Consider the following 57,671-nt stretch of genomic DNA (forward strand, 5'->3'; position numbering starts at 1 on the left):
CGTCGGGCGGCAGGCCGGTGGTGCGGTTCGGCTCCGAGTTGGCCTGGGCCTCGACCCGGGCCACCGCCTCGGCGAGGCCGCTCCACCCGGTGAACTCGCCGCCGTAGGCGAGCAGGCGGTTCAGGAAGCGGTTGGCCGACTCGTCCTTGCCCTTGGTCTGCGGCGAGCGCGGCGCGCAGAGCCTGAGCTCGAAGCCGGCCTCCCGCGCGAACCGCCACGCCCTCTCCTGCCTGGTCCTCCTGCGGCCCGAGACGGTCACCAGGCACGACATGTTGTCCGTGATGCACTCCTCCGGGACGCCGCCGAGGCGGGTGAAGGTGGCGAGCAGGCAGGACAGCAGGTCGTCGAGCGTGCGGCTCCTGACCGGTATGAAGCGGTGCTTCCGGGAGTAGCCGAGCGTCGCGGTGAACACGCTGAACTCGAAGACCTCGCCCTCCGAGTCGACGAGCCTCATGCCCTCCTTCCAGTCGAACTGCAGCTGCCTGCCCGGGGGCGTCTCGAACCGCGGGTGCGGCTCGCGGCCGCCCGCGCCCCCGAAGGGCACGTCGCGGGCCCGGCACCAGGCGGTGAAGGCGCCGTACCCGGGCAGCCCCTCCCCGCGGCTCTCGCGCAGGAACGCGTAGACGGCCATCTTGGTCATCCCGGGCAGCTGGGCCTTCGAGCGGATCACCTCCTCGAGCGGGTCGAAGGCGCTGCCCCTCGCGGACCTGCCGTCGGCGGCGGACTCGCCCTCCCGCCAGTACTTGGCGACCGTGTGCCGGTCCATGCCGTGCCTCCTCGCGATCTCGCTGAAGTTCGGCTTCGCGCCGGACCCCCTGTAGACGTTCAGCTCTCCCATTACGTTTCGCTCCATATCCCGCTCCTCCCGGGTCGGATACCCGATCGGAGCATAGTTCCGTTAGCGCAGTTGGTGAAAGTACGTTAGCGGGGTCGGCGAAAGCGCGTTAGCGCATTCGGCGAGATGCGTTTGCGAAAGTGGTCAATTTTAGATTAGCGCTAACAGCCTCGCGCATGCAGTCGCGCATGAGGTGGACCGCGCAGCGCTGCCACGCGGCGCCCTGGAAGACCTCGCCGAGCGCCCGGACGAGCCCCGGGTGGGCGTCCGAGACGACGAGCCGCACGCCCGCCGCCCCGCGCGAGCGGATAGCCCGCAGGAAGGCGAGCCACGAGTCGTAGGACTCGGTGTCGACCACGTCGACGCCAAGGACGCGCCCCCGGCCGCCCGCATCGCAGCCGATGGCGGTGACCACGGCGGTGGAGGCGACGCGCCCCCCGCGGCGGCACTTGACGCAGGTCGCGTCGAGCCAGACGCAGGGCACCGGCGAGCCGTCGAGCGGCCTTCCGCACAGATCCTCGATGTCTGCGTCCAGGCTCGAGGCGATTGCGCTCACCTGGTCCTTCGAGAGCCTGGAGACGCCCATCTTCTCGGCCACCCTCTGCACCTCGCGGGTGCTCGTGCCCGTGGCGTACATCTCGGCGACGGCGGCAACGAGGGCGCGGTCGACGCGCCGGTGGCGCTCGAGCACGTCCTCCGGGAAGAAGCTGCCGGAGCGCAGCTTGGGGATGCGCAGCGTCAGCGTGCCGACGCAGGTGGCGAGCGACCTCTCGCGGTAGCCGTTTCGGCTGTTCGCCCCGCCACCGCAGAGCTGGTCGGCCTCGGCGTCCATCACGGCGTTCACGACCTGCTCGGCGAGTCTGCGAAGCAGCTCCTGCATATCGATGGCGCCGTCGTCGAAACGGGGCATAGCGAGCATGTCCGGCGTCGGGTCTGATAAGATTTCCATAGCGGTCTTCGTCCTTTCCTAGAACCTGTTGTTGTGGTGATTTCAGATTCTAGGACGAAGGCCGTTCTTCGTTAAACGAGCGCTAGGGTGTCACCCTTACACCAACATTTTCGACGCGATCGGCGGCACCATCATGGGCGAGAGCGATACGAGCGGCGAAGAGCAGCTGCTAACGCGGGATAACGCTTCAGACAAGAAAGGCGGGGCATACGGTGATGAACCGTATGCCCCGCCTTGGCGTAATTAATTACCGCCTAGCTGCGTCGACGCGTGCGACGCAAGCCAATGGCAAGCGCCATGAGACCAAGCGTTGCAAGCGCGTCAGAGACAGCAAACAGACTGTCGCCCGTGCCGGGCATGCCGTCCTTGGAACGCGAGACCGTATGGGCCTTATCGGTCACAGCAAGCTCAAGCGAGCCCGTGCCACTCATGGACCAGACGGCGGGGTTGCTCTCACCCACAGCGGACCAAGATCCGTCTGCGGCAACCGAGAAGGAGAACGACGCGCTCGAGGCGGTGCCGTCGCCGATCATGTAACCGGCAGGCGCCGCAGTCTCCGTCACGGTATAGGTCTCCCCGGCCACGAGCTGGGCCGAGCCAAGCGAGGCGATGCCATCGTCGCCGCTGGTAAGTTCAACGACAGATGAGCCGTCGGCAAACCGGCCTTCAACAGTAAAGACCGCACCGGGCAGCGCATCGCCGGACCCATTACGCTTGAGGAGCTTTAGGGCAAAAGCCGTATTGGTCACTGTGCCGCAATCAAGCGGAAGCTGAGCAGATGCGGCCACGTTATCGGCTGTGACGGTCACCTCGTCCGAAGCGGAGGTCGCTTGGTCGAGGTAATAGCCAGCCGCGGGGGCGACTTCGACAAAGCGATAGGTGCCCCACGCGAGACCCGTCGCCACGATGGAGCCATCCGTATCGGTTGCGCGGCCATCGCCCACATCGACCCAGTCCGAACCGCTCTTGAGCTGCAGCTTAAACGTTGCGCCGGCAATGGGCTGTCCGCCCTCGTCGACTTTGCGCATCGACACGCTACCCAGCAGCGGCTCGTTGGTAACGACGGGAGCCGAGCTGTCTGCCGTGGCGAGCACGTTGCCGACCCCATTGGCAGCATCGAGCACATCGAACGAGCTCACGAGCGAGCCGCCCGGCGCAACCGGTGCATAGCCGGTTGCGGAAACCGTCTCGATCAGCCGATAGCCGCCCTTCTTGAGGCCCGTCACCTTAAGGCAGCCGTCCGCATTTGAGGAATGCGCCGCCACTTGCGTGCCCATCGCGTCGAGCACATATGAACAGCCGGTCTTAAGCCCGGAGATCGTCACGGAGTCAGCCTTGCCAAGCGGCGTGTAGACGAGCTCGAAGCCCGCACCGTTGACCGGAGATCCGGTCGCGGCATCGCGTTTCTCAATGGCGAGCCCCGCGTTGAACTCGCCGTTCTCGACCTTGACGGCCTTCGTCTCTCCCCTATCGCTGCCACCCAGCGTGAACGCGGTCACCGCGCCGGCCGCGCCGGGCTTCTTGGTGAGCGCGGACTCGCCCGTCTCCACCAGGTAGTAGTCGCCCGCGGGCAGGCCGTCGGACTGCCTGACAAAGTAGCCGGCGAGCGAGCCGAAGGCGCCATCGCGGTTGAGCCACTCGACGGAGCCGTCCGCACTCCACTTGCCATCGGCATCAGTCACGATCGCGGCGATCTTCACGCCGCCGCCGTCAACGGAGGAGGCATCGTAGGTGCCGCGGTAGAGGTCGAACGTCATGCCCGCGACCGGCAGCTCGGAAGAACCGTGCCTGTAGAGCTTCTGCAGCGAGAACGCAGAGCGGTAGAGCGGATCGGTCACCGTGATCTTGGCGGCGGAGGCGTCGAGCTCGACGCCCTCGTGCGCGCCCCCGAGCGTCACGACGCCCTCGGCATCGATCTTGACCGTGAAGTCCGCCACGGCGACATGGCCCGCGGGCACCACGGACTCGTGGACCCGGTACGTGCCGGCGGGAAGGCCCACGAGCCAGCCCGCGTCAGCGCCGGAGCCGGACTCGCCATAGCCAGACGCAACGGTCGTGGAGACCACGCCCTCATCGGAGCGCGCCCACGTGGCCACCACATCGGAGCCGCTCGAGAGCTCGAAGGCAACGCCGTTGAGGGCGGAGCCCGCAACGGCGCCCGTGCCCGAGCCGCCCTCCACCTTATCGAACGTCAGGCGGTTGCGCACGTTGTTGGCAGTGATCGCACGACCGTCAGCCACGTCCCAGCCCTCGGGGGCCCGCGAGAGCGCCGCGCCGCGCTTATCGACCACAACAAGGCGCTCGCCACGGTCGTCGAAGCGAACGTAGAGCGGCGCGTCCAGGCGCCCGTAGCCAGCCGGTGCGGCAGTCTCCTCGACACGGTAGACCTCGCCGTTGATGAGGCCGCGCAGCTCGACGGCGCCGCCCACGGGGCTGACGGTCTTTGAGCCGTCGGCGCTATCGGAGAAGCGCCCGGTGACGGTAAAGGTCGCACCGGCCACGAAATCGCCCGTCGCGGCGTCCGCCTTGGAGAGAGAGACGCTGTTGGCCCGATCCTTCATGGCGAGCGATAGCCTGCCCGTGCCGGAGAGCGACCAGATGCCGTGCTTGTAATCGCCAACGGCGGTAAAGGAACCGTCGGAGCCCACCCTGAAGGAGACGGAGGCGCTCGCAGCGGATCCGTCGCCGATCTTGTAGCCCTCGGGCGCCGCAGTCTCCGTCACGGTATAGGTCTCCCCCGCCACGAGCAGGCCATCGGGCAGCGAAGCCGTGCCGTCGGCGGCGGTCAAGAGATCGTGCGCGGCCGAGCCGTCGGAGAACTCGCCCGTCACCGTAAAGCGCGCGCCCGAGAGGTGCTCGCCGTCGTCGTTTAACTTGACGAGCCCGAAGCCGAGCCTCTTGTTGGTCACCGTGCCGCAATCGAGGGGCGAAACGATGGAGCCCGCCACGTTATCGGCCCCAACGGTAACGCTCTTGGTGGTGACGCTGCCGCTCATGTAGAAGCCTGCGGCAGGCGCGACCTCGGCAAAGCGATAGGTGCCCCACGCGAGACCCGTCACGGTGATGCGCCCGTCAGCGTCGGTCGTATAGAGGCCGTCTGCCACATCGTTCCAGTCGCCGTCAGCCAAACGCTGCAGTTTAAATTGAGCGCCCGCGATCGCGTTGCCGTCAGTGTCCACCTTATGCATCGTCACGCTGCCCAGCAGCGGCATGTTGGTGACATCGGGGTCGGGGACAACATTTGCAAGCCCGGCCGAGCCCTCGCCCACGACAAACTCTCGCACCACCGTGCCATCGGCCCCAAGGGAGCCATAGCCAATCGCAGGCGCGGTCTCGACAAGCTGATAATGGCCCTTCTTGAGGCCCGTCACCCTGAGCGCGCCCGGCGTGGCGGGAACGGGGGCCAGGCAGCCCGTGCCCGCGGCGTTAAGCGCGTACGAATAGCCGGACTTGAGCCCGCCGATAGCCACAGCATCAGTGGAGCCTAGGGGCGTGTAGCGCAGCTCGAACACGGCGCCGTTAACGGGAGCCCGCGTGAGAGCGTCCTGCTTATGGATCTCGAGCTGAGCGTTGAACTCGCCGTTCGTAACCTTGACGGCCTTCACCGCGCCCCTGTCGTTGTCGCCGAGCGTGAACTCGGTCACCGCGCCGGCCCCATCGGGCTTCTTGGTGAGCGCGGACTCGCCCGTCTCGACCAGGTAGTACTCGCCCGCGGGCAGGCCGTCGGACTGCCTGACAAAGTAGCCGGCGAGTACGCCAAAAGCGTTCTCGCGGTTCATCCACGGAACGGAGCCATCGGCAGACCACTTGCCGTTGGCGTCCGTCCTAATGTCGGCGATCTTGATGCCGCCGCCGTTGGCAGCGGAGGAATAGTACGCACCGCGATAAAGCTCAAAGCTCATACCCGCAACCGGAAGCTCGGAGGAACCGTGCCTGTAGACCTTCTCCAGCGAGAAGGCGGAGCGGTAGAGCGGGTCGGCCACCGCGACGGTCACACCGTGATCGTCAAGCGAGACGCCCTCGGGAGCGTCCACCAAAGAGACCTTGCCCTCGTCATCGATCTTGACCTTAAAGTCGCTAACGGCAAGGTGCCCAGCAGGCACACGGGACTCGCGCACCGTATAGACACCGGCGGGCAAGCCAAAGATTACACCAGCATCGGCATCGCTGCCGCCCTCGCCATAACCGCTCTTAACGGAAACGCTCACGTTTCCGTTCTCATCACGAGACCAGCTTGCAACAACGCTAGAACCCTTCAACAGCTCAAGCGTAACGCCGTTAAGCGAATTCGAGGCACCGGTACCGTTACCCGCGGCGTCAACCTTGTTAAAGCTCAAACGCGTCTTGCTGTCGAGCGCGGCAATCGCCTCGTTTTCGGCGATTTCCCAGCCGCTCGGAACACTCTCGAGCGCGTTGCCTTGGGCGTCCACCACGGAAAGCTTGCTACCGGCAGCATCAAACTTGACGTACAGGCTGGAGCTCAGGCGCCCGTAGCCAGCCGGTGCGACAGACTCTTCGATACGGTAGATCTCGCCGCCAATGAGGCCACTCAGCGTAACCGCACCGCTGGTGGGCTGCACCGCCTTGGCATCCTCACCCGTATCGGAGAACTTACCATACACGGTAAACGTCGCACCCGAAACAAACACGCGCGAGCTCGCGTCAGCCTTGGAGAGCGAGACGACATTGGCCGTGTCCTTCATGGTGAGCTCAAGCGTGCCCGTGCCCGCCGCAGACCACACGGTGTCGGTATAGGTGCCGTCAGCCGCAAAGGTGCCGTCAGCCTTGACGGTAAAGCGGTAGGACGCGCTTGCGGCGGAGCCGTCGCCGATCTTGTAGCCCGCAGGGGCCTCGGTCTCGGTCACGGTATAGGTATTACCCACGATCAGTTGCGCAGACCCCAGCGAGGCCAGGCCGTTCGCATCGGTCACGAGCTCCTTGGAAGTCGTGCGATCGGCAAACTCGCCCCTAACGACAAAGCGCGCGCCCGGCAAATCGTCATGGGAATAGTTAACCTTGCGAATCTTAAGCCCGAGCGCATGATTGGTAACGGTTCCGCAGCTCAAAGGCGTAGTAACGGAGCCCTCAACATTGCTTGCAGAGATGGTGATCTCATTGGTTGCAACAGTGCCAGAACCCACGTAGTAACCGTCCGCGGGGACAACCTCCACAAAGCGGTAGGTACCCCAAGCGAGATCGGATACCGTAATGGCACCATTGCTATCGGTCACAAGAGCATCACCGTCAACATCGATCCAATTATCACCGTCACGGCGCTGCAGCTTGAACTTTGCACCCGGAACGGCGGTGCCGTTGTCGTCGACCTTGTTCATCGACACGCTACCCAGATACGGTTCGTTGGTAACAACCGGGGCCGCTCCGCCGTTGGGTGCCAGGACGTTGGACGAGCCGTTTTGGTCGTCCGCCACGTCAAACGTAGCCACGACGGCCTCACCGTCGCCACGCGCCTTATAGCCTGTAGCCGGCGCGACCTCGACAAGCTGGTAGCTGCCCTTCTTGAGTCCGGAGACTTTAAGGTCGCCATCGGAGGCATAGGACGTCTTGCTCGAATCGAGCGCCGTACCCGTGCCATCAAGAGCATAAGATTGGCCGCTCTTGAGTCCCGTGATCTCAACGGGAGAGGTCGTATTCATCGGCGTATAGACCAGCTTAAACGTTGCCCCGCTAATGGCCGCATTGGTCTTGGAATCGCGCTTGGCAATGGCGAACCCCGCGTTGAACTCAACGTTCTTGATATCGACCGGAATAGTCTTACCGCTGTCGTCCGCGTTAAGCGTGAACGCTTTCACCGCGCCGGCCGCGCCGGGCTTCTTGGTGAGCGCGGACTCGCCCGTCTCCACCAGGTAGTACTCGCCCGCGGGCAGGCCGTCGGACTGCTTGACAAAGTATCCGGCGAGCACGCCAAAGGCGTCATCGTGGTTCATCCACGGAACGGAGCCATCGGCAGACCACTTGCCGTCGGCGTCCGTCACGATCGCGGCGATCTTCACACCGCCGCCGTCAACGGAGGAGGCATCGTAGGTGCCGCGGTAGAGGTCGAACGTCATGCCCGCGACCGGCAGCTCGGAATCTCCGTGCCTGTAGACCTTCTCCAGCGAGAAGGCGGAGCGGTAGAGCGGATCGGCCACCGTGATCTTGGCGGCGGAAGCGTCGAGCTCGACGCCCTTGTGCGTCACGACGCCATCGACGCCGATCTTGACCGTGAAGTCCGCCACGGCGACATGGCCCGCGGGCACCACAGCCTCGTGAACCTTGTACTCCCCTGCCGGCAAACCCACGATCCAGCCAGCGTTTTCGCCGGCGCCAGCCTTGCCGTAATCGTCCTCCACAGTAACGGAGACAGCGCCATTCTCATCGCGCGACCACGTAGCGACCTTCTTGCCAGTGCTATCCGAGACCTCCAACTTCACGCCGTTGAGCGCATCGCCGGTCGCGGCGCCGGTTCCCGAGCCGCCCTCGACCTTGTCAAACGTCAAGCGCGTCGCAGCATTGGTAAGGTTGCCCTTATCATTCTGAGCGTTATACCAACCGGCAACGGACCCGTCGACCTCTTTCACGCTGTAGGAATACACCTTGCCGTTCTGGTCGGTCTGGGGCAATCCCGTAAACTCGTAGGTCCAGCTGCCACCTTCATTCTTGCTCCACTTAGGCGCCGCATCACGCAGGGCGCCAGTGGCATCGGCAACCTTGACTAGCTCCTCACTGCCATCCTCAACCTTTCGATACAAATTGAGCTTAATACCGCAGGTAGAAGGATCAAGCGTCGAAGCAAGCCCCGAGCCCCAGTCATTCCAAGTCTTAGTACCGGTAACTGTGGTCGTCAGCAGCGTGTTCACATAGCGCTGAACCCCTTCTTCTGAGGCCGGCACCAGCTCAAGACGCATCGAGCGGTCTTTGCTGCTAGCGAGAACATTCTCCGAAACAGTCGTGGCCTTATAGCTGCCCTTAACCAGCTCCACTGCGCGGTATTGGCACTCAACGGCCTGACCGTTCACACCAACGCCCTTCGCAGGCAACTCATTAAACGAAACATCTTTATCTGCGACACTGACATTTCGGGTAAGCAGGTTATCGTTAAGAATAAAACCGTTAGTTTGATTCTTAACGAATGGATTGTCGACAACGGACCCGTACTTGGTAAACCACTTCCACGTATGCCCGCCATCAGAAGAGCGCTGCAGGACAAACGTCGTAGCCCAGGAGTCATTTGGAGAAGACGTGCCCGGACGAGTTACCCAAGCGTTGCCACTGTCATTCCAGGTCTTTTGCACCGTAACAGAAGTGGTTCCCACTGTACACACATTCGTGATATTTGACTTCCAGTTTGAGCTACCTGGCTCATGGGTTTCAGACTGAGAGGGAAGGTAGACACTCGCCGCGGAATTCTTAATTGAATAATTCCCGTCCCTATCGCACTCGAGGTAGACCTTGACGGTATTGGAGCTGCCTGCCTTCTTGTCATAGATAAGCAGGCTCTCAACCACGCGGTACTCAACCTTAACCCCACCGCTCGATGTCTTGACTTCCAAGGGAAGATTCGTCCAAGTAGTGTTTGAGTCATACGTGGTGGAATCTGTAGCGTCCGCGGTGAGCTTATCGACCGTATATCGATTGCTGCCCGGAAGCTTATAGGCGATCAGGCCCGTATTGTCATAATTGGTATCTTTCTCGAGATCGACCTCGACAATCCCACACGAGACAAAGAACGAGCCGGCCTCTTGCCATTCATCGCTGGAGCCAAGCTTGCGAGCCTGAAGCGTGTAGTACTGAGCAGGACGCTGTGCCCAAGCGTCATCAACCTGATTCCAGCTCTTTTTAAACCCAACTTGGCCCATCAACTCATTCTGGATCAACGGGAACTGAACGCCCTCGGAATTAGGACGATCGGTCGAAAGGCACGATCCGCCTTTATTCTTGGCATTGATTTTGTATTGGTATGGCATGTCAGCAGGCGATTCCGAGACCTCATACTTCCAAGCGGTACCGTCGGGCGCCCACTTCTCAAGGTTTTTGATGGTATAGGTCCAGATGTCTCCAGAGGATTTATCCCATTCGATGTAGTTAGCTCTAGAAGGATCGCTGCTTTGCAGCGTGACGCCGCCAGGGTTCTCTTCATCGGGGCCACCGCTCTGGTACCAGCGCTTAAGCGTCAGCTTGATAGATTCTGGACGCGTGCCAAAGATATTATTGCTGTCGACCCACTTCTTCTGGCCTTTTAGGTCAACCGAATCAACCACGTAGGCATTCTTAAACGTCTCGCTCACTGCGGAGGGGTTCTCAGCAAGCTCAACGGTGGGGCCCATGGAGAGGGAACCGGTCACGTCCGTTGGAAGCGACACGCCGTTGGCGGTCGTCCACTCATCCGAAGACTTAAAACTAGAAGCATCGGCGGCAAGCTCGCCCATGCCGCTCGTGGCGGTGTAGCCGTTGGGCACAACCTCAACGGCAACATATTGCCACTTGGCACCTGAGGGCGCGTAGATGTCGAGGTTGTCAAACGTGACAGCACCGGACTCAGTGGCATGATTGACGTCCTTGCCCTTGAGCGTCTGCTCAGCCACAAAGGTCAGAGCGCTCTTGGAGCCATCATCTTTGACGTAGTAGCGGTACAGCCTAAACGTCGAGTCGGGGTACTTGGTGTCAACGTCGGCACGCCCCGTAAAGACCTTGTACAGCGTGAGCTTGCTCTGCTTAGACTTATAGGTATTCCTGATCGAGAAGTCCGTATATCTAATATCGTAGACCTTGTCAAAGGCCTTCTCGAGTTCGCTTTCGGGCTTGAGGTCCCAGCCAGGCTTACCAACAATGCCATCGATGACCTCGCGCACACGGTACTCAATGCGACGTCCCTCGGCATCGTAGGCAGCGAGCTTATTATCGCTCGGCAGAGCGTTGCTATTGGAATTGTCCCCGTACTGGCCGATGCTGAACGTCCAGTTGTTGCCGTCTTTCTCAAGGCTGTCCGTCCAGGCCACAGCAGTCTTGCCGTCAAGGATCTCCTGACCAGAGTCGGTCTTACCCGTATTAGAGCTGGCCACGGTATAGCCCTTTGCCTGCGTATCATCCACATTCAGTGCAAGGCCAGACCAAGGCAAAACAGCGTCATCGGTCCAGTTGCCGTTAGCCCCGTACGAACCCGCAAGCAAGCGGCGCTGCACGTAGATAGAAATCGCCGGCAGGTCGTCTTTGGAGTAACCGACAGGGACGTTCTCCCACAGCTTCTCACCCGAGACCGTTACCGAGCCGTGGATATGGAAATTGAACGTCGAGTCCTCACGGTAAACGAGCTGCTGGTCGTTGTCTGCAAGGAGGCAATCGGCAAACGATCCAACCTCGTCATCTGCCTTATCCCACGAGCCGGGGTCCTTTGTATATGGATCCTGCGAAACCGTATCGTCATCATAGTAGTCGAGCGCGCCCTTGGTGTCATCCAGGACATTCATATCCACACGCGCGTAATAGACGTACTGTCCGCCGTTGCCGTCGTACTTGGGAAGGTTCTTGAACGTGGCGTATTGGGTAAAGTCACCCTTGGTGTCGTTGCGCAGGCGATCGGCTGGGTCGGACGACACCCACTCAAAGTGGCCGTCGTACTCGGAAGGAGAAACCGACGAGAGCGTGATTACGGGATTTCCTTTGCCATCTATAATGATATTGCCGTTATCGTCATATGTATAAGCCGCACGATACAGCACCAGCTTAACGTCAGGGCGCTGGTTGAGGACGTCCTTGACGTAGTGGTCAAACCACTTGGTATGGAACGTCACGTCCTTGGTGCCCGTACGCTTGTTAGTAAACGAATAGTTGAGCTGGTCTTCCTGGTGCCAGGGCGAACCGAAGTCTGTGCTCGAAAGTCCGCCGACGGATCGATAGTCACCGGCATTGACGATATTCTCCTCGACCTTCCAATCAACGATGGCGCCGGAAAGATCGTACTTAGGAAGTCCCACGACGGAGAAGAAGGATGAGGCCTTGTTCACATCGACCGTAAAGGTAATGGACTTTGAATCCTCTGAAACAATCACATCGATGTTTTCGGAGGCGTCAGCAGACCCAGTTAGCGAGCTAAAGTTGCCCTCCGAATCTTTTTTCTTTAGAGGCTGGTCGATTTTACCGGCAACCCTAACGAACAGCTTCCGACTGTTGTCACAGACAAACGTAAACTCGGAGCTCGATGCGGGCGCAGAGATTGTTATCTGAGCTTTGGGGCGCTTGTTCTCAGCAGATCCAGCGTCAGCCCAGGTCTTATCGATAGAGATATCCACCGAACCAACGCGGCGATTCGTGACCTCGAGAGAATTTTTATCGAGATTTTCCCCATACGAAACCTCATACGAAAAGCCCTGCGAAAGGTTCTTGGAGATCATGCGAGTAGAGGTATCCGTCTCAGGCCAATTTCTAAGCAGCGAATCATAGGCCGCAATCTCCTCGGCAGAGCCGTCTGTAGCCCTGTGAACAGCAGTATCGCGATCGATGACCTCATATTTTAGGTCGTCTGGTGTATCGCTGCTATTAAGCGTAGACAGCTCTCTGATAGAGACGTCATCCTTGGAAAGCCCGCCAACTGGGACATTTAATTCGTCGTACCAAGAATTCTCTTCGTTAAGAGTGACCTTATTAATCAGTTGACCCTCTTCATAGGCCAACTGTCCATCCCTTTGAGAATTGATATCGTGCTTCGCATACAGGCCAATCTCAACAGGCACACGGGAGGCAGCGTTGCCGCTATCAAGCCATTTCTTGGAGACCGCAAATTTCGAACTGGAGGCATTGCCTTCAATCACGGGCCGGTTATAAAACTTAGTATAGATATTACGAGACTCTGGGTCGATACCGCGAACCGTATGGTCTAGGTTAAAGCCATCCACCGATTCCTCAAGAAAGAGGTAGTCGTACTTAGACCCGTTGTCGTCATATTTGGGTAGACAGATAAACTCAACATGCCAAGGACTCGTCTCCCGCCAGCCAAGCTTCCAGGAAGAGCCAGGAATCGTCTGAAGATTGGACGTGGGATCAACGCGACCGTCCAGCTCAATCGTTGCAAGCAGCGAATCGTTACGGATAACCTTGACCGTTACCTTTGGAGCAACGCCATTAACACATTGATTGGCATCCTGTGTCCAAATAGGATTGCCATCGGCATCAAGGGCCTGCCAATACTTATCAACGATCGCATCAACTGTATGCACGTAGCTGTTGACAAAGCATTTCTCTTTAGCATCATATTCGCCATTAAAGGAAAGGAAATTCTGGTTGCCGTTAGCATCAGTAAACGTGCCAAAAAACTCAAACGGGCCGTCCGGTGTGGTAGGCAAGGCAGAGAACCGGTCAGGATCCTGCGTGTCCAGCACCTCAACCTCTTGCCAGCGGTAAACGTACTCGTTGCCCAGCTCGTCATATCGGGGCAGACCGCTCTTCGAGAAGAACTGCTCAGAATTCTCGGCGCTCCAGCCGTTAAGCGTGACGCGACCGTCAGCGACGTCGTTCCATGTATAGGTGCCGATAAGCGAGCCATCAGCTCCATACATGGGATCTTCCTTAGAGAACCACTGTCCGTTGTTGTATGTAGCATGCTCTTTAAGGATGCGCTGGAGCTGAAAGCTCACCTCGACGGTACCGAGTTGATCTTGATAGGCGCCGATATCCCAGCGCTTCTTGGCGCTAACGGTTTCGGTCTCAGCACGACGATTGGTGAGCGTACCGCCGTTGTAGACGCCAAAGTTGTCGGAATCGGAGCGCATCCATCCATCAAGCAAATACTCGGTGTATGCATCGCTTGCACTGAAATAGTTGGGACCGAGATCGCCCGTCGTGTTGCCCTCGTTGTCGACCTTGCCGAACACATGCTCATAACCCGCGAGCGTCGACTCGCGGAGCTGGTAGATATAGGGGTAGCCCTCGGGATCGTACTTGGCAAACTGCGTGAAGCCATCGGTGCCGTACTTATCGAGCAGCATCTTCCCAAGGTCCATCTTAGCGTTGTTGATGGAACCGTCTTCACTGTTGTAGCTCGCGCCCAGCTTATTATTCTGCTCGGCCGTGACCTCGAGCTTTACGAACTCGCCTTTGCGATCACCCGTCATCACGACCACCTGCGCCGCGCTCCGCGCATCGTTGCCGGGCCTTGCGGAATAGCGCCACAGGGTATAGGTGGCCGCAGGGCGCGAAATCTCGTTGCCATTGGAATCGGTCGAACCGGGCACGTAGTCGTCGAGCCAGACCTTGGTAGCCTCAAACCGCGTGGTGCCCGTATGGCGCACCGTCATAGTACCGCCGCTGTAGCACGCGGAGATATCGCTCGCATAGTCGGGAACAACCTTGTTGTCGTAGGAGACCTCGTAGGCATCGCGATAGCCGGAGGTGCCGGAGTTATCTATTGTCTGCTGGATCAGGCGGTACTTCATCGACACGCCGGATGGATGGTAGGCCGGCATGCGACCGCTTATAACATAGTTGTTGGAAGCATTGTCATTCCAGGTAACACTAAAGAGCTGGTGTTCGATGAGCTGCAGAAGACCGTCCCCGTTGATATTGCTTACATCCTTGTCGTCAGACGCACCCATATGCCGCGCAGCCGTAAGGGTCAGGTACTTACCCCATCTCGAATACCAGCCATTATCGCCGGAAAGGTTGTGATCCACCATATCGTTGCCGATGTGGACATCGACGTTGAAGCTAACGCTTTTGAGCATCATCAGACATTCTTTGGCATAGGGCTCCACATAGTCCGTACGGTCACTCAGCATGGAGGATTCGGGCACGATGTAGTCGCCAGACTCAGAGCTCTGCGAAGGGTCAGCGTTGCAGTTAGGATAGAGTGTCGAGCCAGTTTTGACTTCCACGGCCCCATCGCCCGCCGTCACGTGGGAAATTGCATACGTGATGGGCTGTTCTTGCGCCGTGCCGTCGTCCGTTCGCGTCACGACCTTGGCGGGAAGCTTGCCAGCGAGTACCACGGACGCCTCGTATTCGGAGACCGTGGACGCTGCAACGCTTACCAAGTGGCCATCGGTCTTGGCGGCATCGAGGATCTCCTGGGTAAATCCGAGCTGCGTGGCCGCCTCATCGGACAGGTTATCTCCGTCCTTGGTGAGCGCCACATAGGTCTTACCGCCATCAAGAGAATAGAATACACGGTATTCGTTTCGATTCTGGAGAGCCTGCGCGGACGGGCGGTTGACGTTGTTGTTATCGGCCCAAAACGTGGTGAACGTGATCTTGCTGCCGTAAGAACCCACAGGGGTCACCGCAGAAACCGGATCCTGGGAGGTGCCCGCCACATTGACGGCAACCGTTGAGGAAGCATCGGCCCTATCAATCCCAAGAAGCCCCTCAACATGGGAGCGCGCGGGAATAGTGAGCTCGCAAGTGCGCACGCCCTCGGTCTGCGTCTGCTGTATCGCCCAGTCAAGCGTTGACTCCTCGTCTTTGAGGAGCGCGGAATCGAGCAGTACATCGGCATCGACGGCAAAGGACTCTTTAGCCTCAAAGGAAAGGTCGGCATCGGTCTGCTCGTCATGCGGAGTAGCGAAGGCCACAGTAAGCTTAGAGGCAGTGAGCTGTGCATACCCAAGGCGGATGCGCGTGGTATTGCCCTCAGCATCCAAGCGGTAGAGGGCAATGCGCTTGATGCCATCATTGTCCTGGAGCTTGGCCGAATCGAGGTCGAATGTGAGCCCGGCGGGAAGATCGACGGTAAAGGTGTCGCCTTCAAGCAGCGCCGTGTTGAGAACACACTTGATGTTGAGCGAGGCAGGCAGCTGCACAGGAATTTCCTCGATGGGGCCTGCTTCAGCAAGCTCTCTCAAGCGCTTGTCAAAGGCAAGGCCCTCGGAGGATACCGTGAGCGCGCTGGCATCGTGCGACCAGTCGCGCGGGACCACGTCAACGGCGTCCTGGTTGCCAGAAGTGTCCTCGTTGGAGGCGGTGGTGTTGTTGGAAGTGCTTGAGTCAGACTTGTCATCGTTCGAAGCACTCGCGCTAGCCTCACCCGAACTATCGCTCGACGAGACGCCCGATGCGGCATCCGAGCCGGTCTTGTCATCCGACTCCCCCGCCGCATCGGTCTCGGCAAACGGCTGGACAATGTCCTGCCACGACTGGGCGTCCTCAAGCGTAAGGGCAACCGCGCTGGCAACGCCGTTACCCAAAAGGGCCTCGACGCACATGATAAAGGTGAGGGCAAAAGCCACAGCACGCTTAAACTGCCTCATCCCAACCTACTTTCGGTAATAGTGTCCTAGAACTCATATTTTACCGAAACAACAACCGGAGAAAAATAGGATTAAAGAAAGGCGGAGCACTACTTGCCCAGGCGAAATGCTCGTCTGGGCATTTTCAGATTGATTAAATGCAACATCCATCTGCTTGAAAGCGACATCACGAACCGTGCTGCCCTGTGCGGTCAAAGTCGTGAACTACCGTGCAGTTTTACGTTTATATGCGCAGCTTTTCCCTCTCACAAGCTGTGCCTTCTCCGATCATTCCCTGCCGAGATGTAGTATTGCTTCTTGTTTTCATACATTTGCGCATCTGCGGCTTTCAGAAGCGACTCAAAATCCGTGTCCTTTGTGCCGCTTATCGTCGTACCGAGGGACGCGGTAGCCCCCAGTTGGCTTTTTGCCGTTTCCAGTAGTTTCTGAAACGCCGGATGTGTGATGTTTGGCAGAACCGCAATGAACTCATCTCCGCCAAGCCGATACACATGACGCTTTCCGAACACAGATTTCAGCGTCTGTGCGGTCTGCACAATGGCTTTATCACCGGCGTCATGTCCCTTTTGGTCATTTATTTCCTTTAGGCCATTTAGGTCGCACATGACAACCGCCAGGGGAAAGTACTTCTCCAGCTTTTCTGTGTACGCCCAATCCAGTGCTTTTCTGTTTTTACAATCTGTGAGCTGGTCATATAACGCACTGTGCTCCAGTGCATTCGCATTATCGCGCAGTCTTATCATAAAAGAGACCATAAACTCGATCATATCCATCTCATTCGAGATCTCATGCAGTTTCTCTTTGGGAGGATTGTCCACACCGTAGAATCCGACCATCTTGCCGTTGATTTTGATTGGCCCTGTCACAAGGGTATTGACACCCTGAGGTTTCAGCCGTTCATAGATGGCTTCGTTTGTTTTTTTGCATTCTTCAATGTCAAGGATGATGGCATTGTTAGATTCTTGATATTGTGCAAACCATGTTTCAATGATGCCTTCATACGGCACATCCTGCAGGTTATCTTTTTCTTTGGGTACGCCCGCTTTGCACCACTCGTAGGTGTTGTCAAACGTTCCGCGGTCATTCTGTTCAAAGATGTACGCTCGATCGGCGGTCACACGCTGTCCGATATACTCCACCAGTTGATTCAGTACTTTGTCCGGAGTTGCTTCTGAAGCGGCATACCGAACCATGTCCGTGAGGAATCTCTCGTAATTCAGGAGTCGTTCCTGCGATTCGCGCTTGCTGACTTCCAACGCTTCCATTTCCTTATGGTACAGAATTATCTGGAGCTTGCTTCGCATCATCGTGGCAGTCAGAAACATGCTCAGCACCCCGTACAAAATAACATTCACGAGGTTTTTGGATAGAATTGGGTTGTGCTGCGCAAAGAAAGCAAGTCCGATATAGAGCAGCATGCTGCTCAGGATTAGCCCGTTCATGACCGCCGCTCTAGCGGTAAACAGCAGCGGCGCTACCATCATGAACACAATGTAGTTGACCGTGAGCTCCTCCGGCGTAATCAGCGTTCCCGTAATAATGCCAAACAGCAGCAGCGCGGCAAAAAAGCTGTATACAACCAGCTCTTTCCCCAAGAAGCTTCTAAGTTGACAACGAGAAATGCAAAAATAGAGCAAAGAAAGGAACGTATAGGCCAGGTACACCCATTTATATTTTCCGATACTCAGGGAAACCGCACTCAGCAGCGTTATGACTCCAAAGGCAACAAGCGCCACAACAGAATACAGCCGCATGGCTTTCCAGTTTTCTTCCCATGCATTCTGTTTTACTTTCTCATAATCACAACGACTAAACATAAACAAGGAAACGATATTATTCATACGTATTTTTTCATTCTCTGTTTTATTGCTACTTTGCCCGTCCATAACAAACATCTGAATATCCATCAGAATCAGGCCATAGTCACCAGGTTCAAAACAACCTAAATTAGGTTTTATCACTCTCCCGCAATAATTCAAGAAAACCGATACCGATCTTTCGGGTATCGCCGGGCGTATTTACTCAGATTCATCCCAATCAATCGAGCATCACACTACGGATAGACGACCTAAACGGCAAGGGAGCCCCAGGGGATGCCGCACTAAGACAAACGGGTCTCTAGGCTCGACAGGCCGTTCAGGGTCAGGTCGTTGGCGACCGCCGAGACGCGCTCGATGGGAACCGATCCGTCGGACAATGCCCACGTGCGATAGATACCGATAATACCGGACAGCAGAAACGCCAGGTAGTAATCGAACATCTCGTCCTTGAGACCTTGGGGCAGCAGACCGCGCTCGGCAATCTCATGTTCGAGCGGCGCACGAAGACGAGCCATAAAGTCGTCGAGCGGAATGTTTTCAATCAGCTGGCGATTGAGCACCAAATTGTTGCACAGCGCCTCGTTAACGGTTTTGAAGAAGGTCGCCGCCGCTCCGAGTGCTCGCTCGTTGGTGTTACCGCCCATAGAGGAAAGCGTCTTCTCGACTGAGTCGACAATCATCTCGACCACATCCACGGCAATGGCATCGAGCAAGCCGTCCACCGTGCCAAAGTGCACGTAGAAGGTCTTACGGTCGACATTTGCCTCGCGCGCGATGGCGCTCACTGTAATATCGTCGAGGGGCTTTTCCATCAGCAGTCGCTCGAATGCCGAAAGAATCGCATTGCGACTGCGAACGATGCGGCGGTCAAGGCGCGGTTTAGTGGTGGCCATAGACGTGTCCCCTTCATGTCAACTGCCCACCTATAGCTCCTGTACAAGTGGGAGATAATCAACGTAAGAGGATTATCCTACATCTAGCATCGCAATGACGAGCATCATTAAGAACGCACGACTCACCAACTGGGCTCTAGGGCCGCTTCTTTTTATTGAGCGCCGAAGGGGAAACGCGGATACCGTCGCCTGTCTGACGAACATAGGTCTTCCGTGCCGGTTTAGAGGCCACAGCAGTCTTTTGAGCATGCTGATTGGGGTCCACGGTAACCTGAGAGGTTGGATGTGCCTTAACGGACGCAGAAGGCTTCTGAGGAGTGCGCCCGAGTTTGCACATCATACGGTCCCAGCGCGCATGGATACTCTCGTTATGAGCGCTCTTAAGGCCCAAAAGAGGGGCGGCCAAAATGGTCGGCGCGATAAAGGTAATCAGACGCCAAAGCAGATAGCCGGCAGTCGCTGCCGTGCCAAAAAAGTGACCCAGGAACAGCGCGAAGCCGCCCTCGGCACCACCGGTGCCGCCAGGCAGCGGGACGGCGGAACTCAACAGCTGTACAAAAGCACTCGCCGCCATGACCGAGAAAAAGTCAACGTCGTACTGACCAAAGGCAAGCATCAAAAAATACGGAACCAGGTAGAAAAACGCCAGCTGCAACATGGTGATGACGACCGTGAGCAGCATGGACGAAAAATGGCCGGCAGAGAGTTTGAATTTCTCGGAGAACGAGTAGATCTCGCCATCGACAAAGGTGCGCCAGCCCTCGATCTTAGTAGCGGAAACGCCCATGCGCTCGAGCCAATTGATAATACAATGTGCGACGCGCGTGACGGTCTTGGGCATCAACGCCACGGCAAAGATGCCGAGAAGAATGCAGCAGTGGCCGCCAAAACTAAAGACGCAAAGCAGCGTCATGTCGCCATAGCGCTCGGCGAAAAACGGCATGCGGGCGAGCAGCAGAATGGCACCCCATGCCACCAAACCAAACTGGTACACGATAAAGCGGGTGAACTGCGTGGCACCCGCTTCGCCCACATTTTGGCCGGCTTTGGTCAGGCGATAAATCTGGGCAGGCGTGGAGCCCATCATCATGGGCGTCAGATTGCCAAAGAAGATGCCGCTCGCCTCGACCGAAATGAGGTCGCGGATGCCGACAGGCGAATTGGGATCGAGCCATACGGCAATCGCGTACGCCACGATGCCAAAAAACAAGTATAAGAACATGCAGAAGCACGCGGCAGCGAGCCACGGCGCCTGAACGCTAGCCATGGCGGCCCAGAACTGACCCATCTGACCGGTCACGACCAAATAGACAATATAGCCCACCAGCACAATGCCAATAAAGATGGCACCACGACGTGCGCTCTTGTTGTCATCGCCGCCCGAAACATCGACTTGAGGCTTTGGGGTATGCTGAGAGGACTCCGTCATGAGGCTCCTTCTGACCGTCAATGTATCTGGCCTATTGTACCCGTATGGGAGACAAGCAAAACGTAAAGCTATGGGGCAAATGGGATTAACAGACAAGCCCGCAGGTAATAAAAAACCCGACCTTCGAAAAGAAGGTCGGGTATCCAAAACTTGGTAGCCCGTACCAGATTCGAACTGGTGATCTCCGCCTTGAGAGGGCGGCGTCCTAAACCGCTAGACGAACGGGCCATAAGCCTCAGCAGAAAAGAAGTGGTAGCCCGTACCAGATTCGAACTGGTGATCTCCGCCTTGAGAGGGCGGCGTCCTAAACCGCTAGACGAACGGGCCACATGACATCTGCACTGCCGTGCTGCGAGGACATATATTACGGGACAAAAAACGCGAGCGCAAGAAGAAATTCCAAATTGGCCCAAATTTTGTCGTGAGGTTATGGAACACACAGGTCAACCTGGTAGCTCATTTGGGACGGGGCTTTTTTAGCTACCCCTGCCAGAATCACTATTGTTCGTCCTATTGACAGCGGGGGTAGCTAAAAAAGCCCCGTCCCAAATAAGCTACCCCAGGTTGAGGTGGGCCAGAAGGGCTTCGCGGGTATTGGGGACGTTGTCTTCGATCACGGCGTCGAGGGCGACGTTGAGAAGCTGTCCCAGCTCAGGCCCCGGTTTGACGCCGGCGCGAATCAGGTCCCCTCCGTTGATGCCAAGCATCTTAAGCGTATAGGGCTCCCCCGCTTCCAACAGTTCGTGGGCGAGCGAACGCATCTCCTCGATCGTCTCGACGTAATAGAAGCACGACGGTGCCTTACCCAGCGTATCGGCACGCTTAAGGTCCATAAGCTCGTCAATCAAACGCGGCGTGTCGACGCCCTCACCCGAAAGCGAGCGCATCATATTGAGCAAACAAGAGCGCTCGGGGCGCAACGGCTTATCGTGATACCTGATAAGCAGACACACGTCGCGAACCAAATCGTGCGAAAGCGCCAAGCGATCCATAATAGCGCGCGCTTTCTTGGCGCCAAGCTCAGGATGACCGTAAAAGTGGCCGCTGCCCGCATGATCGACCGTAAAGCAATCGGGCTTGGAGACATCGTGCAAAAACGCTGCCCACATTAAGCACGACGAAGGCGCCACGCCGTCACACAGTGCCAGCTCCCCCGCTACCGTCAAAACGCGAGCGATATGCTCGTAAACATTAAAGGCGTGGTAGACGCTGCGCTGGTCAAACCCACGAGCCGGCGCAAGCTCGGGCACGGCGGCGCAAACAAGCTCGGGATAGCGTAGCATCGCGTCTCCCCCATGTCCGGTCGATAGAATCCCCTCGAGCTCAATGCCCACGCGTTCGCGTGCCACGGCATCGAGCAGCGGCGAGCACTCGGCAAGCGCCTGTTTGGTCTTAGGCTCGATCATAAAATCCAGACGGCAGGCAAAACGCACGGCGCGCAGCATGCGAAGCGCATCCTCGTTAAAGCGACGCTTGGGATCTCCAACGGCACGAATCAGCTTACGCTCCAAGTCGCCCTGGCCATCATAACGGTCGACAAGACCGCGCTGGGGATGCCAGGCCATGGCGTTAACGGTAAAGTCACGACGTGCCAGATCGTCCTCAAGCGACGCCGCACGCTCCACACTCTGGGGATGGCGACCATCGGTGTAAAAACCGTCCAGGCGATACGTCGTGACCTCAATACGCTCATCGTCACAAAGGGCGGTAATGCCGCCAAATTTTATGCCCGACTCAACTACCGCAATGTCGGCTGCCTCGAGCGCCGCCTTGGACTCTTGCCACAGGCCGCAACAGCACATGTCAACATCGTGGCTGGGACGTCCCATCAGGGCGTCACGCACCCAACCGCCTACGAACCAGGCCTCGAGACCGGCGTCCTCAAGCGCACGTAGCACACGCTGGGAGGCATCTGTGGGCTGCGTACCGTTGAGCGAAACATTACACATACCTATGGCCTCCTACGCTTGCAAGCGTTAAACGATGGTTCTCAAGCAGTCTAGCAAGAAACGAACGTGAGCGCACATGAAATCACATCGTCGATTCGCGCGAACGAGACAGCAGGTCCCATACGGCCAACAGATAAAAACACCCGCCTCGGAGATCCAAAGCGGGTGTTCGGCAACGATGTGTCTAAACGGTTAGCAGACCTGGCGAACGTCGATGAGCTTCTTATATTCGTCCACCTTGGCAAAATCGCCCAAACCAGGGCACTCGACCACGTTGGCACCGGTTGCCATCGAGAGGCGCAGGGCGTCCTCGACGCACTCGGGGGCATCGTGCCACACGGACAGGAAGGCGGCAAGCGAGGAATCGCCGGCGCAGACCGTCGAGAGCAGCTTGACCTCAAAGGTGCGTTTGGCAAACCAAATGTGCTCGCCGTTGGAGAAGTACGCGCCGTCGCCACCAAGGGTCAGCAGCACATTCTTAGCACCCTTGGCGTGCAGCTCAGCCATAGCGCCCTTAACGGACTCGTCGTCGCCACCGCTCACCTTAATGCCAAAGATGTCGAGCAGCTCGTCGTCGTTGGGCTTAATGAGCAACGGCTCCATGGCAATGAGATCGGCCAGCTGATGGCTCGAAATATCGAGCACGAACTCGGCACCCTTTGCCTTAACACGGCGAAGAACCTCGGCCAGGAAACCCTCGGAGGTGTTGGGGGGCAGCGAGCCGCTAATGACCAGGCAGGTCATGTCGTCGAGCGAGTCGATGAGCTCAAACATCTCCTGCTCGTTGGCAGCATTGATGGCAGCGCCTGCATTGACCATGTTGTACTCGGTATCGGGACCGGCGTTGAGGAAAACGTTGACGCGCGTGATGCCGTCAGTCCACACGGGCTTGACGGGCACACCCAGGGCCTCGGCGCCCTTGACGATATACTCGCCTGAGAAGCCGGCAAAAAAGCCCAGGATCGTGGTGTCGACACCGTAGTGATCGAGGGTGAACGAGACGTTGAGACCCTTGCCATTGGGCGTATAGACCGCGTTGCGCGTGCGGGTGACGGTGTTGGCGGAAAGTCCGTCGCAGGAAATGTTGTAATCAATGGCGGGATTTGCAGTGAGCGTGTAAATCATGAATGTTCCTTTCACAAAGCAACGTGATAATGAAAGTATATTCCACACCTTGTGAAAAGACCATAGCAACTCGGCGAACGGTGTAGAACGCGTGCAGGTCGCCAGAAAAGCAGCAAGGCGGGGCAAAAATATCAGGAATGGTTGCCCTGAAGTTCATTTGCAATTAACAAAAAAGCGCCCCAGCCTAAACCGGGGCGCCATATGGTCAAGAATATGTAGCGTTTCGCTTACTTGCGATCGAGCTTGCGGACAGCAACGCGCTTGCTATACTCATCGACGTGACCGAAGTCGCCGATGCCCACGGACTCGGCAACATTGGCGCCGGTGGCCATAGCGAGCTTCATGGCCTCCTCGACGTTATCGCGATCCCTGTACCACTTGTGCAGGAACGCAGCGAGCGTGCAGTCGCCGGCGCAGACGGAAGAGACCAGCTTGATGTTGAACTCACGCTTAGCGTACCAGATGTCCTCGCCGTTGGAGAAGTAAGCGTCGCCGCGGCTACCACGGGTGAGCAGCACGTTCTGGACGCCGGCATCGTGAGCCATCTTCATAGCAACGCGGACCTCGTCGTCGGTGTCGACCGGCACGCCAAAGATGGCCTTCATCTCGTGATGGTTCGGCTTGATGAGCAGCGGCTTCTTGTGAGCGAGCTCCTTGAGCTTGTCGGAAGACAGGTCAAGGACGACGTCGGCGCCACGAGCCTGAGCGTGCTCCATGACCTGAGCCAGGAAGTCGGGCGTAGCTTTGGGAGGCACGGAGCCGGAGACGATCAGGCACTCAAGATCGCCCGCGGTGTCCAGGATGTTGTAGAGCTCCTTCTGGTGCTCCGGCGTAATCGGGGCGCCGGGGTTAAGGATGCCGTACTCGTGCTGGCCATCGTTGACGTAGGTGTTGATACGCGTGATGCCGTCGGTCCAGACCGGGCGGCACAGGCAACCCAGGTTCATGACCTCCTCGACGATGAACTTGCCCGTGAAGCCGGCGAAGAAGCCGAGCGCGACGGTGTCGACGCCCATCTTCTTAAAGGCGAAGGACACGTCGAGGCCCTTGCCGTTAGCCGTGTAGCTGGCCGAGCCGGTGCGGACGTTCTCGTCGGGCTCGAGCGGAGAGCTCGAAACCGTCATGTCGACAGCCGGGTTAGCGGTTAGCGTGTAGAACATTTACAGTACCCCCTGTATATTTGAGGGCCGCGCGGCCAGCCCATTCCAACCACGCGGTTACCTCTGATACCAAATTAGCGAGCGGCAGCCTCAAGCAGCGCCTTGACCTCTTCGGCAGTGTTGCAGGCGAGCGCCTTCTCGGCGAGATCGTCGCACTCGGCCTTGGTCCACTGGCTGATGGTCTTGCGGGCGCGAAGGATAGACGGGGCGCTCATCGAGAACTCCTCGAGGCCCCAGCTGATCAGCAGCGGCTCAAGCAGCGGATCGGCAGCGGCCTCGCCGCACATACCGACCATGATGCCAGCCTTGACGCCGCTCTCGATGATGTTCTTGAGCGAGCGAAGCACGGCGGGATAGTACACCTGGTACAGGTTAGAAATGGTGTCGTTACCACGGTCGGCACACATGGTGTAGCCGATCAGGTCGTTGGTGCCGATCGAGAAGAAGTCGGCGACCTCGGCCAGGCGGTCAGCGATCAGCGATGCGGCAGGCGTCTCGACCATAATGCCGACCTCGATGTTCTCGTTGAACTTGCGGCCCTCTTCGGTCAGCTCGGCCTTGCACTCCTCGACGAGCTCCTTAACGGCCAAGACCTCCTCGACGCAAGTGACGAGCGGGATCATGATCTTGACATCACCGAAGGCGCTGGCGCGCAGCAGAGCGCGGAGCTGTACCTTGTACTGGTCGGGGTTTGCCAGGCAGTAACGCACGGCACGGAAGCCCATGAAGGGGTTCTCTTCCTTGACCATGTGCAGGTACGGGATCTCTTTGTCGCCACCCACGTCGAGCGTGCGGATGATGACCGGAGCGCCATTGAGCGCGCTGGCAACCTTGCGATAGGCGTTGAACTGCTCCTCCTCGGAAGGAAGCTCGGCGGAGTCCATGAACAGGAACTCGGAGCGGAACAGGCCAATGGCCTCGGCGTCGTGCTCGAGCGCGTTGGGCACGTCATCGGGGTTACCGATGTTGCAGGCAATGATCTTCTTGATGCCATCGGCAGTCATGGACGGCTTGCCACGGAAAGCCTCGAGGGCTGCCTTCTCGGCAGCGAAAGCCTCGGCCTTGGCGGTGTAGGCGGCAAGCGTCTCCTCGTCGGGATCGGCCTCGACGATACCCTTGCCACCGTCGACGACAACGGTCATGCCGTTGCGCAGCGCGGTGCAGCTGTTGGCAACCGAAAGGACAGCCGGAATCTCGAGGGCGCGGGCGATGATCGCGGAGTGCGACGTGCGGCCACCGGTCTCGGTGACGATACCGGCAACGTGGACCTTATCGATCGTGGCGGTCATGGACGGCGTAAGGTCGTGCACGACAACGACAGTGTTTTCGGGCAGGACGGAGAGATCGACGACCTCCTTGCCCAAAAGCTCGGCCAGAATACCGGTGCGGATGTCGGCGATGTCTGCCGCGCGCAGGCGGAACATCTCATCGTCCATGGACAGGAACATGTTCTCAAACATGGTCGAGGTGTCCATGAGCGCCTGCTCGGCGCAGGTGCCGCCGTCAATGGCGGCGTTGATGGCGTCGGTCATGCCCGGGTCCTGAGCCAGGACAATGTGTCCGCTCATGATCTCGGCCTCGGCCTCGCCCACCGTCTCCTTCATGTGGTCGGCCTGAGCCTGGGTCTTCTCGCAGAAGACCGAAAGAGCGGTCTGATAGCGCTCCTTCTCTGCTGCCGAATCAGCAACCTCGTGCGGCTCAAACGTCAAGTCGGGTTCGACGGCAACCATGACGGTGCCGATACCGATGCCCTCGGAAGCGTTGACTCCCTGATACATTCCTATTCCTCTCTCCGTGTCATGTGATAAAGCGTTTTGCCATATCCATGACAAAAGAGCGCAGTTCCCTTTAAACAGGTCACTGCGCCCCCAAATATGAACTTAGTTGTTCAACATGCGACCCGTTTGAGTTCTACTCGCCAAGACCTCTCTTGATGAGCTCGATGGCAGCAGCCAGAGCCTCGGCCTCGTCAGCGCCGTCGCACTTGACCTCGACCTCGGTACCGCAGGGGATGCCGGCAGCCATGAGGGCCATCGGGGACTTGCCGTTGACCTCCTTCTCGGGGGTGACGACCGTCACGTCGCAGGCGTACTTGCCCATGGTGGAGGCGAAGAGACCAGCCGGACGCATGTGAAGACCCTGAGGATTAACGAGGGTAGCCTTCTCAGAAACCATAATTGACTCCTTTTTTGTGTTTAACCCCTATCAGCAATGCGACAGGAGCCATATTCACGACGTTGATTATATTAACTCACATCAAACGGTTTTTCATTATGTTTCGCACGAATTGTTGGACAGATGTCGTTCCTGCACGCTCGCCTGCCGGGCGGGGCGGTTAAGTTTGCTGCTCTACAGTCCTGCGCAAGACGGAAAGCACATTAAGTGCTTTCCTTTGCGTGCGGAACTCGCGACAAACTTAACCGCCCCGTCCGGCAGGCGAGCTGCGGAAACTCGGTCGGTCCAGAGCAATATCGTGCGAACGAAATTTTGGCTGATAATTTGTTCGCCTGGTTGATCTGGTTGATGGGGCTATCTATGCCCTCTTGTGAACCGAGGAATATGCCGAACTATCGGCAGGAAGGAAACGCCCCTCAGTACCGGTTTACTTGAAAAAAGGCGGGGACCCCTGATGGAGTCTCCGCCTTATATACAGGGGGCGATGTTATTCGCAAGCTGCGGGATTAGACCAGACGGGCGTTGATCGTCTTAGCGATCTCGGCAGCGTCGGTGGAACCCTTAACGGTGGCACGGAAGCCCTCGTCCATGAGCGCCTCGGCGACCTTGGACAGGATCTTGAGGTGCGTGGTGCCGGCCTGGGCACCGGGGATGAGCAGGGCAATAGCCACGTTGACAGGAGCGCCGTCCATGGTGTCCCAACCGGTCACGCCAGAGTCGTCCTTGACGACGATGACGGCGGCCTCGGTAATGGCATCAGACTTGGCATGCGGAATAGCGAAGCCCTCCATCATGCCCGTGGTGCCCTCGGCCTCGCGGGCCAGGAAGGCGTTCATTACGGCGTCGGCGTCGTCAGCGATACCGGCCTTGACAGCCTGGTTGGAGACAAAGCTCAGGGCCTCGTCACGAGAAGCAAAATCCTCGGCGACAAAAACGTTCTCGACCTTCACGAAGTCGGAAGCCTCAGCCTTGGGGGCCTCGACGGCAGCGGCCTTGGGAGCCTCGACCGGCTTAGCGGCAGCGGCGGGAGCGGCCTTCTGTTTCTTCTCGAAGTCATACTTCTTGAAAGCAACGAACAGGATGCCACCGACCACGGCGCCGATGAGGATCGCGAGGACCCACAGCGGACCGTTCTCGACAACGGGCAGGACCAGGAAACCACCGTGAGGCGCCGGGTCGTGGACGTTGAACATAATGGTCAGGATCGAGGCGATGGAGGAACCGAGCATCATGATGGGCATGACGGGCCAGATGTTCTTGGTCATGAACGGAATGGCGCCCTCGGTGATGTGGGTGCAACCAAGGATGAGGTTGACGATACCGGCGTCATGATCCTCCTGGCTGAAATACTTCTTGCCGACGATGACGGCAAAGGTGGTGATCAGCGGCGGAACGATGCAGGCGGCGGAGACGGCAGCCATGAAGTTGGTGCCGAAGTTATAGGTGTCGGTGCCGACACCGGCAGCCAGGGCCTCGGTGAGCATAGCGGTACCGGTGACGTAAGCAGCCTTGTTGACCGGGCCGCCCATATCAAAGGCGCACATGCAGCCAATGGCAAGACCCAGGATAACAGCGCCAGAGGCAGACAGACCCTTGAGGAAGTCCATCATGGCGGTGTTAATGGCAGCCATGGGGCCGGAGATGCCGAGCATGACCAGACCGACGATGGCGGTCGAGAACAGCGGGTACAAGAAGATAGCCTTGAGGCCGTCCAGGTTCTTGGGCAGCTTGGCAAAAACCTTCTCGAGCAGCAGGATGACATAGCCAGAGAGGAAGCCGCCGACGATGCCGCCCAGGAAGCCGAAGCCCACGCCGGCACCGCCGGCATCGATCATGCCGGTCTCGGCATTAACGGGCAGGCCCTGGATGGCGATCATACCGGCGACAAAGCCGGGAACGAGCGCCGGGCGCTTGCCGATGGACTCGGCGATATAGGCGGAAAGCACGGGAACCATGAGGTTCATGGCGATGCCGCCGATGATCTTGAGCATAGCGGCAAAGCTGTTGTAGTCGGCAGCCGTCGAGTCGAAGGACGTGATGCCCCACAGGAACGAAACGGCGGTCAGAACACCACCGGCAACGACGAAGACCAGCATGTGGCTGACGCCGTTCATGAGGTGCTTATAGATGATGTGACCGATGGACTCCTTCTCCTCGACCTCATCCTCGACATCGGCAGCAGCCGCAACCGTGTCGTCGCCCTTGGCGGCGAGAGCACGGTCGATCAGCTTGCCGGCAGCCTCGACGGACAGGGCCTTGGAAACACCGACGGAAACCATGGGCTTACCGGCGAAACGCTCCGCCTGGACATCCTTATCGGCTGCGACGACGACGGCCTTGGCACCGGCGATCTCACCCTTCGTGAGTTCGTTCTCGACACCGACCTGGCCATGAGTCTCGACCTTAATGGTCAGACCGCGCTCGGCAGCTGCCTTCTCCAGCGCCTCCTTCGCCATGAAGGTGTGCGCGATGCCGGTCGGGCAACCGGTGGCGGCGATGATGTCAAACTTAGCCATGTGTCCCTCCTTCTTGAGTACTGCGCCCGCGGGCGCTCCCCTACACGCGCTACGGTGCGCGCTTTTCCACTCCTGAAAGATACCAAGCCACCGCTTATATGAGAAGCAATCAAGCCTATTTCTCCGGTGAAAGGTTCTTTCACAACCGTAAACGGTCGATGAAAGTTTACCATCAACTATTGAAACAGCAAGGTGTATCTTGTAATTGATTTCCCCGTATACTAGAGCGGCACACAACAAGACAGCTTTTAATGCCAACCAGGAGTCATCCATGTCCGATAGCAGCAAGAGCGCACTCTCCCTTATTAGCACGCACAAGGGATACAGCGAGTCCGAGCAGCGCATTGTCGACTATATCCTAGAGCACCAGTCCGAGGCACCGCTCCTAACAGCCGCGCAACTCTCGCGCGCCGCCGCAACCTCCGAGGCCACCGTCTCGCGCTTCTGCCGCAAGCTAGGCTTTGGAAGCTTTCGCAGCTTTCAGTTTTCGCTGGCGCGCGATCTGGAGAGCCAGCGCAATGAAGGCCTCACAGACGAGGTCTCGCTTGATAATATGGAGCAGAGCCTCAAAAACATCCTCGCCGCAAAGGTCAGTGAACTCAATGCGACCATCGATGGCATTGATCACGATACACTGGCAGCCGTCGTACACGCGTTTAAGAACGCAGGGGCTATCGAGTTTGCAGCCGTAGGTAATACCAACGCCGTTGCGCTCGACGCGACGTTTAAGTTTTCGCAACTGGGCCTTCGCTGTATGTCAAGCACCATCAGCGAGACATCAATCGGCTTTGCGCTCACGTTGCGCCCCGGCGACGTTATCGTGCTGATCTCGAACTCTGGCAAGTCGCGTCGACTGAATCGCATGGCAAAAGCGGCTCGAGGCTGTGGTGCCACCGTAGTCGTCATCAGCAGCGACAGCAAGTCTCCGCTTGCTCGCCTAGCCGACTACACCTTTAATACCGTGAACCACGAGGCGCTACTCACCACGGGCGACTTTGCGTTCTCCAAGATCAGCGCCACGATGATCATCGAGGTTATCTACAACTTCCTGCTGCCCGAAATCGAGGACGCCCGAGAGCACATCAGCTACTACGAAGAGCTTATCCAGCCGGATAAGGTCGTGGAATAGAAATTTTGGCGAGCCGACAAACGCCACTCGCCACGAAACCGGCCCATCTACTACGTTTTATCAGTATGGCCCAACCACATACCGAAAATAGAAAAACCGCAGGCGTTCTACCTGCGGTTTTCTTTTTGCAATTCAAGGCGTGGTTGCCGATAGCCTATTAAACGTAGTAGATGGGCCGGTTTCGTGGCGGCCGGGTCGAACATACATGTAACGGCTCGGCCTAAGCACGCGCTTCCTCGAGCATCTGCTTAGCGTGCGCCAAGCTTGCCTCCGATTGATCGCCACTCAGCATACGGGCAATCTCTGCGGTACGGGCGTCCCCGGCCACCTCATCCAGATGGGTTTGGGGAACGTCGCCGGGCTCTTTGCTCACCACGTAATGTTTGTCGGCCATGACGGCGACCTGCGCCAGGTGCGTTACGACAATCACCTGATGCGTTGCGGCAAGATCTGCCAGAACGCTCGCAAGGGCGCGTGCAGTAGAGCCACCAACACCGGCATCGACCTCGTCGAACACCAACGTATCCACGCCGTCCGCGTTACCCAAAACAACCTTGCTCGCCAACATGACACGGCTCAGCTCGCCGCCAGACGCAATGCGGCGCAGGGGGCGCGGCGTCAATCCGGCACCGCTACGATACAAAAGCTCGTAGCTCGAAGGGCCCGCCGGCGTCCACTCGGCGCGCGGAAGATCGCGCGAGTCCCAAACGAGCTCGGCGCCGCCCATCTCCAGGCGCGCCATCTGACGGCCAACCTCGTGACAAAAGCGCGGGGCTGCCGTATTGCGTGCACGCTTAAGTGCCTTGGCGGCGGCGAACAGTTCGCGCTCTGCCGCGCCAAGCGCTTCGCGCGCCTTCTTAATCTGCTCATCACCATCGTCTACCAGCGACAACAGCTCTCGCGAGCTATCGCGCATAGCAAACACGTCGTCCATGGTGGGACCCCACTGACGCAAAAGTACCTTAAGATCGGAATACCGCTCGCGCATACGAGCCAGCTCGCGCGGATCGAAGGCGACCCCATCGCGATAGGCGCGCAGCTCGTTGGCACAATCCTCGAGCGAGATGCAGACATCCGAAAGCGCATCGGCGATATCACCCAACTTGCGATCGACAGTAGCCATGCACGAAAGCTCCGCCACGGCGCTGTTCACGGCATCGAGTGCTCCCCCTTCGGCAGCAAGCGATGTATGGGCATCGTTGGCCGTTGCCACCAGCACCTCGGCATGCTCGGAGCGCGGCAGCAGCTCCTCGAGCTCCTCATACTCACCCGGCTTGGGGTCGACCTCGGCGATGCGCTCCAGAGCGAAGCGCGCTTCCTCGACACGACTCCCCTGCGCGCGTGAGGCCTCTTCGATGCGACGGACCTCTTTGGCAGCCGCGCGAGATGCCTTAAGGCAAGCACGATAGCGATCGAGCGCCTCGAGCGCCGGGCGCCCCGCCCATGCATCGACCATGGCAACATGATGCGCAGGGTCGAGCAGGCGCTGGTGCTCGTGCTGGCCGCAAAGATCCATCATCACGCCGACGCGCTCCGAAAGCTCACGCACGCTGGCGATGCGGCCGTCAATTTTTACGCGGCTGCGACCCTCGGCAGAAAGGCTGCGCTGCACGGTGAAGCCCTCCGTGTCGTGCGGACCGTCAAACAGGCGCGCCTCGACGTTGGCAAGCGTCTCGCCCTCGCGCACCGTCGACGAATCCGCGCGCTCGCCCAGAATGAGTTTAAACGCCGAGAGTAACGCGGTCTTGCCGGCGCCGGTTTCTCCGGTCAGAACCGTTAAGCCCGCGCTCGGAACCAACGTCGCCTCGCGAATGAGGGCAATGTTGGAAACCTGCAGCTCATCGATCATGACGCACTCCGTAGAACACGCGGCTCACCGAGTTATAGAAGCTCTCGGGGCCGTAATCCAGCAGCAGAACATCGCCGGGACCGCGACGCACGGCCACGCTCTCGACCGTGCCATCGCAGGTAATAAACTGTCCATCGATGGCGATCGCAGGCACGCTCGGGCGGTCATCGGACATAAAGATCTCGACGACATCGCTTGGCGAGGTCAAAAAGGCGCGGGCCTGAATGGTATGTGGGGCGATGGGCACGCAAACCATGCCCGTGTAATCGGGACTGACGATGGGGCCGCCGGCAGAAAGCGCGTAGCCGGTGGAACCGGTCGCTGTCGAAACGACGACGCCGTCACCGCGCAGGCGGTCAATATGATGGCCAGACACCGTGATGTCGAACTCAACCATATCGGACAGGGGCCCGCGCGTAAGCGCCATATCGTTAAGGGCAAACGTGCGCACGACATCCTTCGTGCCATCTTCGCGCACCGAAACGATATCCGCGGCGAGGGTGGCGCGGCGACTCACATGGAGCTCACCAGAAAGGGCATCGCTCACGACCTGCAAAATATCGCGATCCTCGGGGCTCGCAGCCGTCAAAAAACCCAAATGACCATAGGAAAGGCCCAGAATGGGGATCTCGCGGTAGTTGAGAATGCGGGCGGCACGCAACAGCGTGCCGTCGCCGCCGAGCGTAATGACCAAGTCGGCATCGTCAACATCGGGCGCACTCTGGAGCTTGGAACGCTGATCGGCAGCCCATGCGACCTCGTAGCCCTGGCGCGAAAGCCAAAGCTCGAGCATCAGGCCGCTCTCGACCGCCTCTTGCTTGTAGTAATTGGGAACCAGAAAGACCTTCATAGCGTTGCAGCTTTCTCGCTCAAAGCCGTTACCTGTGATTGCAGCTCATCGTCGGCACGCTCGCCAGAGGCAAACCTCGTGCCGTACAGGAAAAATTCGACGTTGCCCTTGGCGCCATGGATGGGCGACACGCACACGTCGAGCGGAAACAGGCCCTTGACGGCAAAGAGCTCAATCGCCGCCACAAGCGTATCGCGGCGGACGGAGGGGTCGGTCACGATACCACCCTCGCCCACCAGCGCAGCCGGCGCCTCAAACTGCGGCTTTACGAGCGTGCAGAACGAACCCGAAGGCTTCAGGCACGCCAACACGGCGTCGATGATATGCGCGATACTCGTAAACGACACATCGCAGACAGCCAAGTCGATAGCGCCGCCGTAGCCAAGCTCGGGCAGTTGTGTCACGTTGGTGCGCTCATGGAGCCTCACGCGCTCGTCTTGACGCAGCGACCAATCAAACTGAGCGCGACCCACATCGACCGAAACGACCGTTGCGGCGCCACGCTTGAGCAGGCAATCGGTAAAGCCGCCCGTGGAGCAGCCCACATCGAGGCAAGCAAGGCCCATGGGATCGATCCCAAACGCATCGAGCGCGCCCTCGAGCTTGAGCCCGCCGCGCCCCACGTAGGGAATACGCCCCTTCACGTGCAGGGGCAGACCGGGCGTCACCTTAAGGCCCGGCGAGGTCAAACGCTCGCCGCCACTCGAGACCAAGCCGGCCATAAGAGTGCGAAGGGCATCCGCGCGATCGGCGCAGATGCCCTGTGAAATCAGTTCGTCATCGAGACGCACGCGTTTCATGAATGCCATCAACCATTCGTATCCGGAGACGCGGCCTGGCTATCCTGGGATTCGTTTGCCGCATCCTCATCGTATTCCTGCTCGAGCTTATCGGCCTCACGAGGCGTCAACTCAAACTTGTCGACCATATCGACCGCACGGGAGCCAAGTTCGATCGCCTCGTCAAACAAATCGAGCGAACGCTCCAAGGACGTATCCTTGGAGCGAACGGTAGCGATGATCTGGTCCAAGCGGTCCGAGATCTCGTCGAAGTTGCGGACGGAACCCTCTGGCATGGCTACTCCTCGACGGTACCGGTCTCGACCTCGGCGACCTCGGCACCCTCGTCGAGAACGCCGGCCGCAGCCTGAGCGGCTGCAACCTTGGCGGCAGCCTCGGCGGCCTGGGCCTCCTCGCGGGCGCGGTCCTCGGCCAGCAGCTCCTGATACAGGTCCTCGCCCGGCAGCTCCTCGCTACGCGCGATCTTGCCCAGCACGCCATTGACAAACGACGCGGACTGGTCGGTGCCATAGGCCTTGGCAAGCTCTACAGCCTCGTTGATCACGATGGCGTCCGAGACCTCCTCGTCGGTGAGGAAGCGCATCTCATAGACGGCGATACGCAGCAGATTGCGATCGGCGCCGGGCATGCGCATAAGATCCCAGTTCTTGGCGATGGAGCGCAGGGCGCAGTCGATGCGGTCGATATACTCGTAGGCACCGCGGCACAGCTCCAGAGCGTAGGGGTCGAGGGGACCCTTCGAGATCAGGAAATCGCCCTCGAGGACGCGCTCGAGCGGGCTGTCCGTCGCCTCGGCCTGGAACAGCAGCTGCAGCGCCTGACTGCGGGCAAGCGTACGCCCGCGATAAACCTTAAGGCTCAAAGGTTACTCCTTGGGGAAAACGAGGCCGTCGATGCAAACGTCAACGCGCTCGACCTCGACGCCTACCTGGGCATCGATAGCTGCGACCACGGCGGAGCGAACGGCCTCGGCGAGTTTCTTGAACGGATAGCCAAAGAACACCACGACGCGCACGGTGAGTGCGAGCTTGTCGCCGATGACCTCGGCCTCTACCGCCGGATCGGAAGCCGGGGACTTGGACGAAAGCATCATGGAGACAAGGTTGGTGGCAAGGTCCTTGACGCCCACGGAGGCGATGCCCTCGACATCCGTGACGGCGCGCGAGACGATGGCGGTCAGAACATCGGGCGAAATACCGATGCCGTCAATCTTGATTTCCTGGGGCATGAGTCCTCCTAGAAGAGTTGGTTGCTAGACGCGGGAGACGAACTTGCCGTCGCGGGTGTCAACCTTGATGACCTCGCCCTCGTTGAGGTACATCGGGACCTGGATGACAGCACCGGTGTCGATGGTGGCCGGCTTGGTGGAACCCTGAACGGTGTCGCCCTTAAAGCCCGGGTCGGTCTGGACGATGGTGGTCTCGATGAACATCGGCGGGGTCACGCCCATGAGCTCGTCGTCGGCGAAGAGCAACTGGCAGGTGTCGTTCTCGCGCAGCCACTTGGAGTTCTCGCCCACCATGTCCTCGGGAACGGGAACCTGCTCGTAGGACTCGTTGTCCATGAAGATGTAGTCGGCGCCGTCGTTGTAGAGGTACTGGAACTCACGGGTGGTGAGCATGACGCTCTCGAACTTGGTACCGGCGTTGCAGGTGTTCTCGACGACACGACCGCTCTTGATATCGCGGGTCTTGTAGCGCACAAAAGCACCGCCCTTGCCCGGCTTGACGTGCTGGAACTCGACGATGGTGTAGACCTTGTCCTTAATGCGGAGACCGAGGCCGTTCTTGAAGTCGGCGGTAGAAATGGTAGGCATAGCGACCTTTCTTGTTATGGGTAGAACGCACAAGCGTCCAAATTACATACGAGCGAAATTATACACTTGCAGGCGGCGCCTGCGGCGAGCGCATAAAAAGAGAACGCGGGGCGCCCGAATCATTTCGGACGCCCCGCTTCCAAAATCAAACTGAATGGCTTAGCAGTCGATGACGTGCAAGTCGTGCGGGGTCTTGGTGAAGGGCTCATAGCCGTTCTCGGTGACAACACCGTAATCCTCCAAGCGCACGCCGCCCACGCCGGGCAGGTAGACGCCGGGCTCCATGGTGACAACCGAGCCGACCTCGATGATGTTCTTGCTGCGGTTGAAGTTGGGCAGCTCGTGGATGTCGATACCGACACCATGGCCCAGGCCATGGTTGTAGTAATCGCCATAACCGGCATCGCCGATGATCTTCTTGGAAAGCTTGAAGATATCGTTACCCTCGACGCCCGGATGGATAGCGGCGACGCACTCCTCGTGGGTGCGGCGCACGAGCTCGTACAGGTCGAGCTGTTCCTGCGTGGGCTCGCCCATCACGACGGTACGCGTCATATCGGAGCGATAGTCGCAGTAGCCCGCGCCATAATCCATGAGGACGAAATCGCCCTTCTCGATGACACGGTCGCTCGGGACGGCATGCGGGTTGGCGGTGTTGGGACCGCTCGCGACGATGGAGCCAAAGGCCAAGCTGTCGGCACCGTTGGCGAACATAAAGTTCTCGAGCTCGTTGCGGACCTGCTTCTCGGTCATACCGGGCTTAATAAAGCCGAGCATGTGCTGGAAGGCGGCATCGGTGATCGACTGCGCGTGTCGCATGAGCTCGATCTCCTCGGCATCCTTGATGGCGCGCATCTTACGAATGTCGTCATGCATCAGCGGCAGCATGCAGGCGACGGAGCAATCCTCAAGACCACGCTGAATACCCTGGTAAAAGTTAATCTGCATGTCATCCTCGACGGCGCAGACGCGACACTTGTTGGCCGCGATCTTGCCGGCAACCCAACCGGGGATGGTGCCCTCGTCCATGTCGTAGACCCAGGGGCTGCCGGCGGGCGTGTTCTCCTCAAAGCTGTTGAGATAGCGCGAGTCGGTATGGAACAGGCATTGATCGGCCGTAATAAATGCGGCGTGCGGAAACTCGAAGGTGTAATCGAAGACGCCCTTTACACCCGTGAGCCAACGGAGGTTGGCCTCATCGCGCACGACGATAGCGTCGTAGCCGCGCTCGACCATCAGGGCACGGACACGCTCGATACGACCGGCAGGACCGGCAGCAAACTCAGACATTCAGATTCCTTTCTTATTGTCCTCAAAAAGAGCAGGACGGGCTTCAAACGAATAGCCGAACCACAAGCGATTCGCAACCGATTGAAAACCCGTCCCTCAAAATGATACGAAAGACGATGGATGTCAATAAAGTTAAAAAAGTTCCTTGCGAGAAGCCAGATACGCCTGCGCATGGCGTTCGAGAATCTCGTCCTCGACATTTGTCAGGCGAATGGCGCCGAGCGCCGCGGGCAGCGGCAGCATGCTGCGGTTTGAGCGGGCAAACTGCTGCTTGCGGAACTCCTCGATAAACGCGGTGGGCTCCAAGTCGAAGGCAAGCTCTTCGATGCCAAAGTCCTCCAGGCAATCGTCGACCTCAAACACATTGTCGATATCGAAGTCGCAGGCATCATGTGCTAGGCGCGCCTCAAAGCGCATACCCTCGGAAAGGAGCTGGCATGCGGGAACGTTAGCCGCGGCCTCGCCCAGGCAGGCGCGAAGGGTGCGCTCCCCTGTCTTACCAAAATCGAGTGCATGGCGAGCACTGGGGTTCGTGGCCATGAGCACATCTTTGCGCGCGGTCTGGGACCACTGCACAGCATTGACGAGCGCGACCTCCTCGCCGGAAAGAATCTCGGGAACAGTCTCGGTAAACTGATTCCAGCGGGACTTACTGCTCGAAAGCATGGTGCCAACAAGCACCACATAGCCGAGCTTGAGATCCTCGGGTTCCGCCTCGCGAACAAGGTCGAGGTCACACACGACCAAGCCCGATTCGGGACGGAACGCGATAGCGGGAAGCGCATTCGACGACGAGGCGACGAGCGGCTTCATGGTCGTCGCGACCGTGAGCATGGCGTCGAACGTTGTCGGCAGCAAGGCGCACTCGGTGCGACCGCACCACTGATTAGCACACCAGCTAACAACCGAGCAGGTTGCGGCATCACCAACGGCGACAACCAGATCGTCGCAGGTAATGCCGTTGGCAGATAGGGCGCCAAAGATGGCATCGGCATCGGCCAGCGTGGCACCAGCAGGCAAAACCTCGAGTGGGAGCTGCGACACGACAAAACCGGCATCAACCAGCGCATGCTCGACGACCTCGCCAAAATGCTCTGACGTGGCGTCGTTCCAAACCACCAACGCGCGCTTAGGCTTGCCCACAGCCGAGGCAAACATGCGCGACAGCTCCTCGAACGCGCCCAATCCGACGCGGACATCGACACTGCGGTTTTGAAAATTGATCAGTTGACGGCGAATCATAGCAGCCCACGCTCCAAAAGCATCTCGGCACAAAGGTAGGAAACGTCCTCGAAGGACTTGTTGCGAATATCAAGGGTAATATCGGCGGCCTGGCGATATAGCGGACGGCGATGCTCAAACAGGCGCGCGGCATGCTCGGGCGAACGGAAATCGGGACGCGTGTCGGACCGACGAATCTGGCGAATCGAATCCTCAAAGTCACCTTCGAGATACACACAGATTCCCATCTGGTGCATAAGCTCAATATTCACCGGAGTCTCGACGATACCTCCGCCGCAGGAAACCAGCAGGCTGCGCTCGCTTTGGAGCGAACGGAGCGCCGAGGTCTCGAGCTCGCGAAAACGTTCCTCGCCCTCGGTCTCAAAAATCTCGGTCACCGATTTACCGCAACGACGCACGACAAGGCGGTCGGTATCGATAAAGCGACGTTTGAACATAGTGCCCACGTTGCGCGCAAGCGTCGATTTGCCCGCGCCCAAAAAGCCGATAAAGAAGATATGGTCGCAGCCGTGTTTGGTGTGCTGGGACATAGCGAGACCTATTCCTCGCAGGGAAGGTCGCGCAGGGCCCGGCGCTCAAAGATACGGAAGATCTGCGTATACCACAGGTCCTGAGTGGCCTGCGGCTTTACCAGGATGGTATCGACGCCGGCGAAATTGCCGCTCCACACGTCGGTGTAGAGCTGATCACCGATCAGCACCGCCTCGTCGGCCGTGGCGCCGAGGCGCTTAAGACCCGCCTTGAGGGCAAACGGAGCCGGCTTCATGGCGTGGCTAATGGCCTCGAGTCCCAGCTCGCGTGCCGAGCTCATGACCTGATCGCGATGCCAGTTGTTAGACACCATGCACAGCTTAAAGCCTTTGGCGCGGGCGGCGTCGAGCCAAGCGGAAACCGCGGCGGGAACCTGCTCGGTGTCGCGCGGCACCAGGGTGTTATCGCGATCGAGCAGAATGGCGCGTTTGCCGTCGGCCCACAGGGTATCAAGGTCGATGCGGTCAACGGATGCAACATATCGTTTGGGGCTGAAAATCCTCATGTTAAATTCCAAGACTGTTGGTGCTCTTCGTAGGTTTGCGAGAAGTACTCCTCGTCCTGCGTAATGTAGAAATACAGGTCATCGGAGTCGGTCGGCTCAAGCGTGGCCTTGAGTGCCTCGAGCGACGGGGAGCAGATGGGGGTGGGTGGCAGACCCTCGTGCTTATAGGTGTTGTATGGACTATCGCTCTGCAGGTCGTCGGCGGAAACCTCGCCACCGGTGACATACATCATGGTCGCATCGCTGTTGAGATAACGCAGACCGTCGAGCTTGCCGGCAAGGCGGTTGTAGAAGACCGAGGCGACATGTGCGCGCTGCTCGGCGTTGAGACCCTCGCGCTCAACGATGGAAGCGAGATTGATGATGTCGTAATCGGACATCTCCACGCCGTAACGCTCTTTGATCTTGGCCTCGCACCCGGCAAAATCGAGAGACTTGTACTCGGTGTTGAACTGATCGAGCATGGCACGGATAACGTCATCGGCGCTCGGGTCCTTGCCCAGCGAATAGGTCTTGGGGAACAGAAAACCCTCGAGCGAATCGTTGGCGGCGCCCTTAAGGAAGCTATAGTCGTCCACGTAGTTGGAGGCCTTGGCCTGGTTGAGGAAGTCTTCCTTAGAGATGCTGTCGTAGGCCTGGGCCACACGGTCGGCGACTTGATCGACCGTTAGACCCTCGGGAATAGTAAGCGCATTGGAGCCCGCATTGGGGCCTTCCATGAGCTGCTGAACAACCTTGGTCGCATCCATGAATGTGGTGAACGAATAGGTACCAGGCTTGAGCGACATATCGGCATTGAGCTTTTTGACCGCCGCATAGTAATCCTTGGGATTTTCGACGATATGGTTCTCGGAGAGGATCGAGGCGATGGTGTCGCCCGAAGCACCGTCGGGAATGGTCACCGTAACCTGCTGACCAGCCGTAACCTTCGTATCCTCACCGGCAAAGAAGCCCTTGACGGCCGGCACGACAAAGAAAGCGATCGCAGCAAGCGCGAGCACCGCCACCACAACGCCGATGATCATGGGAACCGGAGAACTCTTCTTTTGAGCACCGCGTCGAGCACGCGTGTCGTAGCTCGAGCGGGTCGCCGGAGCTACGACACGCAAACCGCGAGCATGATGCGAATGCGATTGGGTAGCCTGCGTTCGCCGGGCAGGTGCCTGCTGCTTAAAGCGGGTACCGCCTGCAGGCTGGGCCGTACGAGCAGTGGGCTGCTGAGCCGCGCGAGAAGCCGGATGCTGAACCGAACGAGCAGAAGGCTGCTGACCCGTCCGTTGAGCAGGTTGGGCTGAACGAGCGAAGGACTGCACCGGGCGCGCGCCAGGCTGAGCTGCGCGCTGCGTCGGCTGTGCCGGACGCTGGCCAGGCTGGGCAGGGCGCGACTCGGGCTGACGTGTACGATTCGGCTGGCGCGGATCGGAAGCGCTAGGCATGCGAAACCTCCTCGTTTTTACGATCGAGCCATGTCTGCAAAAACAGGCTGGCGGCAATCATGTCAATCTTGCCCCTCATCTGCTTTTCGTTGAGGCCCTGCTCGCGCAAGATACGCTTTGCCTCTTGCGAGGACAGACGCTCGTCCTCAAACTCCAACGGAAGATCGAGCTCGTCGGCGATCTTTTGTGCCACGGCGGCAACGCGCTCGGCTTGAGGACCAGGCTCACCGGCCATGGTCAAGGGACGTCCGCTTACCAGGATGTCGGGCTCATAGTCCTCAACCAGGTAACGGAACGTCTTAGCCATACCGGTAACCTCGGCGGCCGGGAGTACCTTGACGGGCATCGCCATCTTGCCATCACGGCTCGAGACGGCAATGCCAATCCTGGTCTCCCCTATGTCCAGTGCGAGCGCGACCACAACGACTACTTCGGTTCTTAGGCGCCCAGCGCGGTCTTAGCGGCCGCGAGGGCATCGGCGATACCGGCAGCGTTCTTGCCACCGGCCTGGGCCATGTTGGGACGGCCGCCACCACGACCATCGACCAGGCCCGCGATCTGCTTGATCACGTTGCCGGCGTGGAAACCGGCCTTGACGGCGTCATCGGAGCCGGCGGCAAGCAGGGCCGGGGTGCCCTTCTCGGTCACGCTGGCGACGACGCAGGCGACAGGGCCGGAAACCTTCTGGTGCACGGTATCCCAGACGTTGCGCAGGTCAGCAGCCTCAAGGCCCTGGAGCTGAGCGACGACGAGCTTGTAGCCGTCGAGCTCGACGGCTCCCTCGATAGCATTGGAGATAGCGTCGGAGGAGCCACCGGTCAGGGCCTTCTTGAGCTTATTGGCCGTCTCGCGCAGCTCGGCCTGCAGGTTCTCAACGCGGGCGGGAACCTCGTCGACGCGGCACTTGAGCGCAGCGGCAGCGGCGTCGACGAGTGCCAGGCGGTCGGCCATGTAATCGAGAGCGCCCTTGGAGGTCACGGCCTCGATACGGCGGACGTTGGAGCCCGTAGAGGACTCGGAAATGATCTTGAACAGGCCGATCTCGGCAGTGTTGGCGGCATGGGTGCCACCGCAGAGCTCACGGGAGAACGGCTGGTCCTCGGCGCCCACGGAGACAACGCGGACAACGTCGCCGTACTTCTCTCCAAAGAGGGCGACAGCGCCGGCGGCCTTGGCCTCATCGATGCCCATAACACGGGTCACGACCGGCTTGGAAGCGAAGATCTGCTGGTTGACCAGGTCCTCGACAGCCTTGAGCTGCTCGGAGGACAGGGCCTCAAAGTGGGTGAAGTCAAAGCGCAGGTGCTCGGGCGTCACCAGCGAGCCGGCCTGGGAGACATGCTCGCCCAGGACCTGCTTAAGCGCGGCGTCGAGCAGGTGCGTGGCGGTGTGGTTGCGGCGCAGGAAGCCACGGCGCTCGGCGTCGAGCGCGGCGGTCACGGTGGCGCCGACGGTCAGCGTACCCTCGGCAACGTGGGCGACGTGAGCATACAGACCGTTGTGGTTCTTGGTATCGGAAACCGTCAGCGCAACGCCCTCGGCGGATAGCTTACCGGCGTCGCCCTGCTGGCCGCCCATCTCGGCATAGAACGGGGTGCGGTCGAGCACAACCTCGACATCTTCGCCCGCAGCGGCGGACTCTACAGACTCGCCGTTGCGAACAATGGCGACGACCTTGGCACCCTCGATGGCGTCGTTGTCATAGCCGTCGAACTCGGTCGCGGCGACCTTGTCGGAAAGCTCAACCCACACGTCGTTGAAGCTGCCCCAGGCGTCGCCCTTGGCATTGGCGCGGGCGCGGGCCTTCTGGTCCTCCATGCAGGCGGTAAAGCCGTCCATGTCGACGTCGTGGCCAGCGGTGCCGGCGATCTCGACGGTCAGGTCGATGGGGAAACCAAAGGTGTCATGCAGCTTAAAGGCAACATCGCCCGGAAGGACAGCGCCGTCGGCGAGCGCGGCCAGGGCCTCGTCCAGGTAAACGCGGCCGTTGTCGAGCGTCGTGGAGAAGCGCTCCTCCTCGGAGGCGACGATACCCTTGACGAGCGCGACGTTCTTGAGCAGCTCGGGATAGGCCTCGCCCATCTGAGCGTTGACCTCGTCGATGAACTTGGTCAGGAAGGCGCCCTCGATGCCCAGCAGGCGACCGTGGAACACGGCGCGGCGGAGCAGGCGGCGAAGGACGTACTCGCGGCCCTCGTTACCGGGGAGGATGCCGTCCGAGATCATGAAGTCGACGGCACGGGAGTGATCGGCGATGATACGCAGCGAGCGGCTGGCACCGGAGTAATCGTCGGCGTCATAGGTCTTGCCGCTGATCTCCTCGCCCAGCTTGATGAGGTGCTGCATCAGATCGCCGTCGTAGTTAGCGGTCTTGTGTTGCATGATAGCGGCCATGCGCTCCAGGCCCATGCCCGTATCGAGGTTGCGGTGCGGCAGCTCCGGCATGGAGCCGTCCTCCTGGCGGTCGTACTGGGTAAAGACGAGGTTCCAGAACTCCAGGAAGCGGTCGCAGTCGCAGCCGGGCTTGCAGTCGGGGCTGCCGCAGCCAACCTCCTCGCCCATGTCAAAGTAGATCTCGGAGCACGGACCGCAGGGGCCGGTGGGGCCGGCGGCCCAAAAGTTGTCGTCCTCGCCCAGACGCGAGATGTGATCCTCGGCAACGCCCAGAGAGCGCCACACGTCATGGGTCTCGTCGTCCTCGGTAAAGACGGTGAAGTACAGGCGGTCGAGCGGCAGCTTGAACTCCTTGGTGATGAGCTCAAAGGCCCAAGCGCAGGCCTGCTGCTTGGAGACGCCGCCAAAGGAGAAGTCGCCGAGCATCTCAAAGAAGGACAGGTGACGGCCATCCTCGCCGATGCAGTCGATGTCGTTGGTGCGGACGCACTTCTGGCAGGAGATAGCGCCGATCTCCTTCATGGTCTTCTTGCCCTGGTAATACTCCTTAAACTGGTTCATGCCGGCGTTGGCAAGCAGCAGCGAAGGATCGTCGGGGACGAGGGACGAAGAAGGATAGAGCTTAAGACCGCGCTCCTCAAAGAAGTTGAGGAACTTAGAGCGAATCTCAGCCGTAGTCATTGACGGGTAGTCAGCACTCATAGAGGGAATCTCCTCGGTTTCACATCGAAACAGTTCAAACGTAACGATATTACCATCCCACCGCGCAAGTGCAAAAAAGAGGGTCGCCAAACAGCGACCCTCCAGCGAATTTGCACGTTATTGCCTATGAACTTGAACTTGAAATGGCTTACTGCTCATCATCGTCCATGGAACCGTCGATGCCGGTATTGGTATCGTCGTCCGAGTTGGAATCGTCGTCTTTGGCGAAGGGATTCTTGAAAAAGCCCGTAGCATCGGGCTGAAGGCCCGAGAGCTTGATCCAGGGGTTATCGAGCTCGGGCCTGGGCATGGCCTGGGCCTCGGGCGCAGTCTCGTTACCGATGAGCTCGGACTCATAGATGAACGTATCGTCTCCAAGCGCGTCATAAGCGGCAACCGGGTTGCCCTCGGTATCGCGATAGGGCGTGCCCTTAAACACGGCGCCGTCGTATGCCACGAGCTGACGGCCGGTCTCGTTCTCAAAGTAGTAGACGAAAATGCCCTTGAGGGCCGCGCACAGCGGAATGGCGATAACCATGCCGATGGCGCCCATAAGCGCCGAACCGATAACGAGTGCCGTCAGGCTCATGATGGGATGCACCTGGACCGAGCTCTGCATGACTTTAGGCGAAATGACGTTGTCAGTGACATTTTGCGCCACCATGGTCACGACCAAGGTCCACAAAGCCAGCATCGGGCTGAACATAAAGCCGAGCACCGTGGCGATCGCCGCGCTCACCCAGGGACCGACAACCGGGACCAAGTGCATAATGCCCGTAAAGATGGCCATGAGCGCCGCGTAGGGATGGCCAATGAGCGTAAAGCCGATAAAGGCCAGGATGCCACCGCAGATGGACGTCACGACCATGCCGCGCATATAACCGCCAACCGAGCGCGAAAGAATCGCGACCATAAAGCGGTACGAGGTCTCCTTTTCCTGCCCTATGATGGTGCAGACCTCGTGGTGCATACGGGGATAGTCGCAGGCCAGCCAATAGGCAAGCACCAGACCCAGGAAGATGACGAACAGCTGCGAGGCCGTATTGGTAATGAACGGGAATACACCGCGACCAAGCTCGGCGGCAATCTGAGACACATACTTGGACGCCACGGTAACCAGCGAAGAAAGATTATCGTCCAGATACTCTTTGAGCGGCGTGTTGTTGAGCGTCTTGGCATGCGAGACCATCTCGTTGAGATCACCGCCCGCAACACGAAGCTGCTCAGGCAGGCGACTCAGGACTTCCATGATCTGGCCAAAGAGAATCGGCGACAAGATGCAAACGACACCGACGAGCACAGCAACGACCACGATCAGCGCGATGAGCGAACCAATGCCACGGTTGACGCCGTGATGCTCGAGCCAGTTAGTGATCGGCGACATCACAAAAGCGATGATGGAACCAACAGCTAGAAACTCGATAACCGGCGCCAAAATACCCATAAGGTTAAAGATGACGGCGGCGATGACAATGCAGCCGACGACGGCCCAAATGCGAAGCGTCAGAATACGGGTATCGCGCAGCGCGCGATCGGTTTGTTGGGGGTGTTCACTCATGAACGAACCATCACTCCGTCGGGGTCGATCTTGTCCTGAACCTTCTTAAGGGTACGGCGCAGCAGGCGCGAGACCTGCACCTGCGAGATGCCCAGCTTCTTGGCGATCTCGATCTGGGTCATGCCCTTTACGAAACGCAGCTCGATAACCTCGCGCTCGCGCGGCGAGAAATCGCGGATGGCCTCCTCAATCACCAGGCGGTCATCGGTAAAGTCGAGCTCGTTGTCGTCGTCGGCGTAACGGTCGAGAATTGAAGGCGCGTCGTCAGAATCGGACGCACCGGGGGCCTCGATGGGCACCGAGGTATAGGCCGAGGACGATTCCATGGCCTCCAGCACCTCGTCAACGGTCACGTCTAGGTACTCAGCGATTTCCTCAACCTTAGGCGAGCGCTGTAGCTCGTTAGTGAGCTTGTCGGTGGCCTGGTTAACCTTGGCAGAGAGCTCCTGTAGGCGACGCGGAACGCGCACACTCCAACCCTTGTCGCGGAAGTGACGCTTGATCTCACCCAAGATGGTGGGCGTGGCAAACGTGGTGAACTCAAGTCCGCGCTCGGGGTCAAAGCGGTCGATAGCCTTGAGCAAACCCAGATAGCCGACCTGCATGAGGTCGTCGAGCGGCTCGCCGCGATTCTTAAATTTGTTGGCAAGAAACCTTACCAGGTTCATATGGGACATGACGAGCTGCTCGCGGGCGTCCGGATCACCGGTCTCTTTGTAGCGACGAAACAGCTCGCGGGTTTTCTCCTTGTCCCAAGCGGTCTTACCGCTCCGGGAACGTTCGGTCATATTAGATATCCGCCTTGAGATCGAGGGAAAGCGTCAGGGGCGCCGCAGTCTTTTCGTAGGAATCGCACACGCTTGCCAGAATGAGCTCGGCATATACGGCGGCCTGGTCATCCTCATCGACAGTCGCCTGGTCGCCAAAGGTGAAGGTCATGCCCACGTGAGACTCGTCGACATCGAATTTGATCGAGATAACGTCAGAATCAACGGCCGTGCAGCCAAAGATGAAGGCCTCCTCGGCAGCCATACGAATGTCCTCGATGCGATCGACGGACATGGAACACAGCGCGCCGACATTAGCCGCCGTCATGCGCACCAAGCGTGCCAGACGCGGATCCCCGGCAACAGTCAGCGTGATAGAGCAAGTTGCTTCACTACTCATCGCAGGACTCCTCGGAGGTCTCGGCGGGCGTGTAGGTGTAATACCGGGCTGCTTTAGCAGCAGGCTTCTGTGCATCATCGTCACCGGCAGCGGCATCGTCCCCGGCTTCGCCAATCAGGACACGCTCGGTCGGCTGCTCGGCTTCGGCGGCAGCGGAAAGATTATGCTCGGCGTCGACCGCGGGAGCCTTCACCTTGTTAAAGAGTTTCTGAACGGCACCGGCCGCAGAGTCGGTCACACTCGACACGGCATTGCTGGCCTCGGCCATGCTGCCCGTAACCTCGGAAATGTCGCGAACCACGGCTTCGACCTCTACGAGATTGGAGGTAAGGGCGTCGACGGCGGTCTTGCTCGACTTGAGGAGCGGCTCAACCTGCGCCAGCGCGGGGGTGAGCTCATCGACGGCGCCATCGAGCTTTGCAACCACGGGCTGAGCCTCGGCGATGGTGTTGTTAAGGTCGCTCACCGTCTTGTCGAGCGAATCAACGACAGTGCGGGTCTTTCGCAGCGTGAGCGCGAGCTCGATGACAGCCCACACGCCGGCAACGGCGAGCAGCAGCAGGGCGATTTGGATGGGACTCATACAAGCCTCCCGAAGGAATCGAAATACAGACGCTGTTCATGGTACCCCAAAGGTGGCCGAACATGCCAAAAGCAGCAACGTGAGACAAAATTACCAGCAGCTACTTCGGTGCATTCCCGCTACGGTCGCGCTCGCTTTGCTCTACACGCCACTCTTCCCAGCCGCGGCCGGCAGGCTGCCAAAACGCACCGCGCTCCAGCCCCTCGGGCAAATAGCGTTGATCGACCCAGCCTTCGGGATAATCATGCGGATACTTATACACACCGTATTCGTCGCTGCCCGGGCGATGACGATCGCGTAGATAGCCCGGCACCTCGCGCAGCCCACTTGAATGAATATCGGCCAACGCCGCATCAATCGAGGCCTCACACGCGTTGGATTTTGGCGCCAAGCACACATAGAGTGCAGCCTGAGCCAGATTAATGCGGCACTCGGGATAACCGATGACCTCGGCAGACTTAAACGCGGCATGCGCCACCAATAGCGCCTGCGGGTCGGCGTTGCCAACATCCTCAGAAGCCTGAATCATAATACGGCGAGCGATAAACTTAGGATCCTCCCCCGCATCGATCATGCGCGCGAGCCAATAGATCGTGGCATCGGGGTCGCTGCCGCGCATAGACTTAATAAACGCGCTGATGATGTCGTAGTGCATGTCGCCGTTTTTGTCATACGAAAAACCACGGCGCGGATTGGCAATCTTTACGTCATCCACGGTAATGGGATAACGCTCCCCCGCCGCCGGCGCTGGCGTTCCCTCGGTATCGGGACGCGTGACGGCAATCTCGCTCGCAAGCTCGAGCGTCGTGAGTGCCGAGCGAGCGTCACCCGCAGCCAGCGTGCAGATGGTCTTAACCGTATCCTCATCGGCCGAGAACTTGCCGTTCAAACCCTGCGGCGCCTCGAGCGCACGCTCGATAAGCGTGGCGATATCCTCGTCCTTTAAATGTTCAAGTTCCACCACGCGACCGCGCGAGAGCAACGCCGAGTTGACCTCGAAGTACGGATTCTCCGTCGTAGCGCCAATCATAATGACGGTACGGTTCTCAACCGCATGCAGCAGGGCATCCTGCTGCGACTTGGAGAAGCGGTGAATCTCGTCGATGAAAAGAATGGTGCGACGGTCGTACGTATTCAGGCGCGTCTTGGCCTCGTCAATCACGCGGCGAAGGTCCTTCACAGTGCCCGTCACGGCGCTGACCTCGACAAACTCGCTCTTGGTATGGTTGGCGATAATGTGGGCCAGCGTCGTCTTGCCCGTACCGGCCGGCCCATACAGAATCACACTCGACAGCACGTCATGCTCAATCGCGGCACGCAACCACGAGCCCTTACCGACGGCCTTTTGCTGGCCCACGTACTCGTCGAGCGAATTGGGCCGCATGCGCACCGCAAGCGGCGCATTCTGAAAGGAACGCTCACGCGTCGAAGCAGAAAAAAGGTCGTCCATAGCCATCCCGTGCATCATTCAAAAACGTTTTCCATGAACAGTATACCGAATATATACGAACTACCGTTCGTTAATATAGGTACGGTGCGGAAACATCAATCCCGGGAACAGCTTGCTCGTGAGCTCGCAGAAATAACCGTCCGTCATGCTCGCAATGTAATCCACGACCGTCTGGTCCTTATCGTCCTGCCATGCATAGGTGCGATCGTAGTAGGAAAGCTGCTGCTCAATGCGAGAAATGTGGTGCTTAAAGATATACGAGGACTCGTCGCCTTCGTTTATATCCCGCAGGCAACGGTCATAGAGCTTTTCGAAGGCCTCGCGCAGCTCCGCTTCGGAGTCGCCTTCTATGCCGCCCTTGCTATAGATCTTCTCGTAGTTCTCGCGCTTGGCCCGGCGGATCTCCTCAAACAGGTCCTCGCTCATCTCGATGCGCGGCTTGCCATAGCTGTGCTCGACGATATCGATAGAGGCATGCGTAAGGATCCAGCTGTTGTATGCACCGCCCAGGTCATCGTCAAAGGCGTCGGGTGACAGCAGGCCCGCCGCAATGGCGTCTTGGCGATCGCGCCCAACGTAGGCAAGGATATCCGAGATGCGAACCACGCAGCCCTCGAGCGTCATGGGGCGCAGGTGCTCAATTACGCTATAACCCGTGGCAATGCATTCCTCGACGGTTCGGTCGAACTGGTCAAAGGAACCCATGTCCGAAAGCTCAAAAACACGCTGTTCGTACTCGCCGTTGTGGCACAGTACGCCATCGAGCGTCTGGAGCGACACGTTGCGGCCGTACAGCGCGTCGAGCACGCGGACCGACTGCACATTATGGAAAAAATAACGCCCCGTGCGCTCATGATAGATGTCGTTGAGGAAACGCTCACCGGCATGGCCAAAGGGCGTGTGGCCCAAGTCGTGGCCTAAGCCAATCGCCTCGATCAGATCGCAGTTGAGGCCCAGAGCACGCCCGATATCGCGAGCGATGCGCGAGACAAGCTGCACGTGCAGGCCGCGGCGCGACAGATCGTCGTTGCTGCGAAAACTGAAGACCTGCGTTTTGCCTGCATAACGTGTGTATGCTGGCAGATGCAGAATCTTTTCGATATCGCGCATAAAGGCCGGACGCATAAGCGTGCCCTCGTCTGCGGCCCGATCGACACGGCGGATGGCCTGGTCGTCACCGCATCGATAGGGATTAACGACACCCGAGGCGCGGTCGGCGGCAATACGCTCGACCAGCTCGGGCGACAACGCCGCGGGAATGCGATCCAGGCGCGCCTTGATGGCGGCTGTCTGTTGATTGATTGCCATGGCATGCTCCTTAAAAAGGGCGCGCAAACGGTTACAGCGTACTACCCACGAACTCGATTATGGCAAATATTGGCACCAAAAACGGCAGCAAAGGCAGCGAGCGCGATTTTACGATGAGACAGGCGGCGGCAAGGGTCAGAAGCGCAGCCGCAAACGCGACGACACCGCCCAGGGGATCGAAGGCGCAAAGGGCAAAGAGCGCCTTGGCATCCCCCATGCCAACGCCAGGGGCATGGCGAAGGCGACGCCAGAGTGACTCAGTAAGCACAAGGGCAAGGTAGACGATGACCGCAAGACCGGCGTGGTCAAGCGCCATGTTAACGCCCTTGTCGAGCCAGACGCCTGCAAACGCCGCCACCGCACACGCGCCGGCAAGCTCATTGGGAAACCGCCGCTCGCGGGCATCAATCACCGCGCCGGCAAAGATGCAAATCCAAAACGGGATATAGAACATCGAAACCCCTCAACTGAGCGCTCAAACGTAAAACCACCGCAAAGGTTCTATATCCCCTTTGTGGTGGTTTTGATGGTGGTTATTTGGCGCCCTGCATGACCTCGTCGAGGGTAACGCTTACGGCGTGCTGCGTCGGCACCCAGTCGACCTTCAAGAACAGCGCTGCCACCGTAATGGGGATATAGCTGAACATAAAGATCGGGAAGGTAAACAGGTTGGTTACCAGACGCCACTTTTGCGCGCAGTGAATATGCTTGTATTCAAAGATAGTCGTGAGCAGCGCCAGGATAAAGAAAGTCTGATACATCATAGCGAAGGTCATAATGAGCGAAGCGGCACACGCCTGCATCTCGACTTCGGTAGCCAAGAAACCGTGCGAAAGGCCGCCCACGATGAGGAACGTCGCATTAGCGAGCATCGAGATCAGAGAGAGCAGCATGCCCGGTGCGATCGTCATAAACATGTCGTAGGCGGCAAAGCGATGATAGCGGAAGGTCGATTTGACCAGGTGCTTACCGTACGTAAAGAACACCTGGTAGAAACCCTTGGTCCAACGCATACGCTGTTTCCAGGATGCCTTAAACGTCACGGGCTGTTCGTCAAAGAACTCCGCCGGCGCATAGCCAATGCGAATGCCGTGAATGGCACAGAACGTGGTGAACTGAATATCCTCGGTCAGCGTGTGGAACTGCCAGCCGTGCATACCCTCGATAACGCTGGCGGAGATGAGGTAGCCCGAACCCGAAACGGCGCAAGACGTCTTACAGATGTTGCGCGCGTTGTTGAGAAAGCGCGCCTCGCGCAGGTACCACGTGGCATTAGCTGCCGAGATCCACGAGCTGCCAAAGTTCTTGGAATTGCGATAGCTCGTAACAACATGGAAGCCCTGGTCAAAAGCATCGTTCATCTTGGACACGTAATCGCGGGCGATAACGTTATCGGCATCGAAGATAAAGTAGCCTTCAAACGTATCGGGATACTCGTTAAGGATGCGGTCGAAGCCATAGTCCATGACCCAGCTCTTGCCTTTACGGGCCAAGTCATTGCGCTCATAGACGACGGCGCCCGCCTCACGCGCGAGCTGCGCCGTGTTGTCGGTGCAGGCATCGGCGACCACGAAGACCTCGATAAGCTCGGACGGATAATCTTGGTCCTTAATGGAGCGCACGAGGTTGGCGATCACGGCCTCCTCGTTATGCGCCGCGATAAAGAAGGCATAACGATGGAGCTTCTTGGCCTTGGGAGGCGCGACCTCACCACGAAGAGCGCCGATGACAAAGAAGACCACCTGGTACAGAAAGCAGACCGTAAGCAGCGTGACGACAATCTGGTTGAAGATCACGATAGGTGTGTTGGTTTGTAAAAAGGCGAGCATGCAGGCTCCCAGGAACGCGTGACGTAAACAACCGTATATCTTACCGCAGGCTTACGGAGTTCAAGAAACCACCTAATACTGGCTAGGCCTCGAGCAGACCGAGCTGAGGGACGATTTCGTTGCCAGCGGCAGTGCGACCCAGCGAACGCGGGGCCAGATCATCCAGAACCGCCGCAAGATCCCATGGCAGCTCGTCACGGCACTCGATGTGCTCCCCCGTCACGGGATGATCGAACGCCACACGCCAGGAATGCAGGAACTGCCTGGTCAAACTCTGATCGGCACGAGCATCGCACTTACCATAGAGTGGATCGCCCACGCAGGCGTGGTTGATATGGCGCATGTGCACGCGAATCTGATGCGTGCGGCCGGTAAACAGGTGACACTCGACAAGCGTGTAGCCGTCGTCGAAACGCGTGGAATCAAAGCGCTCAAGGACCTTAAAGGTCGTGATGGCTTGGCGCGCAAAGGGGTCATCGGAAACCGCCATCTTCACGCGGTCGCGCGTCGATCGGGCAATACCGGTGTTGATAGTGCCCTCGTCCATGGCGATGTGCCCGTGAACGAGCGTAATATAGCGACGGTCGAGCGTGCGCGTGCGGATGAGATTTTGAAGCGCACGCTGGGTGTCGTCGTCTTTAGCCGCGAGCATAAGACCCGAGGTATCGCGATCCAGACGATGCACGATGCCGGGGCGGTCCTCGCCCTGCACGGTACCCAGATGGTCGATGCCGCAGTGATAGACCAAGGCATTCGCAAGGGTGCCGCTCTCATGACCATGCGCAGGATGGCACACCAGGCCGCGCTGCTTGGAGAGCACCATGAGATAGTCGTCCTCATAGCGAATGTCGAGCGGGATGGCCTCGGGGATCACGTCGGTCGGGTCATGCGGCTCGGGCAGGTCGACCGAGATGCGGTCACCGGAGCGTACGGCATACTTTTTAGATAGGCAGGTCTCGCCGTTGACGGCAACGGCGCCTCCCTCGATCAGATGCGCGCAGGCAGAGCGTGTGGGACAGCCATCGTTGGCGCCCAGATAGGCGTCGAGACGTTGACCGGCGCAATCGTCGGCAACGAGAATATGGATGTCGGCCATTAGCGCTCATTCCTTTCGCGAATCTTGCGGGCACGCTCCCCACGCTGCTTAGCTTTACGTTTGGCGCGGGCCTCGTCACGGGCATTGAGCTCGGCGGTCGCATCGACCTCGCGAGCGGCGGGACTCAAGAACATGTATCCGATGAGCGCCAGCACGACACCGGCGGTAATGCCGATATCGGCCACGTTAAAGACGGGGAAATCAATGAAGGTAGTGGCAATAAAATCAGTCACAAAGCCCATGGCCAGGCGATCGATCGCGTTGCCGATGGCGCCGCCCGCAACCATGGCCATACCCACGACCTCTAGGCGAGCGAGCTGAGGAGCACGGAGCAAGTACACGGCAATGGCGACAATAGCCGCAAGCGCCAGCACGGCAAACGCTATGCCATGCCCCTCGCCCATGCTAAAGGCAGCTCCGATATTGCGGACAAACACAAAATCGATCACGCCGGGGATAACAGTCATATGCAGGGTATCGCCCACAGCACGAACCGCAAGCTTGGTCAGCTGGTCAACAAGCAACACAAAGAGCGCCACCCCACCAGCAACACCCAACCGCCAACGCAAAGGCGGCGTCATATCCGCACCACGACCCAAAGAAATCCCCTACCCTCAAAACAATCGAATTCCATTTAACGCAAATAACCATCTTATATTGCCATACGCAGAACGCACGACATATCCACCAATGCGACAAAGGGGCTGTCCCCTTGTCCCTTCACCGGGTAGTCTTTTTGGGACGGGGCTTTTTTAGCTACCCAGTCCAGCGCTTTCGAAGATTAAGTCCTTATTTGAGGTAGGGCAGCTAAAAAAGCCCCGTCCCAAAAAGACTAACAGCGGATTGGGTCATATGAGAGAAAACCCGCCAGAGCGAGCAAGGTGCCTTGAAGCGAAGCGGCATAGACCTTCTGGTCATGCCGCCGAAGCTGAAAGGCAGATTGCCGCTCTGGCGGGTTTGCAGCGTCAACCTGTTACGCGGTTTGGTAAAACCGCGTAACTACAAGGCATTCGCGCAGCGCTTGCAGATATGCGCGTGACCGTTGTACTCGCCGACGGTGGTGCGATAGTTCCAGCAACGGTCGCAGCACTCGCCCTCGGCGGCCTCAATAGCAACGGAAAGCTCCTCGCCCTGGGTCAGCTCAACATCGGAGACGATGTAGAACTCGGCCAGATCGACGGCCTTGTCGCCGGTCAGCAGCGCATACATCTTGGCGGGAACGACCGCCTTGACGCGGACCTGCTGGCTCTTGGTGAAGGTGCCGGCGGAGCGGGCATCCTCAAGGGCCTTGGTCACAGCGCTACGGAGCTCGAGCGAGGCCTCGAGCACGCCCTCGAACTCATTGGCCTCGTCGACCGTGATGGGCGACTTGTACCAATCGAGCAGCGCGGCGTACTTCTGGTGATCGACGCAGCCGGCGGGCGCATAGGCCATGGCCTCGTCGATCGTGTAGGACAGGATCGGCTGCAGGTCGCGCATGAGCATCGAGAAGAGCTCGGCCAGCACGGTCTGGGCGCTGCGGCGCTCGAGCGAGCCGGGCTTGTCGCAGTACAGGCGGTCCTTCAGGGCGTCGAGGTACACGTTGGAAAGCTCGGTAACCACAAAGTCGTAGAGCGCACGGTAGGCGCGCGGGAACTCGTAGCTGGCGTAGGCGTCGTCGACCTCGGCCTGGACCTGGGTCAGACGGGCAACCATGAGCTTGTCGAGCGGCAGCAGGTCGGCAAAGGCGACGCCGTCGGTCTCGGGCTCAAACTGACCCTCGAGCTCGGAGAGCAGGAAGCGCAGCGTGTTGCGGAAACGACGGTAGGCATCGGACGTACGAGCAAGGATCTCGTGGTCGATGGAGACGTCGGAGCTGGTATCGACCGAGGCGACCCACAGGCGGATGATATCGGCACCCATCTCGTCGCAGACCTTGTTGGGGTCGATGACGTTGCCGAGCGACTTGGACATCTTGCGGCCCTGGCCATCGAGCGTGAAGCCCTGCGAGACGACCGCCTTGTACGGGGCGTGGCCGTTGGCACCCACCGAGGTGAGCAACGAGCTCTGGAACCAGCCGCGGTGCTGGTCGGAGCCCTCGAGGTACACATCAGCCGGGTACTCAAGCTCGGGGCGATACTCGCAGACGGCCTTCCAGGACACGCCGGAGTCCCACCACACGTCGAGGATGTCCTTATCGGCCTTGAGGTGATGGCCGCCGCACTTGGGGCAGACGCAGGCCTCGCCCAGGTAGCTCTCGGGAGCGTCGGTGAACCAGGCGTCGGAGCCCTTCTCGTGGAAGAGCTTGATGACGGCGTCGAGCGTGGCGTCGTTCATGACCTTCTCGCCGCAGTCGGCGCAGGTGTAGCTGGGGATAGGCACGCCCCAGTTGCGCTGACGGCTGATGCACCAGTCGGGACGCTGCTCGACCATGGCACCGATGCGGTTGGCCGCGTGAGCCGGATACCACTTGACGTTCTCGCGGATCTCTTTGCCAGCCTGCTCGCGCAAACCGGTCTTGTCCATCGAGACAAACCACTGGTCGGTAGCACGGAAGAGCACCGGGTGCTTGCAGCGCCAGCAGTGCGGATAGCTGTGCGTGATCTTCTTCTCGAGGACCAGGGTGCCGCGCTCGCGCAGGAACTCGATGATGTGCGGATTGGCCTCGTCGGTATCCATACCGCTGAAGGGGCCACCGGTACCAAACTCCTCGCCGGTGTAGAACTTACCGTCGTCATCGACCGGCATGCAGATATCGGTGATGCCCTCCTTGAGGCAGGCGAAGTAGTCGTCGACGCCGTGGCCGGGCGAGTTGTGGACGATACCGGTACCGTCATCGACGCCGACGTAATCGGCCAGCAGCGCCACGCCCTCGACACCGTCAAAGATCGGCTGCTTGTAGTGGATGTGGTGGAAGGTCTCAGCGGGAACCACATAGGGCTTACCGTCGACCATGACCGGGGTGTACTCCCAGCCAAACTCCTCACAGCACTTGGGAGCCAGGTCCTCGAGCATGACCTCGGCACGGCCATCGTGCTCAACGGCAACATAGGCGGCGCCGGGCTTAAGGGAAACGGCCTGGTCGGAGGGGATGGTCCACGGCGTGGTCGTCCAGATGATGAAGTCAGCCGGGCCGTCGAAGCTCTCGAGACCGGCAGGCTTAGTGGTCATCTCAAAGCGCACGAAGATGGACGGGCTCGTCTCGTCGGAGTACTCGATCTCGGCCTCGGCCAGCGCGGTGTGGCAGTGCTTGCACCAGTGGACGGGCTTATGACCGCGATAGATCATGCCCTTGTCGAACATGGCCTTGAAGACCTCGATGTCGGCGGCGTCATGCTGGTGATAGAGCGTCAGATACGGATTGTCCCAGTCGCCAAGCACGCCCAGGCGACGGAAGCCGGCCTTCTGCAGCTCGATGTTCTCGACAGCGAACTTATTGCAAAGCTCGCGGATCTTAGCCGTGGAGGTCTGGTTGAACTTCTCGGTGCCGAGCTTCTCCTCGACCTTGTGCTCAATCGGCTGACCGTGGCAGTCCCAACCGGGGACATAGGGAACCTCGTAGCCCTGCATCATCCAGTAACGGTTGATCATGTCCTTAGAGATCTTGTTCATGGCGTGGCCGATGTGGATCGGGCCGTTGGCATACGGAGGGCCGTCGTGCAGCACGAACTTCTTGTGACCCTTGTTCTTCTTTAGAACTTGCTCGTAGACCTTGTTGTCCTGCCAGTCCTTGAGTCGCTTGGGCTCGGACTTGGAAAGACCGGCACGCATGGGAAAACCGGTCTTGGGCAGATTCATCGTCTGCTTGTACTCGTTTGCCACGGTACCCCTTTCTTGTCATGGGCGCGCACGCCCTCTGGGCACCAAAAAAGCGCCCGTCCCTGCAAGCTGGGACGAAGCGCCACAAGACAGGCAGTCTGCCCGTAAAAGCTCTTCGCTTAACCACCCAGCTTAGATGCCCTCGCCCGCGTCGCCGCGCGCTCGCATCCGTTACTCGGCTGGCCTGTATCGACGACCATCTCGGCGATATCTACTAAGACGTGCCTGCGCGGCACGTCCGTTGGGACCGCAGCTCCGGGGTGATTTTCATCGGTCGCATGCACGGGTTCTCAGCGCTCCCCGCTCTCTGTAGCATGCGGACGGCCGACTACTCGTCCCCATCAACGCTTATGCGGAGTATGCTAGCACGTTCCGCGCCGACGAAAAACCCTCAACACCGGTTTTATACGTTCGAAATTTCTCGCGGCTGTGGACCTTCTCTAGGAGCAAAATACCTGAAAGCACTTTATCGAACGAAAGAAGGTTGCTATGCGCACGATCGGAATGAGCGACTATACCGTCGGCGAGGACTGCTTCGACGAGCTGCCCGGCGCGCTGGCCGAATACGGTGCGACCAAGGTCGCAATCATCGGTGGCAAGCGAGCACTGGCTGCAGCACTTCCCGGTATCGAAGCCGCGCTGGCAGGCACCGGCGTCGAGGTTCTGGAGACGCGCGTCTACGGCACCAACAGCACACGCGCCAATATCGCCAAGGTCGTAAACTCCCCCGCCTGCCAGAAAGCCGACGTGCTTATCGCCTGCGGCGGTGGCAAGGCACTCGACACCGTGAAGACCGCGGCTATCGAGCTCAAGAAGATCGTCTTTACGGTGCCGACGATCTGTTCCAACTGCTCCGCCGCGACCGCCATTGCCGTTGTCTACAACGACGACGGCTCGCTCGAGGGCTATTCGTACCCCAACCGCCCCGCGCACATCTTCATCAACCCCAAGATCATCGCCGAGGCACCGGCAAAGTACTTCTGGGCCGGCGTAGGCGATGCCCTGTCCAAGCAGCCCGAGGTCGAGTACGCCACGAGCGCCGGAAATTTGGAGCACACCGCCGGTCTTGGCCTGGCACTCGCCCACACCTGCTCCGAGCCGCTGTTTAACTATGGCGTCCAGGGTCTTGAGGACGTGCGCCAGGACCTGTCGAGCGAGGCCGTCAAGCAGATCGCGCTCGACATCGTGGTCAACACGGGATATGCCTCGAACCTGACCAACCAGAACGATTACTACTACAACTCGAGCGTGGC

General features: G+C 59.1%; 38 protein-coding genes, 2 tRNA genes and 1 pseudogene (1 of these 41 running past the window's edge). 2 read left to right on the top strand and 39 right to left on the bottom strand.

All coding sequences use genetic code 11. The features are described from left to right. The 14 genes and pseudogenes from istA to ACTNBY_RS03650 all read right to left on the bottom strand — a co-directional run. Positions 1–853, bottom strand: an 853-nt coding sequence (istA, locus tag ACTNBY_RS03585) for an IS21 family transposase (protein WP_441063384.1), incomplete at its 3' end; no start/stop codon positions are given. A gap of 148 nt (positions 854–1,001) precedes the next feature. Beyond that, positions 1,002–1,754 (bottom strand): annotated as a pseudogene (locus ACTNBY_RS03590) (IS256 family transposase); the annotation flags it as partial. 284 nt (positions 1,755–2,038) lie between these two features. Further along, a complete protein-coding gene (locus tag ACTNBY_RS03595; protein ID WP_441063386.1) occupies positions 2,039–16,018 on the bottom strand; it encodes a SpaA isopeptide-forming pilin-related protein in 13,980 nt (4,659 codons plus the stop codon). Between the two features lie 245 nt (positions 16,019–16,263). Beyond that, positions 16,264–17,913, bottom strand: coding sequence for a sensor domain-containing diguanylate cyclase (locus ACTNBY_RS03600; protein WP_441063388.1), 1,650 nt, complete (start codon positions 17,911–17,913; stop codon positions 16,264–16,266). A 206-nt stretch (positions 17,914–18,119) separates the two neighbouring features. After that, a complete protein-coding gene (locus ACTNBY_RS03605; RefSeq protein WP_441063390.1) occupies positions 18,120–18,731 on the bottom strand; it encodes a TetR/AcrR family transcriptional regulator in 612 nt (203 codons plus the stop codon). Between the two features lie 136 nt (positions 18,732–18,867). Continuing rightward, a complete protein-coding gene (locus ACTNBY_RS03610; protein ID WP_441063391.1) occupies positions 18,868–20,160 on the bottom strand; it encodes a lysylphosphatidylglycerol synthase transmembrane domain-containing protein in 1,293 nt (430 codons plus the stop codon). 151 nt (positions 20,161–20,311) lie between these two features. After that, positions 20,312–20,388 (bottom strand) — tRNA-Glu (locus tag ACTNBY_RS03615). Positions 20,389–20,410: 22 nt separating this feature from the next. Next, positions 20,411–20,487 (bottom strand) — tRNA-Glu (locus ACTNBY_RS03620). A 227-nt stretch (positions 20,488–20,714) separates the two neighbouring features. Then, positions 20,715–22,109 carry a CCA tRNA nucleotidyltransferase gene (locus tag ACTNBY_RS03625; protein WP_441063393.1) on the bottom strand — a complete coding sequence of 465 codons (1,395 nt, stop codon included), beginning with the start codon at positions 22,107–22,109 and terminating at the stop codon, positions 20,715–20,717. A 192-nt stretch (positions 22,110–22,301) separates the two neighbouring features. Then, entirely contained in the window at positions 22,302–23,234 is a 933-nt protein-coding gene (locus tag ACTNBY_RS03630; protein ID WP_441063395.1) for a 1-phosphofructokinase family hexose kinase, read from the bottom strand. Between the two features lie 227 nt (positions 23,235–23,461). After that, positions 23,462–24,394, bottom strand: coding sequence for a 1-phosphofructokinase family hexose kinase (locus tag ACTNBY_RS03635; protein ID WP_349125764.1), 933 nt, complete (start codon positions 24,392–24,394; stop codon positions 23,462–23,464). Positions 24,395–24,468: 74 nt separating this feature from the next. Then, positions 24,469–26,172, bottom strand: coding sequence for a phosphoenolpyruvate--protein phosphotransferase (gene ptsP / locus ACTNBY_RS03640; RefSeq protein WP_441063396.1), 1,704 nt, complete (start codon positions 26,170–26,172; stop codon positions 24,469–24,471). 133 nt (positions 26,173–26,305) lie between these two features. Next, complete coding sequence (locus tag ACTNBY_RS03645; protein ID WP_441063398.1) at positions 26,306–26,569, bottom strand: HPr family phosphocarrier protein; 264 nt, start codon at positions 26,567–26,569, stop codon at positions 26,306–26,308. Between the two features lie 506 nt (positions 26,570–27,075). Then, positions 27,076–29,085 carry a fructose-specific PTS transporter subunit EIIC gene (locus ACTNBY_RS03650; RefSeq protein WP_441063400.1) on the bottom strand — a complete coding sequence of 670 codons (2,010 nt, stop codon included), beginning with the start codon at positions 29,083–29,085 and terminating at the stop codon, positions 27,076–27,078. A gap of 271 nt (positions 29,086–29,356) precedes the next feature. Between ACTNBY_RS03650 and ACTNBY_RS03655 the strand changes: the two genes are divergently transcribed. Next, positions 29,357–30,214, top strand: coding sequence for a MurR/RpiR family transcriptional regulator (locus ACTNBY_RS03655; protein WP_154515542.1), 858 nt, complete (start codon positions 29,357–29,359; stop codon positions 30,212–30,214). A 220-nt stretch (positions 30,215–30,434) separates the two neighbouring features. On the opposite strand, the gene ACTNBY_RS03660 is transcribed toward ACTNBY_RS03655, so the two are convergent. The 25 genes from ACTNBY_RS03660 to ileS all read right to left on the bottom strand — a co-directional run bounded on the left by ACTNBY_RS03660 (position 30,435) and on the right by ileS (position 56,397). Continuing rightward, on the bottom strand, positions 30,435–32,063 hold the full coding sequence (locus ACTNBY_RS03660) for a DNA repair protein RecN (protein WP_441063401.1): 1,629 nt from the start codon (positions 32,061–32,063) through the stop codon (positions 30,435–30,437). Then, a complete protein-coding gene (locus ACTNBY_RS03665) occupies positions 32,053–32,913 on the bottom strand; it encodes an NAD(+)/NADH kinase (protein ID WP_441063402.1) in 861 nt (286 codons plus the stop codon). The genes ACTNBY_RS03660 and ACTNBY_RS03665 overlap by 11 nt, the downstream gene beginning before the upstream one ends. After that, positions 32,910–33,713 carry a TlyA family RNA methyltransferase gene (locus tag ACTNBY_RS03670; protein WP_441063459.1) on the bottom strand — a complete coding sequence of 268 codons (804 nt, stop codon included), beginning with the start codon at positions 33,711–33,713 and terminating at the stop codon, positions 32,910–32,912. Before ACTNBY_RS03670 ends, ACTNBY_RS03665 begins: the two co-directional genes overlap by 4 nt. Positions 33,714–33,721: 8 nt before the next feature. After that, a complete protein-coding gene (locus ACTNBY_RS03675; RefSeq protein ID WP_154515533.1) occupies positions 33,722–33,988 on the bottom strand; it encodes an exodeoxyribonuclease VII small subunit in 267 nt (88 codons plus the stop codon). 2 nt (positions 33,989–33,990) lie between these two features. After that, positions 33,991–34,575 carry a transcription antitermination factor NusB gene (gene nusB / locus ACTNBY_RS03680; protein ID WP_427717322.1) on the bottom strand — a complete coding sequence of 195 codons (585 nt, stop codon included), beginning with the start codon at positions 34,573–34,575 and terminating at the stop codon, positions 33,991–33,993. A gap of 3 nt (positions 34,576–34,578) precedes the next feature. Further along, on the bottom strand, positions 34,579–34,941 hold the full coding sequence (locus ACTNBY_RS03685; protein WP_441016288.1) for an Asp23/Gls24 family envelope stress response protein: 363 nt from the start codon (positions 34,939–34,941) through the stop codon (positions 34,579–34,581). A 24-nt stretch (positions 34,942–34,965) separates the two neighbouring features. Next, positions 34,966–35,529 (bottom strand): elongation factor P, encoded by a 564-nt coding sequence (gene efp / locus ACTNBY_RS03690; RefSeq protein ID WP_154515524.1) that lies wholly within the window; start codon positions 35,527–35,529, stop codon positions 34,966–34,968. A 159-nt stretch (positions 35,530–35,688) separates the two neighbouring features. Continuing rightward, positions 35,689–36,819: a M24 family metallopeptidase gene (locus ACTNBY_RS03695; RefSeq protein ID WP_441063403.1), complete on the bottom strand. Its 1,131-nt coding sequence runs from the start codon at positions 36,817–36,819 to the stop codon at positions 35,689–35,691. A 132-nt stretch (positions 36,820–36,951) separates the two neighbouring features. Continuing rightward, positions 36,952–38,061 carry a hypothetical protein gene (locus tag ACTNBY_RS03700; RefSeq protein ID WP_441063404.1) on the bottom strand — a complete coding sequence of 370 codons (1,110 nt, stop codon included), beginning with the start codon at positions 38,059–38,061 and terminating at the stop codon, positions 36,952–36,954. Continuing rightward, positions 38,058–38,591, bottom strand: coding sequence for a shikimate kinase (locus ACTNBY_RS03705; RefSeq protein ID WP_154515515.1), 534 nt, complete (start codon positions 38,589–38,591; stop codon positions 38,058–38,060). The genes ACTNBY_RS03700 and ACTNBY_RS03705 overlap by 4 nt, the downstream gene beginning before the upstream one ends. 8 nt (positions 38,592–38,599) lie before the next feature. Beyond that, positions 38,600–39,097, bottom strand: a complete 498-nt coding sequence (locus tag ACTNBY_RS03710; protein ID WP_117646451.1) for a YqeG family HAD IIIA-type phosphatase — start codon at positions 39,095–39,097, stop codon at positions 38,600–38,602. Then, entirely contained in the window at positions 39,094–40,533 is a 1,440-nt protein-coding gene (mltG, locus tag ACTNBY_RS03715; RefSeq protein WP_441063405.1) for an endolytic transglycosylase MltG, read from the bottom strand. Before mltG ends, ACTNBY_RS03710 begins: the two co-directional genes overlap by 4 nt. Then, a complete protein-coding gene (gene ruvX / locus ACTNBY_RS03720; protein WP_035138185.1) occupies positions 40,526–40,954 on the bottom strand; it encodes a Holliday junction resolvase RuvX in 429 nt (142 codons plus the stop codon). Before ruvX ends, mltG begins: the two co-directional genes overlap by 8 nt. Positions 40,955–40,971: 17 nt before the next feature. Next, a complete protein-coding gene (alaS, locus tag ACTNBY_RS03725) occupies positions 40,972–43,629 on the bottom strand; it encodes an alanine--tRNA ligase (protein WP_441063407.1) in 2,658 nt (885 codons plus the stop codon). Between the two features lie 148 nt (positions 43,630–43,777). Next, positions 43,778–45,187 (bottom strand): AI-2E family transporter, encoded by a 1,410-nt coding sequence (locus ACTNBY_RS03730; protein ID WP_427747351.1) that lies wholly within the window; start codon positions 45,185–45,187, stop codon positions 43,778–43,780. Further along, positions 45,184–45,975: an RNA polymerase sigma factor SigF gene (locus ACTNBY_RS03735; protein ID WP_427717298.1), complete on the bottom strand. Its 792-nt coding sequence runs from the start codon at positions 45,973–45,975 to the stop codon at positions 45,184–45,186. Before ACTNBY_RS03735 ends, ACTNBY_RS03730 begins: the two co-directional genes overlap by 4 nt. Before the next feature lies 1 nt (position 45,976). Next, on the bottom strand, positions 45,977–46,354 hold the full coding sequence (locus tag ACTNBY_RS03740; RefSeq protein WP_154515503.1) for an ATP-binding protein: 378 nt from the start codon (positions 46,352–46,354) through the stop codon (positions 45,977–45,979). Continuing rightward, the gene (locus tag ACTNBY_RS03745) at positions 46,347–46,937 is read right to left on the bottom strand and encodes a hypothetical protein (RefSeq protein ID WP_441016303.1); all 591 of its coding nucleotides are present in this window, start codon (positions 46,935–46,937) and stop codon (positions 46,347–46,349) included. The genes ACTNBY_RS03740 and ACTNBY_RS03745 overlap by 8 nt, the downstream gene beginning before the upstream one ends. Before the next feature lie 100 nt (positions 46,938–47,037). Next, positions 47,038–48,387 (bottom strand): replication-associated recombination protein A, encoded by a 1,350-nt coding sequence (locus ACTNBY_RS03750; RefSeq protein WP_441063409.1) that lies wholly within the window; start codon positions 48,385–48,387, stop codon positions 47,038–47,040. 60 nt (positions 48,388–48,447) lie between these two features. Further along, on the bottom strand, positions 48,448–49,695 hold the full coding sequence (locus tag ACTNBY_RS03755) for a deoxyguanosinetriphosphate triphosphohydrolase family protein (protein WP_441063411.1): 1,248 nt from the start codon (positions 49,693–49,695) through the stop codon (positions 48,448–48,450). Between the two features lie 31 nt (positions 49,696–49,726). Next, positions 49,727–50,149 (bottom strand): prepilin peptidase, encoded by a 423-nt coding sequence (locus ACTNBY_RS03760; RefSeq protein WP_441063413.1) that lies wholly within the window; start codon positions 50,147–50,149, stop codon positions 49,727–49,729. A 79-nt stretch (positions 50,150–50,228) separates the two neighbouring features. Continuing rightward, on the bottom strand, positions 50,229–51,524 hold the full coding sequence (locus ACTNBY_RS03765) for a glycosyltransferase family 2 protein (protein ID WP_154515488.1): 1,296 nt from the start codon (positions 51,522–51,524) through the stop codon (positions 50,229–50,231). 82 nt (positions 51,525–51,606) lie between these two features. Continuing rightward, a complete protein-coding gene (locus ACTNBY_RS03770; protein ID WP_441063414.1) occupies positions 51,607–52,620 on the bottom strand; it encodes an RluA family pseudouridine synthase in 1,014 nt (337 codons plus the stop codon). Beyond that, positions 52,620–53,201: a signal peptidase II gene (gene lspA / locus ACTNBY_RS03775; RefSeq protein WP_441063416.1), complete on the bottom strand. Its 582-nt coding sequence runs from the start codon at positions 53,199–53,201 to the stop codon at positions 52,620–52,622. Before lspA ends, ACTNBY_RS03770 begins: the two co-directional genes overlap by 1 nt. A gap of 418 nt (positions 53,202–53,619) precedes the next feature. Continuing rightward, positions 53,620–56,397 carry an isoleucine--tRNA ligase gene (gene ileS, locus ACTNBY_RS03780; protein WP_441063460.1) on the bottom strand — a complete coding sequence of 926 codons (2,778 nt, stop codon included), beginning with the start codon at positions 56,395–56,397 and terminating at the stop codon, positions 53,620–53,622. Positions 56,398–56,907: 510 nt separating this feature from the next. Here ileS and ACTNBY_RS03785 point away from each other — a divergent pair. Then, positions 56,908–57,671: the 5' portion of an iron-containing alcohol dehydrogenase family protein gene (locus tag ACTNBY_RS03785; protein ID WP_441063417.1), read on the top strand. 325 nt of this gene lie beyond the right edge of the window; 764 of the gene's 1,089 nt are visible here — the first part of the coding sequence; its start codon is at positions 56,908–56,910; its stop codon lies beyond the right edge, outside the window.

Origin of the sequence: Collinsella sp. HCP28S3_E12, assembly GCF_052065595.1 — a bacterium.
In the GTDB taxonomy this organism is placed as follows: domain Bacteria; phylum Actinomycetota; class Coriobacteriia; order Coriobacteriales; family Coriobacteriaceae; genus Collinsella.

What these genes read in the sequence shown, in the direction of transcription:
- ACTNBY_RS03595 (WP_441063386.1), bottom strand. Translation starts at nt 16,018, where the DNA reads ATGAGGCAGTTTAAGCGTGCTGTGGCTTTTGCCCTCACCTTTATCATG.
- ACTNBY_RS03600 (WP_441063388.1), bottom strand. Translation starts at nt 17,913, where the DNA reads ATGTTTGTTATGGACGGGCAAAGTAGCAATAAAACAGAGAATGAAAAA.
- ACTNBY_RS03605 (WP_441063390.1), bottom strand. Translation starts at nt 18,731, where the DNA reads ATGGCCACCACTAAACCGCGCCTTGACCGCCGCATCGTTCGCAGTCGC.
- ACTNBY_RS03610 (WP_441063391.1), bottom strand. Translation starts at nt 20,160, where the DNA reads ATGACGGAGTCCTCTCAGCATACCCCAAAGCCTCAAGTCGATGTTTCG.
- ACTNBY_RS03625 (WP_441063393.1), bottom strand. Translation starts at nt 22,109, where the DNA reads ATGTGTAATGTTTCGCTCAACGGTACGCAGCCCACAGATGCCTCCCAG.
- ACTNBY_RS03630 (WP_441063395.1), bottom strand. Translation starts at nt 23,234, where the DNA reads ATGATTTACACGCTCACTGCAAATCCCGCCATTGATTACAACATTTCC.
- ACTNBY_RS03635 (WP_349125764.1), bottom strand. Translation starts at nt 24,394, where the DNA reads ATGTTCTACACGCTAACCGCTAACCCGGCTGTCGACATGACGGTTTCG.
- ptsP (WP_441063396.1), bottom strand. Translation starts at nt 26,172, where the DNA reads ATGTATCAGGGAGTCAACGCTTCCGAGGGCATCGGTATCGGCACCGTC.
- ACTNBY_RS03645 (WP_441063398.1), bottom strand. Translation starts at nt 26,569, where the DNA reads ATGGTTTCTGAGAAGGCTACCCTCGTTAATCCTCAGGGTCTTCACATG.
- ACTNBY_RS03650 (WP_441063400.1), bottom strand. Translation starts at nt 29,085, where the DNA reads ATGGCTAAGTTTGACATCATCGCCGCCACCGGTTGCCCGACCGGCATC.
- ACTNBY_RS03655 (WP_154515542.1), top strand. Translation starts at nt 29,357, where the DNA reads ATGTCCGATAGCAGCAAGAGCGCACTCTCCCTTATTAGCACGCACAAG.
- ACTNBY_RS03660 (WP_441063401.1), bottom strand. Translation starts at nt 32,063, where the DNA reads ATGATCGATGAGCTGCAGGTTTCCAACATTGCCCTCATTCGCGAGGCG.
- ACTNBY_RS03665 (WP_441063402.1), bottom strand. Translation starts at nt 32,913, where the DNA reads ATGAAGGTCTTTCTGGTTCCCAATTACTACAAGCAAGAGGCGGTCGAG.
- ACTNBY_RS03670 (WP_441063459.1), bottom strand. Translation starts at nt 33,713, where the DNA reads ATGAAACGCGTGCGTCTCGATGACGAACTGATTTCACAGGGCATCTGC.
- ACTNBY_RS03675 (WP_154515533.1), bottom strand. Translation starts at nt 33,988, where the DNA reads ATGCCAGAGGGTTCCGTCCGCAACTTCGACGAGATCTCGGACCGCTTG.
- ACTNBY_RS03685 (WP_441016288.1), bottom strand. Translation starts at nt 34,941, where the DNA reads ATGCCCCAGGAAATCAAGATTGACGGCATCGGTATTTCGCCCGATGTT.
- efp (WP_154515524.1), bottom strand. Translation starts at nt 35,529, where the DNA reads ATGCCTACCATTTCTACCGCCGACTTCAAGAACGGCCTCGGTCTCCGC.
- ACTNBY_RS03695 (WP_441063403.1), bottom strand. Translation starts at nt 36,819, where the DNA reads ATGTCTGAGTTTGCTGCCGGTCCTGCCGGTCGTATCGAGCGTGTCCGT.
- ACTNBY_RS03700 (WP_441063404.1), bottom strand. Translation starts at nt 38,061, where the DNA reads ATGATTCGCCGTCAACTGATCAATTTTCAAAACCGCAGTGTCGATGTC.
- ACTNBY_RS03705 (WP_154515515.1), bottom strand. Translation starts at nt 38,591, where the DNA reads ATGTCCCAGCACACCAAACACGGCTGCGACCATATCTTCTTTATCGGC.
- ACTNBY_RS03710 (WP_117646451.1), bottom strand. Translation starts at nt 39,097, where the DNA reads ATGAGGATTTTCAGCCCCAAACGATATGTTGCATCCGTTGACCGCATC.
- mltG (WP_441063405.1), bottom strand. Translation starts at nt 40,533, where the DNA reads ATGCCTAGCGCTTCCGATCCGCGCCAGCCGAATCGTACACGTCAGCCC.
- alaS (WP_441063407.1), bottom strand. Translation starts at nt 43,629, where the DNA reads ATGAGTGCTGACTACCCGTCAATGACTACGGCTGAGATTCGCTCTAAG.
- ACTNBY_RS03730 (WP_427747351.1), bottom strand. Translation starts at nt 45,187, where the DNA reads ATGAGTGAACACCCCCAACAAACCGATCGCGCGCTGCGCGATACCCGT.
- ACTNBY_RS03735 (WP_427717298.1), bottom strand. Translation starts at nt 45,975, where the DNA reads ATGACCGAACGTTCCCGGAGCGGTAAGACCGCTTGGGACAAGGAGAAA.
- ACTNBY_RS03740 (WP_154515503.1), bottom strand. Translation starts at nt 46,354, where the DNA reads ATGAGTAGTGAAGCAACTTGCTCTATCACGCTGACTGTTGCCGGGGAT.
- ACTNBY_RS03745 (WP_441016303.1), bottom strand. Translation starts at nt 46,937, where the DNA reads ATGAGTCCCATCCAAATCGCCCTGCTGCTGCTCGCCGTTGCCGGCGTG.
- ACTNBY_RS03750 (WP_441063409.1), bottom strand. Translation starts at nt 48,387, where the DNA reads ATGGACGACCTTTTTTCTGCTTCGACGCGTGAGCGTTCCTTTCAGAAT.
- ACTNBY_RS03755 (WP_441063411.1), bottom strand. Translation starts at nt 49,695, where the DNA reads ATGGCAATCAATCAACAGACAGCCGCCATCAAGGCGCGCCTGGATCGC.
- ACTNBY_RS03760 (WP_441063413.1), bottom strand. Translation starts at nt 50,149, where the DNA reads ATGTTCTATATCCCGTTTTGGATTTGCATCTTTGCCGGCGCGGTGATT.
- ACTNBY_RS03765 (WP_154515488.1), bottom strand. Translation starts at nt 51,524, where the DNA reads ATGCTCGCCTTTTTACAAACCAACACACCTATCGTGATCTTCAACCAG.
- ACTNBY_RS03770 (WP_441063414.1), bottom strand. Translation starts at nt 52,620, where the DNA reads ATGGCCGACATCCATATTCTCGTTGCCGACGATTGCGCCGGTCAACGT.
- lspA (WP_441063416.1), bottom strand. Translation starts at nt 53,201, where the DNA reads ATGACGCCGCCTTTGCGTTGGCGGTTGGGTGTTGCTGGTGGGGTGGCG.
- ileS (WP_441063460.1), bottom strand. Translation starts at nt 56,397, where the DNA reads ATGAATCTGCCCAAGACCGGTTTTCCCATGCGTGCCGGTCTTTCCAAG.